This window comes from Bradyrhizobium sp. RDI18, from assembly GCF_043203335.1.
GTDB classification, from domain to species: Bacteria; Pseudomonadota; Alphaproteobacteria; order Rhizobiales; family Xanthobacteraceae; genus Bradyrhizobium; species Bradyrhizobium retamae.
On record NZ_JBICRN010000008.1, the window covers coordinates 6,773,301 to 6,828,813 of the forward strand.

Here is a 55,513-nt window from a genome sequence, read left to right on the forward strand (position 1 = left end):
GCAATTCGAGCTTTACGTTCAAAAACAAAGCCGTCGATGTGAAGGAGGTCGGACGCAGGCTTGGCGTGCGCTATGTCCTTGAGGGGTCGGTGCGCAAGGCATCGGGGAAAGTCCGCATCACCGGGCAATTGATTGATGCGATTACTGGGGCACACATTTGGGCGGACAGGTTCGAGCGTGACCTCACGGATATTTTCGTTCTCCAGGACGAAGTCACCGTTGCCGTGGTCTCGGCCATTCAGCCAAGATTGCTTCAAACAGAAATCGATTTGGCGGCGCGGCGGCGACCGGAGGACCTCACCGCTTATGATTGTTTTCTCCGGGCTTTGCCGCAGTATTACCTATCGACCCGCGAAGGGCTGGCAGAGGCGCTCAGGCTGGCGCATCGCGCTCTGGAGCTGGACCCTCGGTTCGGCTTTGCCGCGGCTCTGGCCGCGAACTGTTATACGCTTAAGGTCCTTTTGGGCTATGACGACCCTCAATTCAACCGCAAGGAAGCAGTTCGACTGCTTCGCCTGGCATTGAGCATCGACGATAGTGATCCGGAAACGTTAGCGTACGCTGCCATAATCTCCGCGTTCATGGTCGACGATATTGAAAGTGGAATCGAAATGGCTGATCGCGCGGTCGCGCTAAACCCAAATTCATATACGGCATGGCGCGGCAGAGGCTGGGTCTATCGAAATGCGGGGCTGCCGGAGGAAGCGGTCCGGAGCTTCGAACGCGCCGTGCGCATGAGCCCGGTAGACCCGACGCTACACCGGTCGTTTACCGGGATGGGGATGGCCTTTATTGAGCTTCGTCGCTTTGACGAGGCCATCGCCGCAGGGAAGAAAGCCCTTCGTCAGAACCCCTCCCATCCGACAGCTTACCGCTGTCTCGCGTCCGCTTTCGCCCACCTCGGACGCGACGCCGAGGCGCGTGAGGCGGCGGCGCGTGTGCTTGAGACCGATCCCGCCTCTACGATATCTGCGTTCATCGCCCGGGGCGGACAATCAAACGCGAGGCTGTTGATTGAGGGGCTTCGGAAAGCGGGGTTGCCCGAGTAAGCCGCGTTCGCTGTGCAGACGAGCGCGAGACGCAATGTCTGCAATTGGCCCATCGCGGCATATTGCACCGCCGCACGACCTAGGTCGCTTTGTGAGTAAAGCGGACATAGGCTTCAGCGCTTCACGCCAAGTTTGTGAGTACACGGCCTAGTTTACGGAAGCGGCGGGGCCGGGCCGAAGAAGCCGACGATCTTGACCAGACGGCCGTCGGGACCGACCTCGCCGAAATCGATCGACGTGTCGCCGCAGGTTCCATCAGGGCGTACGAGGCGCCAGAGGAAGCGGACCACATGGTGATGCACATCGATGCCGCTCATGAACTCCGGCCGAGCGCCGGGCCGGCTGGCCAGCACTTCACCGATCTTCTCCGCCAGCGCGTCGCGTCCGGCTAGCGAGACGTTCGGATCGAGATAGACGCCGTTGTCGCTCCAGCATTGCGCGAGCAGGGCGCGTCTGGCCGCATCGTCCGGCTCGTTCCATGCCGCCATGTACTGCGTTACGGTTTTCGCGATTGCGCTCCTGTCCATCCGTGGTGTCCTTGAACTTCGGTCTCTACAGGGTTCACTCTGCAAGGAATTCCGAAGTTCGTCACTTACATCCGAGGTAATTGCCGTCCTGACGCGATGGTCTAGATTGTCGGCATGGCTGTTTCAGACACGAACTCGCACGAAATCCCGGCTGGACATTTCAGCCGCCTGCTGAAGCACTGGCGCAGCGTTCGCCGGCTGACCCAGATCGAACTGGCGGCGGACGCAAACGTGTCGGCCCGGCATCTATGCTTTCTGGAGACCGGCCGGTCGCAGCCGAGCCGCGAGATGGTGCAGCTACTCGGCAGCGCGCTCGACCTGCCGCTCGAGGAGCGGAATGCCCTGCATGTCGCCGCGGGCTTCGTGCCGCCCTATGGCGACAAGGGGCTGGCGGCCGACAATTTGCAGCCGGTGCGGCAGGCGCTGGACTTCATTCTCCGGCAGCAAGAGCCCTATCCGGGGATCGTGATCGACGGGCATTGGGACGTTCGCATCCGCAATCAGGCGTCGGCGCGGCTGCTAAAGCCTTTCCGCGATGCGTACGAAATGGAAAACGGCCTTGCGGACAACGCCATGCACGTCGTCTTTCATCCAAAAGGGCTTGCGGCAGTTCATGCTGAACTGGGACGAGTTCGCGCGGCAGTTGATCCTGATCCTGCACCGCGACGTGGCGCAGGGCAGCCGGGCCGCGGTGCAATTGCTCGATGAAATCATGGCCTATCCGGGGTTGTCGGCCGATTGGCGGCTGCCGCGGCATCCGCAGGCGTCTTCGCCGGTCATGACGATGCACCTGGCCAAGGGCGACTATCGTCTCGCCTTCTTCTCCACCTTCACGACGCTGGCGATGCCGATGGACGCGGCGCTGCAGCAAATCAAGATCGAGTGCTTCTTTCCGGCTGATGATGCGACCGCCAGGAAGGCGCACCAACTGGCCCTTTCACAAAGTTCGGGAGACAAGAATGCAGCATGCCCTGCGGAATGATCCATCGGCCGGGACGATGGACGAACTGCGTGCCCTGAACGCCCGCTTCATCCATAATTTCGTAACGCGCGACGTGGCCTCGCACGAAGCATTACTGCACCCTGATTTCATCAATATCTGGCCGACCGGCCAGCGGTGGGATCGCGCGACCTATCTGAAATATTGGGCGACCGCCTTCGATCCTAACGTTATCGTCTACTGGGACGTCCGTGACGAGCTCGTCACCATCATCGGAGACGTTGCGCTGGTGCGCTCCACCAACAAGCACATCCGCCGCCGCGACGGTAACGAAGTGACCGGCATGACCATGTACACCGATACGTATCTGTTCGAGAACGGCGCATGGAAGTGCATCCAGGCTCAGCTCACGGCGGTGGCTCCCGAGCACTATCCCCCCGACGATACGATCGTCAGCGTCTATATCGAGGGAACGCTTCAGCCGCGGGCGAATTGAACTGCGAAGGCCGCTCCACCCACTTGGGCGTGGACGGCGGATGAGCATGCCGTTAACGTCCGGCTTTCCCGTGAGGACAGCCATGTTCAAGCTCTACTACGCCCCCGGTACCTGCGCACTCGCATCGCATATCGCTCTGGAAGAGGCCGGCGCCGCCTACACGGCAGAGCGGCTCGACTTCAAGAACAGCCAGCAGACCACCCCGCAATATCTTGCCATCAACCCGAAGGGCCGCGTGCCCGCGCTGGTGACGGACCGCGGCACGCTGACCGAAACGCCGGCGATCCTCGCCTTCATTGCGAGCAGTTTTCCAAAGGCGCAGCTTGCGCCCGAAGATCCCTTCGCCTTCGCGCAGGCGCAGTCCTTCAACAGCTATCTCTGTTCCACCGTGCATGTGTCCCACGCCCACAAGATGCGCGGCTATCGCTGGGCGGCCGAGGAGTCCTCGCTTGCCGATATGAAGCGCAAGGTGCCGGAGACCATGGCCGCCGGCTTTGCGCTGATCGAGCGCGAGATGCTGAAGGGGCCGTGGGTGATGGGCGAGCAGTACACGATCTGCGATCCCTATCTGTACACCATCGCGGGCTGGCTGGAGGGCGATGGCGTCGATCTATCCAAGCTTCCGAAGGTCGTCGCACATCGCAAGCGGATGGAAGGGCGGCCAGCGGTGCAGAAGGTGCTGGCGGAGGAGAAGGCATGATTTCGTAAGGGTGGGCAAAGGCGCTCTTGCGCCGTGCCCACCATGTATCCTCAAATTCCACGTGGATGGTGGCACGTCGCCGTGCTCCTTTGTCCACGCTACGCAGCGCGCTTGGACGCGCGCTCCATCTCGCGGCCGATGCCGAGCATGATGTTGCGCAGCCAGATCGAGCCGGGGTCCATCTGGGCGCGGGTCGGATAGAACATGAACTGCTCGTCGATTCCGGGATCGAGCGGCGGCGCGACGATCGAAAGCGACAATTGCTTCGACAGCGCACCGATCAGCCGGCGCGGCACGAAGGCGACGAGATCGGTGCGCGCGGCGACGTGCAGCGCCTCGAGATAGCCCGGCACGACCAGCGCGATCCGCCGCTCGATGCCCTTGGGGCGCAACCACATGTCGATCAGGTCCTCGTTCTGGCCGCGGATCACGACCGCGACATGGCGCGCGTCGAGAAAGGTCTCGATCCGCTTCAGCCGCGCGCCGGCGGGATGACCGCGCCGGACGGCGAGCGCGTCGCTGTCGGTGTAGAGCCGTTGCCGATGAAATCCGGTGAAGGCGTTGCCGATCGAGATCACGAGATCGATGGTGCGGGCGAATTCCGCGGTGAAGATCGCCGGCCCGCGCCATGGTACCACGTCGATCCGGACGTTCGGCGCAGCCTTGGTGATCTTCTCCATCAGCGGCGGCATCAGAAGCTCGACCGCCAGATCCGGCATCATCAGGCGAAACTGGCGCTCGCTCCGCGCAGCGTCGAACTCATCGGCGATGAACAGCGAGCGTACCTGGTCGAGCGCCTGCGCCAGCGGCGCGCGCAAGGCTTGCGCCCGCGGCGTCAACTCCATGCGCGCGCCGGTTCGAACCAGCAGTGGATCTCCGATCAGGTCGCGCAGCCGCTGCAGCGCGTGGCTCGCCGCCGGCTGCGACAGCCCGATCCGCATCGCGGCGCGGCTGACGCTGGTTTCCCTCAAGAGCGCGTCGAGAGCCACCAGCAGATTGAGGTCAAGCGAATTCAAATTCATCAAGTGAATATATATCATACTCTCTATTGATTGGAAGAATGCCGCGCGGCGCGTGATGATGTCGACATCGGATCAAAGGAGAAGCCGCCATGAGCGCAGCAGCGAACAAAAAGCTAGTGCAGCAAATCTATGCAGATTCAGCGAACCGCAGCGGAACGACCTTTCTCGACAATATCGCCGAGGACGTCACCTGGGTCGTCACCGGCCAGTATTCCTGGTCGGGCGAATTCAAGGGCCGTGAGGCTATCAATAGCGGCCTGATGGGTCATCTGCGGTCACTGCTCGCCGCCGGGCGGCCGCGCACGCTGGCGTTCAACTTCATAGCGGAAGGCGATTACGTCGTGGTCGAAGCCCGCGGCGACAACGTCACCAAGGCCGGAGAGCGATACGACAATCAGTATTGCATGGTGTGGCGCATCGAGAACGGCAAGATCAAGGAGATCAAGGAATATTGCGATTCCGCGCTGGTCGAGCGCGTGCTCGGGCCGTTCCCGGCGGAGCGAAAGCTTGCCGTTGCGGTTTAGAGCGCGCATGGAACGGCCGAGCTGAAAATCAAAAACGGCGCCCGCAAGAGCGCCGTTTTTACCTGAATGCGTTCGTTCGGTCAGGCGGCCTTCACCGACATATGCCTGAACATGTTGCTGCGGGCCTCGTCGTCCATCTCGATCTTGAACTTGAAGTTATCCTTCAGCGCGATCGCCTTGGCCGCCGCGGGACGCGCGGAGATCTCGTCGACCAGCCGCTTGACGTTGGGATATTTCGCCGCCGCATCATCGCCCATCACGAACGCGGCCATCCGCGCCCAGCCCCACAGCGCCATGTCGACGATGGTATATGTGTCGCCCACCATATATTTGCGGCCGGCGAGATGATCATTGAGGACGGCGTAGTGGCGCTGCGCCTCGAACTGGTAGCGGTTGTGGGCGTAGTCGTGGTTCTGGTCCTTCGGCGCGAAATGCTTGAAGTGCACCGCCTGTCCCGAGTACGGGCCGACGCCGGTCGCCACGAACATCAGCCAGGACAGCATCTGTGCGCGATTTTGCGGCGTGTTGGCGGGCAAAAACTTGCCGGTCTTTTCGGCCAGATAAAGCAGGATCGCGTTGCTGTCGAACACCGTGACGCCGTCGTCGTCGATGGCGGGCACCTTGGCGTTCGGATTGATGGCGAGGTATTCCGGCTTGAACTGGTCGCCCTTGCGGGTGTCGACCGCAACCGGCTGATACGCGATGCCGGCTTCCTCCAGGAAGAGGGCGACCTTGGTCGGGTTCGGCGACCCGTTGAAATAGAATTTGAGCATTTGGAATTCCCCGATTGCTTCTTGCAGCAAGGCTTGTTGCGGACTTTGACCACGGCGGCATTACCGCCGGCGCCACGTCCATGCTCAAACTTTTAAAAGGAGCGCAAGCGACGAGTTCGTGACCAAGTCGGCGAGCTTACGATAGCGCAAGGCCGCCTATGCCGACGACGGCCAGACCCGCACCGGCAGCGATCATGACGGACGCAAAGCGCACTTCCGAACGCAGCGCCGTTCGTTGGCCTGCGCGTTCCGATCCTCGCGCATAGCCGTGGACGATGATCTGCTCGCTGAACGTGCCGCTGGCATCGAGAATGTCGGTCAGACCTGCGCAGGCGACCAGAATGCCGAGGATGATCAGCCCAGCCGGACCCAGCAAGCTCAACAGCAGCATCGGAAACAGGCCGATCAGGAAGATCGGCAGCAGCGGCAGCACAATGAAGGACTCGGAGCCTCGCGTGCGCATGGGAGCAATCTCGTAATGGGAAAATGAATGTAGCTCATTTACCTTTAAATAGGGGCGAAAAGGCGCAACGCCACCTGCAAGCGTGGCACGGCTGCCATGCCGGCCAATCACGCCGGCTGCGCATGGTCTGGGCAAGCCGCATTTTGAGCCATGTCGGCCCGCAAACCGTACGCATGTTACGGTGCTTTGGCGCGGCCCTGCCATCGGGCCGCCACCCGGACGCGATGTGGTGAACCAGGCCCTAACCCACCGCCATCCCGGAGCGGATTTCGGCGCGCAGTTCGTCGATCAGCTTGAGGCCGTTCTTGGTTTCGACGTGCCAGAAGGTCCAGCCGTTGCAGGCGCCGGAGCCCTGGGCGACCGCACCGATGCGGTGGATCGAGCCGACCTTGTCACCGAGCATGATGGCGCCGTCGGCGCGGACCAGCGCGCCGTGGCGCTTCTTGGAGTCGACCAGTTTGGTGCCGGGCGGAATCATGCCGCGCTCGATCAGTTCGGAGAATGCCACGCGCGGGGCGTCGCGCGCCGTCATGAACGGCGCCAGCGTCGCCTCGGGCAGCGGTTCGACCGCTGCGATGCGTTCTTCGGCCGCAGCCGCATAGGTCTTTTCGCGCTCGAAGCCGATGTAGCGACGGCCGAGACGCTTTGCCACGGCGCCTGTCGTGCCGGTGCCGTTGAAGGGATCGATCACGAGATCGCCGGGCTTTGACGACGACAACAGCACGCGCGCCAGCAACCCTTCCGGTTTCTGGGTCGGGTGCACCTTCTTGCCGTCGGCGCCCTTGAGGCGTTCCTCGCCGGTGCAAAGCGGGATCAGCCAGTCGGAACGCGCCTGCACGTCCTCGTTGGCGGCCTTCAGGGCCTCATAGTTGAACGTATAGCCCTTGGCCTTCTCGTCGCGCGCCGCCCAGATCATGGTTTCATGGGCATTGGTGAAGCGGCGGCCGCGGAAATTCGGCATCGGATTGGTCTTGCGCCAGACGATATCGTTAAGAACCCAAAAGCCGAGGTCCTGCATGATCGCGCCGACGCGGAAAATATTGTGATACGAGCCGATCACCCACAGCGTGGCCGACGGTTTCATGACGCGGCGGCAGGCGAGCAGCCAGGCGCGGGTGAAATCATCATAAGCGGCGAACGACGAAAACTTGTCCCAGTCGTCGTTTACGGCATCGACATGGGATTCATCGGGGCGCTTCAGATCGCCCTTGAGCTGCAGGTTGTACGGCGGATCTGCGAACACCAGATCGACCGAACCGGCCGGAAGCTTCGACATCTCGGCGACGCAATCGCCGACGACGATACGCACGCTTGAGTCAGACTCAAATTTGGTGCGGGGCGCCCTTGCAGACGCCCCGCGACGCGACACAACCATGACTCAATTACTCTGACTCAGGCGACGCTGTCGGCGACGCGGGACTAAACAACCGACTGGCGATACATTGACCGGGCAAAGTAAAAATCGACTTAACCAAGAAAGTTATCGACGCAGAATGCGAAGAGAGATCATCGGCAAGATTACCAGCAAAGATTGCGGCGGCTTGCGCACTAGGCAATTTTTGCCGGGCGGGTTATTGATTAATGAAATGGAAATTTTACGTGACTGCCGCGTTGAAGGTTCGGGCCGACAGCCGGGGATGAGGAAATAGCGCCATGCGTTACGATGATTTCCGCCGCAGCGACGAGATCGAAGACCGTCGCGACCAGGGCGGCGGCGGAATGGGTGGCGGCGGCGGCTTCGGCCTGCCGATGGGCGGCGGCGGGCTCGGCATCGGCACCATCATCGTGCTCGGCCTCGTCGGATATGCCTTCGGCATCGATCCACGCATCCTGATCGGCGGCGCCGAAATCCTGACCGGCGGCGGTCAGGCGCCGACCTACCAGACCGATCGCCGGTCCGGACCGGCCAAGACCGGCGCGCCGAAGGATGAAGTCGGCAGCATGATCGCCGGTATTCTCGGTGAGATCGACGACCGCTGGAGCGAGATCTTCCAGTCCAGCGGGCAGAATTATACCGGCCCGCGCATCGTGCTGTTTCGCAACGCCACCAATGGCGGCCGCTGCGGCATGGCGCAGTCGGCGATGGGGCCGTTCTACTGCCCGCCGGACAAGCAGATCTTCCTCGATACCAGTTTCTTCCGCGAAGTCGAAACGCGCTTCCGCGGCTGTTCAGGCAGTGCCTGCAAGTTCACCGCCGCCTACATCATCGCGCATGAAGCGGGACATCACATCCAGAACCTGCTCGGCATCCTGCCGCGCGTGCAGCGATTGCAGCAGCAGGCCGGCAGCAAGGCGGAAGCCAATGCGCTGCAGGTCAAGGTCGAGCTGCAGGCGGATTGTCTTTCCGGCGTCTGGGTCAATCGCGAAGAGAAGAAGCGTCCGGGCTTCATCGAGCCCGGCGATATCGATGCGGCACTGAGGACGGCAACCGCGATCGGCGACGACACGCTGCAGCGGCAGTCGACGGGCAGGGTGGTGCCCGACAGCTTCACCCACGGCTCGGCAGCGCAGCGCAAGCAGTGGTTCATGACCGGTTACCAGCAGGGCACGGTGCAGGCCTGCAACACGTTTGCGGCGGGAGCACTGTGACGGTCTCGTGCCCCGGATGCTGCGCAGCGCCAAGAGCGCGTTCACGCGCGTCTTCGACGCGCTATGGTGATGCGCTGCTGATCCGGGGCCCATGCTACTCGGACACAAATAGGTCCCGGCTCTGCGGCGCATCGCTACGCGCTGCACCGCGTCCGGGACACGGGGAAAGCGCAAATGTCCTCCACCGATGAAACCAAACAATTCGTGCCGCTCAACATCGCGGTGTTGACGATCTCGGATACCCGCTCGCTGGCGGACGATAAATCCGGCGCCACGCTGGCCGACCGGCTGACGGCGGCAGGCCATCATCTTGCCGCGCGCGAGATCATTGTCGACGACGTCGATGCGATCCGCGTCATCATCAAGCGCTGGATCGCCGATCCTGGCGTCGATGCGATCATCACCACTGGCGGCACCGGTTTCACCGGCCGCGACGTGACGCCGGAGGCGGTTGAGCCCCTATTCGAAAAGCGGATGGATGGTTTTTCCATCGCCTTCCACATGCTGAGCCATGCCAAGATCGGCACGTCGACGGTGCAGAGCCGCGCCACCGCCGGCGTGGCGGGGGCGACCTTCATCTTCTGCCTGCCGGGATCGCCGGGCGCTTGCCGCGATGCATGGGACGGCATCCTCGCCGCCCAGCTCGACTACCGCACGCGCCCGTGCAATTTCGTCGAGATCATGCCGCGGCTGGATGAGCACCTGCGGCGGCCTAAAGCCCAAGGCGCGTCGGCCTGACCAGCCACGCCCATAACGCACGCCACATGTTGTGCCAGGCCTCGACGCGCAATTGACGTGCGCGCCTGGTATGGAACGCGATCAATTCCGGCGTGACGCGCCGCGAGGTATCGCGGCGCGCGGGCTTCACAGATCCAGCTCCCAGGTTTCGCCGATCAGGTCTTGACCGAAGCTGCGGTGCGGCTCGGTGGCGACCAGCTTGAAGCCGGCTTCCTGGTAGATTTTGCGGGCGGCGACCAGGATGCTCTGGGTCCACAGCGTGATCCGGCGATAGCCGCAGGCCCTCGCGAACGCGACGCATTCGCCGACCAGCCGATGACCCAGACCCTGTCCGCGTCCGGCCGGTTCAACCAGCAGCAATCGCAGCTTCGCTACGTCATCGGTGTGCCGCACCAGAAATATCGAGCCGACCTGCGCACCTTCGATATCGGCGATCCAGCAACGTTCCCGCGACGCGTCGAATGAGGCGAGGAATTTCGCCGCGATCTCGGCGACGAGCCCCTCGAACGAGGAATCGAAGCCGTATTCGCGGGCGTAGAACGCGCCGTGGCTCTGCACCACCCATCCCATGTCGCCGGGACGCGGCCCGCGCAGCACCGCGGGTGAGGGCAGCCCGCCGGATTCACCGAGCAGCCGTTCGATCTCGGCCATCGCCCCGATCAAGCGCGCTTTGCCGTCGCGCGGCAACTTTGCCAGCATCGCTGCAACTTCGTCCTGCATGCTGCGCTCGAGTTTTGCGAATGTCTGACGCCCCTTGGCCGTCAGTGCGAGCCGGTATTGCCGGCGGTCGGACGGCAGCGGTTCGCGGGTGATCAATCCGGCTTCATCGAAATTCTGCACGATCCGGCTGAGATAGCCGGCATCGAGACCCAATTCGGCTCCGATCTCCTTCGCCGAGAGATTTTCACGGTGGGCGAGTTCGTACAGCACCCGCGCCTCGCTCAGCGAGAAGGGGCTCTTCAGTAGATGCTGGTCCAGCACGCCGAGCTTGCGGGTGTAGAAGCGGTTGAAGGCGCGAACCGCCTGGACCTGATCGACGGATTGAGACATCGCACACCTCTATAATTGCCATTGTCAAATAATTATTTGACTATGGCAAGTATATTTGTGCTGCGAAACACGGTTGCGAGCGGGGTGAGGGGCCGTGACGGCATGCCCCCGACGCTAGCCGCGCGCGTCGAGATCGATTCTACTTTGCATGGGGTTGTTTTCGCGATTTTGGGTGTGGGCGCTGCGATGTACCGCCGTACTGCGAAGCTAGGCGCCGACCATGATCCGGCTGCGCAACTGGGTGCGCGCCGAGCGGCCGAGCTGCCGCAGCAGCCGCGTCTCGGAGCGGCGGGCATCCGGCCGGTAGCCGCCGAGCCGGTCGTAGTGATCGCGGGCGATCAGGAGCCCCTGTTCCGCCGATGGCCCGGCGATCATGCGGGCGACGAATTTGAAGCCGTCGCGCAGCCGCGTCTCGGCATAGGGCGAGCGGGCATAGCGAAATACTGCGGCACGCGGCCGTCCGCTGTTCGATACGTTCTGGATGAACTGCGTGGTCTCTTCGATCCAGCCGCTGTCGAGCACCGCGCCGGCGTGCAGGAACATCAGCCATGGCGAGCGCGACGCCCGCGCCCCGGCGGCCAGCGCCGCGGCGTGTGTTCCATCGAACTTAAGAAAGCGGCAACCGGCCACGTCGGCCACCCGTTCGATCACGCCGTTGCCGGCCCGGTCGACCAGCAGCACCTCGCGGATGACGCCGGCTGCGGCTCCCGGCACCAACGCTGCCAGCGTGGCGACGGCGGGCTGTTCTATTCCTTCGGTCGGAATGATCACGCTCAACATGAGTGAGGTTTTCGACGGCTCAAACGGTGAAAAACGCTGCACAGTTATCATCTTGTCACAATCAAAACAGCCGCTTGCGTGCAGATTTTTGCGGCATCGGGCGCTGGCTCCGTTTCCGTTGTCTGCGCTTCCGGTGATTTGTTGCTGACGATGTTCTTGATTTGTTCTTGATGCGTGCTATGTTCGCTCCATGAGCCGAGCATCCTCTCATGCCCTCAAGCACCCGCCTGTCACGGCGCCCTCCGAGCCGGCGGGTGCGACACCTTTTCCCGAGCTCGCGGTCGCCATCGAACGCCAGCGGCGGCGCGGCCGCGGCGCGCAGTCCAACGACAGCGGCCGGTTCGAAGCCGAGGCGCGGGTCGCCTTCGACGATGGCTGGCAGAGTCTGGACGACCTGCCGCCGTTCAAGACCACGGTATCGCTCGATACCTCGCGCAAGGTCATCACCCGCAACGACTCGCCCGACATCGGTTTCGACCGCTCGATCAATCCCTACCGCGGCTGCGAGCATGGCTGCGTCTACTGCTTCGCGCGGCCGACCCACGCCTTTCTCGGCCTGTCGCCCGGACTCGATTTCGAGATCCAAATTGCTCGCCAAGCCGGACGCGCCGGAATTGCTCGAGAAGGAATTGGCGGCGCCCGGTTACGAGCCGCGAATGATCGCGATCGGCACCAACACCGATCCTTATCAGCCGATCGAGCGCGAGCACAAAATCATGCGCGGCATTCTCGAAGTGCTCGATCGGGCCGGTCATCCCGTCGGCATCGTCACCAAATCGGCGCTGGTGACGCGCGACATCGATATTCTGCAGCGAATGGCGAAGCGCAATTTGGCAAAGGTCGCGATTTCCGTGACCACGCTCGACCCCAAGCTCGCCCGCACGATGGAGCCGCGCGCCTCGACGCCGCCGAAGCGGCTGGAGGCGCTGCGGCAATTGTCGCAGGCCGGCATCCCCGCCACCGTGATGGTCGCACCCGTTATTCCCGCGCTGAACGATTCCGAGATCGAACGCATTCTCGATGCCGCGGCTCATGCCGGCGTCAAGGAGGCGAGCTACGTGCTGCTGCGGCTGCCGCTCGAAGTGCGCGACCTCTTTCGCGAATGGCTGATGGCGAATTATCCCGACCGTTACCGTCACGTCTTCACCCTGATCCGCGACATGCGCGGCGGGCGCGACTACGACTCGCAATGGGGTACGCGGATGAAGGGCACCGGCCCGATGGCATGGATGATCGGACGGCGGTTCGAAATCGCCTGCGAGAAGCTCGGCCTCAACAAGCGGCGTTCGAAACTGACGACCGATCATTTCGTCAAGCCGAAGCGAAGCGGGCAGCAACTAAGTCTGTTCTAAGTGGTTGTCGTCATTGCGAGCCAACGGGTCGCGCGAATGCGCGCCCTATGACAGGCTCCGCGACGCAATCCATCGCGCCAAGCAAGGAAGAATGGATTGCTTCCGCCTTAGCTCGCCGAGCTACGGCGGAAACGTCGCTTCCGCTTCTCGCAATGACGGATGGAGATTTGCATGAGTACTGGCAGGCCAATCCCCCGGTTCACGGTCATCACGCTCGGCGTCAACGATATCCGCGCCAGCATCGCCTTTTATGAGGCGCTCGGTTTTGCAAGAAAAATGCGCGCAACCGGTGAGGCCGTCGCTTTCTTCGACACCGGCGGCACGGTGATTGCGCTCTACCCGTGGGATCAACTCGCCGGCGACGCCAAGCTGCCGGATCAGCCGCGGCCGAAGACGTTTCGCGGCACGACGCTCGCCTGGAATTGCAGCTCTACCAAGGAGGTGGACGCTGCGCTCGATTTCGCCATCTCCTGCGGCGCGTCGCTGTTGAAGCCCGCGCACAAGACCGACTACGGCGGCTATTCCGGCTATTTCGCCGATCCCGACAACCACACTTGGGAAGTCGTGGTGGCGCCCGGCATCGAGGTCGGCGAGGACCGGCGGGTGCACCTGCCGGACTAATCGCGCGACGTCGCGGCAGCGCCACTTCTCCCGGCCGGTGAATTGCCGTATTGCGGTTTGATGAACCAGCAGCCCGCGCCAGCGCGTCGGAAGAGCAGCCGCTCGTCATTCTGACAACGCCGCGTCTGATTCTGCGCGCTGCGGCTGAAAGCGACATATCGGTCCTGCAGGATCTGATTCTTGGCGATAGCGATGTGATGCGCTTGGCATTTGCCGGCGCGCCGCTGGCAAGGGACGCTGCCGAGGATTTCATTCGGCGATTCTTCACCTTCGGTGGCAGCCCCACGGGGATGGCGGTTCTGGCCGAAAAGCCTGCGGGTGAAATCATCGGCTTTGCCGGCTTGTCCCCATGCGATGCGTTGGGAACTAACGATTTTGAGATCGGGTTTGTCCTTGCGCGCCGGGTATGGGGCCGCGGGATCGCGACCGAAATTGGGAAGGCGCAGCTCGCTTTCGGGTTCGACCAACTCAAATGCAGCAGATTACTTGGACTGGTCGATCCGAGAAATGCGCCATCCATTCATGCCCTCGAGAAGCTCGGAATGCGTTACCGGCAGACGATTGCCGAGCCCAAGCGCGGCAGCCGGAGCGTTTATGTGATTGAGGCCGGGGAGTGGCGACGAGGTCGCGCTGAATAACGGGAATTGTGCCAGGTTCCCGGTTGCGCGCGGCCGCGCGCTGGCGCACGAATCCCGGCCATGATTCGGGACAAATCCACCAAGAAAACTGACGGGAAGTCGGCCAAGAAAGCCGGCAAGGAAGAGGCCGAGCCGCCCAAGGGCGTGATCACGCTTGCCCCGCCGAGCTTTCGCCGCGAGCGGGCGCTGATCAAGCGCGGCGTCTGGCCGGTTGCCGGCTGCGACGAGGCCGGGCGCGGTCCCTTGGCCGGGCCGGTGGTGGCGGCCGCTGTCATCCTCGATCCCAAGCGAATCCCCAAAGGCATCGACGATTCCAAGCGGCTGACGCCCGAACGCCGCGAGGAATTGTTCGAGGAGATCTGCGCCACCTCGTCCTTTGCGGTCGCCTTTGCCTCGCCTTCGCGGATCGACCGCGACAATATCTTGCGCGCTTCGCTCTGGGCGCTGGCGCGTTCCGTGCGCGCGCTGCCCGAAATGCCGAAGCATGTGTTCGTCGACGGCCGCGACAAGATCGATGCGCCCTGCGACTGCGACGCCGTGATCGGCGGCGACGGCATCGTCATGTCGATCGCCGCAGCCTCGATCATCGCCAAGGTGACGCGCGACCGCCTGATGAGCGCATTGGCGCTGGATTGCCCGGGCTACGGCTTCGAAAATCACAAGGGCTACGCCGTGCCGGAACATCGCGAGGCGCTGGACCGATTAGGCCCGAGCATCCACCACCGCAGATTTTTCGCGCCGGTGATTGCCGCGCGGCTGAAACATGACCCGGAGAGCACCGAGCGCGATCTATTCACGGTGGATATCACAGCAGAGACGGAGATCGAGTCTGAGATTTCGGCGGCTATTTGACTCGGCTGCGATTTTTTCCTGACACAAACCGCTAACCCGTTCGCCTGAAACGCTGCAGTTGCCTCGGCGGCTCGTGCGCTCTATCAAAAGTGCTGGGGACAGGGCTGCCCGGCCCGGCATTCGGACGTTTCATGCGCTTCACCTCGCTCGTTGTCGAACTGATCCGCGCGCGGCCGCGGCTGGTGGTCTGGCTCGTGGTGTTGGTCCAGGCCGCAATTTGGCTGATCCTGCCGATGCTGCTGTACCGCAGCCCGCCCGGCGATCTTGCGACCGTGCTGGCCTTCGGCCGGGAATACCAGGTCGGAACATGGCTCGGTCCGCCGTTGGCGTTCTGGCTCGCCGATATCGCGTTTCGCGCCGCCGGCAACCATATGTTCGGCGTCTATCTGCTGGCGCAGGTCTGCGCCGTCGTTACCTTCTGGATCTACTATCAACTGGGCCGCGCGATTGTCGGCGGACAGCAGGCGGTGCTCGCGGTGCTGCTGTCGATGACGGTGGTGGCCTTCTCTTCGCCCGGCGTCGAGTTCGGCCCGCTGGTGCTGGCGCGCCCGCTATGGGCGCTGCTTTTGCTGCATTCCTGGCAATTGATCGGCCAGAACCGGCGCAACGCCTGGTTCGCCTGGTCGATCGAGGCCGGGCTTTTGCTGCTGACGACGCCGGCCGCGCTCGGATTGCTGCTGCTGCTCGCCGGATTTGCCGTTGCCACCGCGCGGGGGCGGCGCATGCTGATGTCGCTCGATCCGCTCTATGCGCTGCTCGTGATCGCCGTCCTGGTCTTGCCTTATCTGATCTGGTTGCTCCGCGCCGATGCGCTCGCGATGCCGCCATGGCCCGCGATCTACGATCTCGGCGGGCGCATCCTGCAATGGGGCTGGCTGCTCGTTGGCCTCGTGCTCGCAATGTCCGCCATCGTGCTGCTGGCGATCCTCAACTCCGGCCGGTTCGTCCGCCATGCCGGGGAGGCGCCGATTATCTATCGCCCGCCGGTCGATCCGTTTGCGCGCGACTTCGTCTATTTCTTTGCGCTTGCGCCGGCGCTGCTCGGAAGCCTGATCGCGGGCACCTTCAACCTCGATCACGTCGTCGGCGGGGAGGGCGTCGCCTTGCTGATGTCGGGGCTCGCCGTAATCATGGCGAGCGGCGATCTGATCCATCTGCGGCGCCAGCGCCTGTTGCGGACGCTGTGGGCGGCGGCGGTCGTCGCGCCTGCCTTGGTGACGATCGCGGCCACGCTGTTTTTGCCGTGGACCGCGAACGAAGTGCCGACCTCGCTGCCGGCAAAGGCGATCGCGCATTTCTTCGGCGACAGCTTTGAGCGCCGGACCAACCAGCGCCTGCGGGCGGTGGCCGGCGATCCGCAATTGGCAAGCTTCATCGCCATGAACAGCGGACGTCCGCATCTGTTGCTCGATGCCACGCCGGAGCGAACCCCATGGCTGTCGGTCGCGAAATTCAACGAGACCGGCGGTGTCGTGGTCTGGCGCGCCTCCGACACCTCGGGCGCGCCACCGCCCGACATCGCGCAACGCTTTCCCGGCCTGGTGCCGGAAGTGCCGCGCGCCTTCGAATGGATGGTGAACGGCCGCCAGCCATTGCTGCGGATCGGCTGGGCAATCGTGCGGCCGAAGGCGCCGTGAGGTCTTGCACCGGCGTGGGTCCCGGCTCTGCGGTGCACCGCCAAGACGCGCTGCACCGCGTCCGGGACACGAGCTAATTTGCTTGCTCCAGCGCCTTCGCGATCGCGCGTAGGTCCTGCCAGGACATCCGCTTGTAGGATGGCGAGCGCAACAAATAGGCCGGGTGGAACGTCGCCATGGCGCGGATCGTGCGGGTGCCGGTGTCGTAGTCGAACCACCTGCCGCGGGTCTTCATGATGCCATCGCGGGTCGACAGCAGCGTTTGCGTCGAGGGGTTGCCGAGCGTCACCAGCATGTCGGGGTTCACGAGTTCGATGTGCCGCTGGATGAACGGCAGGCAGATTTGCGTCTCCTGCGGCGTCGGCGTTCGGTTGCCGGGCGGCCGCCACGGGATCACGTTGGCGATGTAGGCCTTGCTGCGGTCCAGTCCGATTGCCGCGATCATCCGGTCCAGCAACTTGCCGGAACGTCCGACGAAGGGCAGGCCCTCGATGTCCTCGTCGCGTCCGGGTGCTTCGCCGACGAACATGATGCGCGCCTGCGGGTTGCCGTCGGCAAATACCAGCCGCGTCGCGGTGTTTCGGAGCGCGCAGCCCTCGAAAGTTTCCAGGAGCGCACGCAGCGCTTCCAGCGTCGGCGCCGTTCGCGCCGCCTCGCGCGCGAGAGCGATGGCGGCTTCAGGCGCGGGCGCTATTTCGCTGCGCGGAACCGCCGGCACCGCGGCGGGCAATTCCCGACGGGGCGGGATGGCGCAGTCTCGCGGACAGCGATGGGGGGAGCAGGGGTGTCCGGCTCGGTCAGCCGATCGACTGGTTCCTCCATCAACGCGCAATCGACCCCGGCCTCCAGATAAAAAGCCAGCAATTGCCTGACATTAGGCGCGGGTTCGGAGATCAAATCCATGTTGCCAATCTAATATGGATCGAGCCGGCGTGAAACGCCTCGCGTTGCATTTCCATGGTTGTCCTCCCCGCAAAAATCGGAAACAACGAGCCTTTAGAGCCGTTCTCAATTGGGCTGAGATCAGATCATGAGTGCAGAAGAACTTCCTCCCCGCGAATCCATGGAATTCGACGTCGTGATCGTCGGCGCCGGGCCGTCAGGGCTGGCTGCCGCGATCCGGCTGAAGCAGCTCAATGCCGATCTCAGCATCGTCGTGGTGGAGAAGGGTTCCGAGGTCGGCGCGCACATCCTGTCGGGTGCGGTGATCGACCCGGTGTCGCTCGACAAGCTGATCCCGGATTGGCGTGAGGACGCCGATTGCCCGCTGAAGACGGAGGTCAAGGACGACCGCTTCTACTGGACCACCGCGACCAGCGCGATCCGGCTGCCGAACTTCGCAATGCCGCCGCTGATGAACAATCATCACTGCTATATCGGCTCGCTCGGCAATGTCTGCCGCTGGCTGGCGCCAAAGGCCGAGGCGCTCGGCGTCGAAATCTATCCCGGCTTTGCCGCGACCGAAGTGCTGTACGACGATAACGGCGTGGTGCGGGGTATCGCGACCGGCGACATGGGCATCGCCAGGGACGGCAGCCACAAGGATTCCTACACCCGCGGCATGGAGCTGCTGGGCAAATACACGCTGTTCGCCGAAGGTGCGCGCGGCAGCCTGAGCAAGGAACTGATCGCGAAATACTCGCTCGACGCGAAAAGCGAGCCGCCGAAATTCGGCATCGGGCTGAAGGAAGTCTGGGAGATCGATCCCGCCAAGCACCAGAAGGGCCTTATCCAGCATTCGTTCGGCTGGCCGCTGAACAACAAGACCGGCGGCGGCTCGTTCCTCTACCATTACGACGACAACAAGGTGGCCGTCGGTTTCGTCGTGCATCTCAATTACGACGATCCGTATCTCTCGCCGTTCGACGAATTCCAGCGCTTCAAGACGCATCCCGCCATTCGAACCGTGTTCGAAGGTGGCAAGCGTATCTCCTACGGCGCGCGCGCTATCACCGAGGGCGGCTATCAGTCGGTACCGCGCTTAAGTTTCCCGGGCGGCGCGCTGATCGGCTGCGCGGCGGGCTTCGTCAACGTGCCGCGCATCAAGGGCGTGCACAACGCAATGGGCAGCGGCATGCTCGCGGCCGAACACGTTGCGGCAGCGCTCGGCGCCGGCCGCGCCAATGACGAGCTGGTGGAATACGAAAACGCCTGGCGCGATTCCGCCGTAGGTCGAGACCTGCACCGGGTCCGCAACGTCAAGCCGCTATGGTCGAAATTTGGCACCATCATCGGCGTGGCGCTGGGCGGCTTCGACATGTGGTGCAACACGCTGGGCTTCTCGCTGTTCGGAACCCAGTCGCACGCCAAGTCCGACCGCAAGACGCTGGATCCGGCCAAGGCGCATGCGCCGATCGCCTATCCCAAGCCGGATGGCAAGCTCACCTTCGACAAGTTGTCCTCGGTGTTCCTCTCCAACACCAACCATGAGGAGGACCAGCCGGTTCATCTCAAGGTCGCCGACATGAACCTGCAAAAGGCGTCCGAGTACGATGTCTATGCCGGTCCGTCGAACCGCTATTGCCCGGCCGGCGTCTACGAATGGGTCGAGGAGGCCTCGGGTCCGCGCTTCCAGATCAACGCCCAGAACTGCGTCCACTGCAAAACCTGCGATGTGAAAGACCCGAACGGCAATATCACCTGGGTTCCGCCGGAAGGCGGCGGTGGGCCGAATTACCAGGGCATGTAAGAGGCCGTATAGACCACGATTGCGTGAGTTGGAGGAGGGTGATACCGCCTCCGGCCACGATACCGCCACAGTAAAAGCGTTTCCGGGTTGGGCTGGCTAAATCGGAGCCCTAAGGCCTATCTGCCAATCGATTCGCCAACCCGTATCCTTGCGGTTGAAGGCCAAAAGCGGCATTGTCGCTGCCTGAGATGCCGCCGCTTGGGTTTGCATTCGAGACCGATCGTAACGATCCCGCCATACATCCTGGAGCTAGGCGAACTGTGATGCTTTCCACTCGTATGAATCGTTGGACCATCGCCGCAATTACTGTTGCCAGCCTGGCCGCGCCCGGCGTGGCGTGGGCCCAGACGCCCGAACATACGGCCGACAACGCCGCGCAATTCCCCACTAAATCCGATCTGAAGTCGCTGACGACGGCCGGCAGCTATCTCGCCGCGCGCCATGCCAGTGTCGAGCGCGATGCGGCCTCGGCTGCGGCATTCTATCGCTCCGCGCTGCGCACCGATCCAAAGAACAACGAACTCCTGGATCGCGCCTTCATCTCTTCGCTTGCCGATGGCGACATCGATGAAGCGGTCAAGCTCGCCGATCGCATCCTGACGATGGACAAGGCGAACCGCGTCGCGCGGCTGGTGGTCGGCGTCCGCGACCTCAAGCAGAAGAAATATGCGGCCGCGCAGCTCAACATCAATCAGTCGATCCGCGGACCGATCACCGACCTGGTGGCGACGCTGTTGTCGGGATGGGCGAGCTACGGCGCCGGCGATGCCAAGACCGCGGTGGCCAATATCGACAAGCTGACCGGCCCCGAATGGTATCCGATCTTCAAGGATCTCCACACCGGCATGATCCTGGAGATCTCGGGCAAGGACAAGGACGCCGGCACGCGGTTCGAGCGCGCCTACAAACTCGACGATTCGATGCTGCGCGTATCCGACGCCTATGCGCGCTGGCTGTCGCGCAACAAGGATGGCGCGGCGGCGGCTGGCATTTACGAAGCGTTCGACAAGAAGTTGCCGCGGCATCCGCTGGTGCAGGAAGGCCTGCGCGAGACCCGGGCCGGCAAGAAGATGTCGGCGCTGGTCGATTCGGCGCAGGCCGGCGCGGCCGAGGCGCTGTACGGCATCGGCGCCACGCTGACCCGCCGCGGCGGCGAGGATCTGGCGCTGGTCTATCTGCAGCTCGCGCTCTATCTGCAGCCCAATCATCCGCTGGCGCTGTTGTCGCTCGCCGATCTCTACGAGTCCGTGAAGAAGCCGCAGATGGCGATCAAGGTCTACGAGCGCATGCCAGCCAGTTCGCCGCTCAAGCGCAATGCGCAGATCCAGCTCGCCACCAATCTCGACGCCGCCGACCGCAGCGAAGAGGCGATCAAGATCCTCAAGGGCGTCACCACGGAGGCGCCGAAGGACATCGAAGCCATCATGGCGCTCGGTAACATCGAGCGCGGCCGCAAGAAATTCAACGATTGCGCCAATACCTATACGCTCGCGATCGACGCGATGCCCGGGGTGACGGACAAGAACACCTGGGTCACTTATTACTATCGCGGCATTTGCGAGGAACGTTCCAAGCAGTGGAGCAAGGCCGAGGCCGACATGCGCAAGGCGCTGGAACTGCAGCCCGAGCAACCGCATGTCCTCAACTATCTCGGCTATTCCTGGATCGACCAGGGCATCAACCTCGACGAAGGCATGAAGATGATCCGGCGCGCCGTCGACCAGCGCCCCGATGACGGCTACATCGTGGATTCGCTGGGCTGGGCGTTTTACCGGATCGGCAATTTTGAAGACGCGGTAAAGCATCTCGAGCGTGCGATCGACCTCAAGCCGGAGGATCCGACCATCAATGACCATCTCGGCGATGCCTATTGGCGCGTCGGGCGGACGCTGGAAGCCAAATTCCAGTGGGCCCATGCCCGCGACCTCAAGCCCGAGGCGGAGGAATTGCCGAAGATCGAAGCCAAGATTGCCAACGGCCTGCCCGAAGACACTTCCTCCGCGGCTTCCGCCGACAAGAAGAAAGAAGATGGCAGGGGTGGCTGAGGCAGGACTTTTGGGGGCTGTTCGGCAATGCCGCTGTTGACTGACAAGGCGCGCGCCAAGGTCAACCTGACCTTGCGGGTGAATGGCCGCCGTGCCGATGGCTACCATGATCTCGAAAGCGTGGTGGCGTTCGCCGACTGCGCCGACCGGCTGACGCTGACGCCGGGTGCGGATCTGGATTTGAAGATGTCGGGACCGCTGGCGCAGGCCTGCGGCGAGACCTCGGACAACCTGGTGCTCAAGGCCGCGCGCCTCTTGGCCGAGCGCGTACCGGATATGAAGGCCGGCAGCTTTACGCTCGACAAGGTCTTGCCGGTCGCGGCCGGAATCGGCGGCGGTTCGGCCGATGCCGCGGCGGCGCTGCGGTTGCTTGCACAGTCGAACGGGCTCGCGCTCGACGATCCCCGCATCGTCGAGGTCGCACAATTGACCGGCGCCGACGTGCCGGTCTGCGTCAACTCACGTAGCTGCGTCATGACCGGCGTCGGCGAAACGCTGCAGCCGCTCAGTCTGCCGAAGATGCCGTGCGTGATGGTCAACCCCGGCGTTGCCGTCGCGACCCGCGACGTTTTCAATGCGCTGGGCCTCCGCAGCGGCGAATTGCTGGTCGGCGTCACCGACGTGCTGCTGCGGGACCGCTGGCCGGACGAGAAGGCATCGCTGGAAGATTGGGTCGAAGCGCTCGCCGCCAGCTCTAACGATCTGGAAGCGCCCGCCATGCGTGTCCAGCCCGTGATCGGCGAGGTCATCGCAGCGCTCAACGCGACCAACGGCGCCTGGCTGGCGCGGATGTCCGGATCGGGCGCGACCTGCTTTGCGATCTACGAGAACACCGTCGAAGCCGGACGCGCGGCGGAGCAGATCCGGCGCGATCACCCCGGATGGTGGGTGCATGCGGGAACGCTGAACTAACTTGCGGGCCGCCGCGCCAGCGCCAGCGAAATACCGAGGCCGGCGATGAACAGCCCCGAGCCCTGCCGCAATCGTTGAAGCAAGTTCGGCCTGCGCGTAAGACCACTGCGCGCCGTCGCCGCCATCATCACCACGATGATATCGACAAGCGTGTTCAGCGCGACCGAGACCAGGCCCAGCGCCATGAACTGGAGCGCCGGATAGCTGCCGGCCGGGTCGAGGAATTGCGGAATGAAGGCCAGGAAGAACGCCGCGGTCTTCGGGTTCAAGGCTTCGACCAGCACGCCTTCCCGAAACGCCTGCTCTGTACCGACCGCGACGGCTTGTTGCGGCAGCAGCTCGCGCGCCTCGCGAAACGTCTTGATGCCGAGCCACACGAGATAGATTGCGCCGGCGAATTTGAGCGCGGTGAACAGCTCAGCGCTGGCCAGGATGAGCGCCGAGACGCCAAGCCCGCCCGCAATCACGTGCACAAGCCCACCGAGCGCAGTCCCGAACGTCGACGCGATACCGGCGCTCTTGCCGCCCGACAGCGTCCGTGCGGCGACGTAGAAGATTCCTGGACCGGGGACGGCGGCGATGACGAGCGCGGCCAAGAGGAACAATGTGAGATTGGTGCTGTTCAATGCGATCTCGCCAGGCAAAATGCCACGACCTGTTCGAGCGCGGTTTTCATCGGCGAGGCCGGGAATAGCGCCAGCGCGTCGACGGCCATTGCGCCGTAGTGCTGGGCGCGGCTGATCGTGTCTTCCAGCGCGCGGTGCTTGGTCATCAGGCCGATGGCATGATCGAGGTCGCTGTTGCCGATCTCGCCACGCTCCAATGCCTTGATCCAGAATTTCCGCTCGCTGTCATTGCCGCGACGGAACGCCAGCACCACCGGCAGCGTGATCTTGCCTTCGCGGAAATCGTCGCCGATGTTCTTGCCGAGTTTCGCGGCCTTGCCGCCATAGTCCAGCACGTCGTCGACGAGCTGGAATGCGATGCCGAGATTCATGCCGACCGAGCGGCATGCGGTCTGCTCGGCCTTCGGCCGGTTGGCGATCACGGGTCCGACTTCGCAGGCGGCGGCGAACAGTTCGGCGGTCTTGCCCCTGATCACGGCGAGGTATTCGTCCTCGGTGGTCGCGGTGTTCTTGGCTGCCGCAAGCTGCATCACTTCGCCTTCGGCGATGGTGGCCGCGGCCGAGGAGAGAATATCGAGCGCACGCAGCGAGCCAACCTCGACCATCATGCGAAAGGCCTGGCCGAGCAGGAAGTCGCCGACCAGCACACTGGCCTCATTGCCCCACAGCATCCGCGCCGACAGCTTGCCGCGGCGCAGCTCGCTCTCGTCGACCACGTCGTCATGCAAGAGCGTCGCGGTGTGCATGAATTCGACGGACGCCGCGAGCTTGATGTGACCATCGCCGGAATAGCCGGCGAGGCCCGCCATCGCCAGCGTCAGCATCGGGCGCAGACGTTTGCCGCCGGATGAGATCAGGTGGTTGGCGACTTCCGGAATCATGGTGACTTCCGATCCCGTGCGCGACAGGATCGTGGCGTTGACCCGCTCCATGTCGGCGGCGACCAGCCCGACCAGCGCATCTATCGAAGCGTTCGACGGGCTTTCGAAGGGTACAATAACCGCCACACGGGTCTCCAATTTTGGCCAATTCGCACTATCCTTGTTCTACAATAGAAAGTGCCGGCAATCGCGGCAAGGGCACGTAGCGGTTGACAGACCCCGTGCCGTCGTCGCATCGGGGCGAAAAAGGAGAACACCACTTGCGGGAATTGGTCAGGACCAACGATATCGTGCTGGTTTCTGCGATCGGCGCGCTGCTCGACGGCGCCAATATCCATCATCTGGTGCTGGACCAGAACATGAGCGTCATCGAGGGATCGCTCGGCATCCTGCCACGCCGCATCCTGGTTCATGAGGACGACAATCGCGCAGCCCGCCAGTTGCTGGCCGAGGCGGGTCTGGCTCACGAATTGCGCCCAGATGAATGACCTCGAACTCACCGAGGATGCGTTTCTCGGCGGGCAATTGCGTTTGAAGCAACTGAAATCAGGACATCGCGCCGGTCACGATGCAGTGCTGCTGGCGGCAGCGACGGCAGCCCGTCCGGGTGACCGCGTGGCCGATCTCGGCGCCGGCGTCGGCGTCGCGGGGCTTTCGGTTGCCAGGCGCGTGGCCGGCGTAGACCTGGTTCTGGTCGAGATCGATGCTGTGCTGGCGGGCCTTGCGCGCGCCAATGCGGAGGCGAATGCGATTCAAGCCGCCGTGATCGTGCTTGACGTGGAGGCCGATGCCACGGCCTTTGCCGCTGCCGGACTCCTTCCTGACAGCTTCGATGCGGTACTGATGAATCCGCCCTTCAACGACCCGGCGCGGCATCGCGTCTCGCCGGACACGGCACGCGGGACCGCGCATATGGCGACCGCAACGACGCTCTCGAAATGGATTCACGCGGCGCGGCGCATTCTCAAATCAAAGGGAGCGCTGACGTTGATCTGGCGTGCCGACGGAATCGGCGAGGTGCTCTCGGCGCTCGATCACGGTTTCGGGAGCCTGCAGGTGCTGCCGGTTCACGGTGACGCACGGGGGCCTGCCAATCGCATCCTGGTTCGCGCCACCAAGGGTGGGCGGGCGCCGACGCAAATCCATCCCGCCCTGATGCTCAATGACGAGCAAGGTCAGCCCCATAAAGGGGTGCAGGATATTCTGGCCGGGAAGGGAACCTTGCCGTTGGCGAACCTGTAAAGTCGGCCCGCAACTCCCAATTACTCGCTATTGCGGAAGCGTCTCGGACTGTTGTTTGGGCGCCGACGTAAAGTGAATCGCGGTCAGAAGGCTGCCGATGAGCATTATCAGCAGGTAGATTTTCATGTCAGTCTCCGCTGCGCCATTGCAGTCTCTCGTCTGCAATGCAAAAGGCGTCCTGCCAAAAGGCGTTCCGGCCTTTCCAATGACATTGGCGTGATAAAAAATGGTTAATTCGAGGTAACGGCATGAGTGAACAATTAAGTGATCGCACGGGATTGCCGGGCCTCATTGACGGGATGAAACGATTCATTCCGGCAAAATTCCGGCCCGACGCTGCGGTCGTTCCGGTGGTTCGCCTGTCGGGCGTCATCGGTGCGGTGACGCCATTGCGGCCGGGCCTGACGTTGGCCGGCATCGCCAAAACGCTCGAACGCGCGTTCGCCACCCGACACGCCAAGGCGGTGGCGCTGGTGATCAATTCGCCCGGCGGCTCGCCGGTGCAATCGCGGCAGATCTATTTGCGGATCAGGCAGCTTGCTGCGGAAAAGAAACTGCCGGTGCTGGTGTTCGTCGAGGACGTCGCGGCATCCGGCGGCTACATGATCGCTTGCGCGGGCGACGAGATATTCTGTGATCCGTCCTCGATCCTCGGTTCGATCGGCGTGGTCGGCGGCAGTTTCGGCTTTCAGGACTTGATCAAGAGGATTGGCGTCGAGCGGCGGCTTTACACGGCAGGCGAGCACAAGGCGATGCTGGACCCCTTCCTGCCCGAAGACCCGGATGACGTCGCCCGCCTGAAGACGCTTCAGCGCGAGATCCACGCCATCTTCATCGCGCTGGTCAAAGGCAGCCGCGGTGCGCGCCTCAAGGGGTCCGACGACGTCCTGTTCACCGGCGAATACTGGGCGGGCGAGAGGTCGGTGTCGCTCGGCCTTGCGGACAAGATCGGCGATCTCCGCTCGACGCTGCGCGAGCGCTATGGTGACAAAGTGCTGACGCCCCTCATCGCGCCGGCAAGCGGGATGCTGGCCGGGCTCTTGGGCCGGAGATCGCCGGGCGCGGGCTCACTGGCCGACGGTATCGGGGGATTGCCGGATGAATTGATTTCGGCGCTCGAAACCCGGGCAATTTGGGCCAAATTCGGGTTCTAGCGATCAACTGGAGGTCAGCGAGCCGCGCCATTTAGTCCCAAAAGCGGAATTGCGGCGCGGACCGGGTTGGGCGACAATGTGGACATTGGGGGCTGACACGTGAACGACAAGGATCGACCGATGCCGCCGCTGATCGCATTCGCGGGTGCCCTGGGTGGGCTTGCCGTGGTCCGCTGGGCCTACAAGACCGCCGTCCGCATCAACAGGGAACTGGAGGAGGCGCGCCTGGCGCGCGTCACCGAGGCGGCCCAGACGGCCGATATTCCGACGCTGCGCCGCGACCCCGTCACGGGAGCTTATCGGCCGGGTTAGATAATCCAGACAAACCGACATCGGCGATGCCGGACCTCCGGCATCGCCTTGATTCCCCGCCTCCGCGTCGATACGGTCCCGCGCACTTCTAAACCCCCCTTCGCGAGACCGATTCTGCTGATGGACGCTTTGCCTGCCCATATGCGCCCGGAACGTTCGTTCCAGGGCTTCATCCTTGCTCTCCAGCGATTCTGGGCGGAGCAGGGCTGCGTGATCCTGCAGCCCTACGACATGGAAATGGGCGCAGGCACCTTCCATCCGGCGACGACGCTGCGCGCGCTCGGGCCGAAGCGCTGGAATGCGGCCTATGTGCAGCCCTCGCGCCGGCCGAAGGACGGCCGCTATGGCGAGAACCCCAACCGGCTGCAGCACTATTATCAGTTTCAGGTGATCATGAAGCCGTCGCCGCCGAACCTTCAGGATCTGTACCTGAAGTCGCTCGCTGCGATCGGCATCGATTCCAGCGTACACGACATCCGCTTCGTCGAGGACGATTGGGAAAGCCCGACGCTTGGCGCCTGGGGGCTGGGCTGGGAGTGCTGGTGCGACGGCATGGAAGTCAGCCAGTTCACTTACTTCCAGCAGGTCGCGGGCGTCGAATGCGCACCCGTTTCCGGCGAGCTCACCTACGGGCTCGAGCGTCTTGCGATGTATGTGCAGGGCGTCGACCGCGTCTACGATCTCAACTTCAACGGCCGCGACGGCGCCGACAAGGTCACCTATGGCGACGTCTTCCTGCAGGCCGAGCAGGAATATTCCCGGCACAATTTCGAGCACGCGGATACGGCGATGTTGTTCGAGCAGTTCAAGATGGCCGAAGACGCCTGCAAGAAATATCTCACGGCCGGGTGGAAGGAGGGCGGTAATCAGAAAGAACATCTGATGGCGCTGCCGGCCTATGACCAGTGCATCAAGGCCAGCCATGTCTTCAATCTGCTCGATGCGCGCGGCGTGATCTCGGTCACCGAACGGCAGAGCTACATCATGCGCGTGCGTGAGCTGGCAAAGGCGTGCGGCGAAGCCTGGGTTCACACCGAAGCGGGCAGGGCGGTCTGATGCCTGATCTTCTGCTGGAACTGTTTTCCGAAGAAATCCCCGCGCGCATGCAGGCGAAGGCGGCGGACGATCTGCGCCGCATGGTGACCGACAAGCTCGTCGCCGAAGGCCTGGTCTATGAAGGCGCGAAAGCGTTCGCGACGCCGCGGCGGCTGGCGCTGACCGTGCACGGCGTTCCGACGCGGCAATCCGACCTCAAGGAAGAGCGCCGCGGCCCGCGCGTCGGCGGCCCCGATGCCGCGATCCAGGGATTCTTGAAGGCGACCGGTCTGGCCAAGATCGAAGACGCCAAGATCCAGACCGACCCGAAGAAGGGCGACTTCTACATCGCCCTGATCGAAAAGCCGGGCCGCGCCACCATCGATGTGCTCGCCGAGATTCTGCCGGTCATCATCCGAACCTTCCCGTGGCCGAAGTCGATGCGCTGGGGCGCACGTTCGACCAAATCGGGTTCGCTTTCCTGGGTGCGGCCGCTGCATTCGATCATCGCGACCTTCGGTCCGGAGACCGAAGACCCCGACGTGGTGAAGTTTTCCGTCGACGGCATCGAGGCCGGGCAGACCACGTTCGGCCACCGCTTCATGGCGCGGTCGGCGATCTCGGTGCGCCGCTTCGAGGATTACGAAGCCAAGCTGAAGGCCGCGAAGGTCGTGCTCGATCCGCAGGCGCGCAAGGACATCATCCTGGCCGACGCGAAGGAGCTGGCATTCGCGCAGGGCTTTGACTTGGTCGAGGACCAGGCGCTGCTGGACGAAGTCGCGGGCCTTGTCGAATGGCCGGTCGCGCTGATGGGATCGTTCGACGAGGAATTTTTGTCGATCCCGGACGAAGTGATCCGCGCCACCATCCGCAACAACCAGAAATGCTTTGTGGTGCGCGACCCCAAGACCGGGAAGCTCGCCAACAAGTTCATCCTGACCGCCAATATCGAGGCCAGCGACGGCGGCAAGGTAATCGTCGCCGGCAACGAGCGCGTGATCCGCGCGCGGTTGAGCGATGCAAAATTCTTCTACGAGACCGACCTGAAGACGAAGCTGGAAGACCGCCTGAAGAAGTTCGACCAGATCGTGTTTCACGAGAAGCTTGGCACGCAGGCGGAGCGGATCAAGCGTATCGAACGGCTGACGGCCGAGATCGCGCCGCTGGTCGGCGCCGACGTTGCGAAGGCCAAGCGCGCCGCGCATCTGGCAAAAGCCGATCTGTTGACCGAAGTCGTCGGCGAATTCCCCGAGCTGCAGGGCCTGATGGGGAAGTATTATGCGCAGGCGCAAGGCGAAGACGCCTCCGTCGCCGCCGCGAGCGAGGACCACTACAAGCCGCAAGGCCCTACTGATCGCGTGCCGAGCGATCCGGTAAGCGCGGCCGTCGCACTGGCCGACAAGCTCGATACTCTGGCGGGTTTCTGGGCAATCGACGAGAAGCCGACCGGCAGCAAGGACCCCTATGCATTGCGGCGCGCTGCGCTGGGTGCCATCAGGCTGATCGTTGATAATACGCTCCGGCTGCCGATCTTGAACGTGGCGAAGTCGGCATTGGCTGGCTTGCCGGAAACGAGCGACGTCGAGAAGCTTCCGGGTGACCTGCTTTCCTTCTTCGCCGACCGCCTGAAAGTCCAGCTCCGCGACCAGGGCGCGCGGCACGATCTCGTCGACGCCGTGTTTTCGCTCGGCGGACAGGACGATCTCCTGTTGGTAGTCCGCCGCGTCGAGGCGCTCGGCAAGTTCCTCGACACCGACGACGGCAAGAACCTGCTTGCAGGCACCAAGCGCGCGAGTAACATCCTCTCCATCGAGGAGAAGCGGGACAAACGCACGTTCGATGGTGCGCCGGATGCTGGACTCTACAGGCTCGACGAAGAAAAGGCGCTCGCCAAGGCGATCGAGCAGGTTAGGAGCGAGGCCTCCGCCGCGGTGCAGAAGGAAGATTTCGCCACCGCGATGAGCGCGATGGCAAAACTGCGCCCCGCCGTCGATGCGTTCTTCGACAAGGTCAAGGTCAACGATGATGAACCTGCCGTGCGCGAGAATCGACTAAAACTCCTGAACGAAATCCGCGCGGCGACCCGCGCGGTGGCGGATTTTTCCAAGATCGAAGGCTAGACCATGGATCCTCAGACGCTCGCCGCTTATGACCAGGATGCGGCGGCGTTCGCGAAGGACTGGCTCGGTCAGCCGGCGCCCGTCGACCTGCAGGAGGTCGTCGAACGATTTTTCGTGCGTGGCGGCAATTCGGCCGATATCGGCTGCGGCTGCGGCCGCGAGGTCGCCTGGCTTCACGCCCACGGCTTTTCGGCCGTGGGCTTCGATGCTTCGGACGGCCTGCTCAACGAAGCGCGCCGGCGCTATCCATCGTGCAAGTTCGCGCATGCCGAATTGCCCGATCTGCGCGGTATCGGCACGTTCGATAACGTGCTGTGCGAAACCGTGATCATGCATCTCGACCGCAAGGAGATTGCGGCATCGGTCCGCCGTCTGCTCGATATCGTCAAGCCCAGCGGCATTCTCTATCTGAGCTGGCGCGTCACCGAGGGCGCCGATCAGCGCGACGCGCAGGGACGGCTCTACGCCGCGTTCGATCCGGCGGTCGTGCAGGCCGAGCTGAAGGCCGCGACCGTGTTGCTCGACGAAGAGATCGTCAGCGCCTCATCGGGAAAGAAGATTCACCGGCTGGTGGTGAAGAAGCCGGGATTGGAAATCAGGGAATAGCTCGTATCCCGTAGGGTGGGCAAAGGCGCCCTTGGTGTGAATGGTGGGCACGCTTCGCTTTGCCCACCCTCCAGAACCGCGCCGCGTCCGGGACAACAGTCACACAAAAGACCCCGCCCGGAGGGGACGCCGGGCGGGGCTTCTTGTCCGGTCGTATCTCGCGCACATCCGCTTGCGCGGCGCCCGGACCAATCGTTCAGGCTACTGAAGGTCAATCGACCACCTGAACGATCCGACGCGAACGCGGTTCGACCAATATCGTCTGGCCGTTCACCACGGTGTAGCGATAGGGCGTCACCCCGAACGATTGCGGCACGTCGTAGTAGGTCACGCCGGCTTCCGGCAGCACGGCGCCAACCGTCACACGCTCGGAAATAGTATAATTCGGCACGCGTTCGCGCACGATATATTCGCGGAAGGCCGGACGCACGTCGGGCGCGATGCCTTCCACGTGTTCACCGATGACGACCGCGCTGCCGCCGCCTGTGCCGATCGTGGATTGCGCCTGAGCCGCGATCGGGACGGCCGTCGCGCCCGCGATCGCCGCAATGGCAAATAGTCTGTTCCGCATGGTCAACTCCTTCGCGAGAAGAGGTGCCGGCTTTCGCCAGCCACACAATGCGGGCCAATTCATCGCGTGCAGCATTGTTCCGGGAAAAGCGCGGCCTCATCCGCGACATTTCTGGGGAATTGTTGCGAAGGCTGGAACCCATTGAAGCGGTTAAGCGTCTTGCTATTCCCGAACCGCGCCAGCGGTTAAGTTGCCGCCCTCGATTCGATTTCCCACCCCCGCGATCATCTGGAGATTTCAATGACCATCACCGCTACGCATGTTCCCGCGATCGTTGCTCTGCTCGCCGGGATATTCATCCTGATCATGCCGCGGCTGCTCAACTACATCGTCGCGATCTACCTGATCTTCGTCGGCCTGGTGGGTCTCGGCGTGCTCAAGATGTTCAAGTTCTAGCACCGGAAAGCGGGGTTTCGCGGCTTGCGCGGAACCCCTCAAAATGGTGTAAGGCGCGCAATCTTCTTCCCTTTTTCGGATAGTTGGAATCCATGGCCAAAGCCGTCGCGAAGTCAAGAAGGCTGCAGTGAAATCTGCAGCGAAATCAAAGCCATCCGCCCGGCCGAAGGCCGCGCCGCAGGCCTCGGCCCGCAAAGCGCTAAAGAAGGCCCCGGCCAAGCCGGTAGCCAAGGTCGCGGCCAAGAAGGCTGCGGTCCGCAAGCCTGCCGCCGAGGCGGTAAAATCGGGCAAGTGGGTCTATACCTTCGGGGACGGCAAGGCAGAGGGCAAAGCGGGCCTGCGCGACCTGCTCGGCGGCAAGGGCGCCAACCTTGCCGAGATGGCCAATTTGGGCCTGCCGGTGCCTCCGGGCTTCACGATTCCGACCTCGGTCTGCACCTATTTCTACGCGCATGACAAAACCTATCCGCCGGCGCTGAAGGCGCAGGTCGAGAAGGCGCTTGAGTATGTCGGCAAGCTGACCGGCAAGGCATTCGGCGACTCGAAAAATCCGCTGCTGGTGTCGGTCCGCTCCGGCGGCCGCGCCTCGATGCCGGGCATGATGGACACCGTGCTCAATCTCGGCCTCAACGACAAAACAGTCGAAGCGCTCGCCGAGCTCTCCGGCGATCGCCGCTTTGCCTATGACAGCTATCGCCGCTTCATCACGATGTATTCGGACGTGGTGCTCGGCTTCGAGCATCATCACTTCGAGGACATTCTCGACACCTTCAAGGACAGCCAGGGCTACACGCTCGACACTGATCTGACCGGCGACGACTGGGTCGAGCTGGTCGGCAAGTACAAGGAAGCGGTGGCGCGCGAGACCGGCAGGGATTTCCCGCAGGATCCGCACGAGCAATTGTGGGGCGCGATCGGCGCGGTGTTTTCATCCTGGATGAATGCGCGCGCGGTGACCTATCGCCGCCTGCACGACATTCCGGAATCCTGGGGCACCGCGGTCAACGTGCAGGCCATGGTGTTCGGCAATATGGGCGAGACGTCCGCGACCGGCGTTGCGTTCACGCGCAATCCGTCGACCGGCGAGAGCAAGCTGTACGGCGAATTCCTGATCAACGCGCAGGGCGAGGACGTGGTGGCGGGCATCCGCACGCCGCAGGACATCACCGAGGAAGCGCGCCAGGAATCCGGTTCCGACAAGCCGTCGATGGAAAGCGCGATGCCGGACGCCTTCAAGGAACTGACGCGGTTCTACACGCTGCTCGAAAAGCACTACCGCGACATGCAGGACATGGAATTCACGGTCGAGCAGGGCAAGTTGTGGATGCTGCAGACCCGCGGTGGCAAGCGCACCGCGAAGGCTGCGCTGCGCATCGCGGTCGAGCTCGCCAATGAAGGCCTGATCTCGAAGAAGGACGCGGTGATGCGGATCGATCCGGCTTCGCTGGATCAATTGCTGCATCCGACCATCGATCCCCAGGCCAAGCGCGACGTGATCGCGACCGGCCTGCCGGCCTCGCCCGGCGCCGCATCCGGCGAGATCGTGTTCTCGTCCGATGAGGCCGCGAAACTTCAGGCCGATGGCCGCAGCGTCATTCTGGTGCGCGTCGAGACCAGTCCGGAAGACATTCACGGCATGCACGCCGCCGAAGGCATTTTGACCACCCGCGGCGGCATGACTTCGCATGCTGCAGTGGTCGCGCGCGGCATGGGCAAGCCCTGCGTTTCCGGCTGCGGCGCCATTCGCGTCGACTATGGCCGCGGCACCATGAGCGTCGGCTCGCGCACCTTCAAGACCGGCGACGTCATCACCATCGACGGCTCGCTCGGCCAGGTGCTGGCCGGCAAGATGCCGATGATCGAGCCGAAACTGTCGGGCGAGTTCGGCACGCTGATGGGCTGGGCCGATCAGGTTAGCAAGCTCGGAGTTCGCGTCAACGCCGACACGCCGGAAGATGCGCGCACTGCGATAAAATTCGGCGGCGAGGGCATCGGGCTGTGCCGCACCGAGCACATGTTCTTCGAGGAAACCCGCATCCGCACCGTGCGCGAGATGATCCTTTCCGAGGACGAACAGTCGCGCCGCGCGGCGCTGTCAAAATTGTTGCCGATGCAGCGCGCCGATTTCGTCGAGCTGTTCGAGATCATGAAGGGCCTGCCCGTCACGATTCGCCTGCTCGATCCGCCGCTGCATGAATTCCTGCCGCACACCCAGGCCGAGATCGAGGAAGTCGCGCGCGCGATGAACACCGATCCGCGCAAGCTCGCCGATCGCGCCCGCGATCTCGCCGAGTTCAACCCGATGCTGGGCTTCCGCGGCTGCCGTCTTGCGATCGCCTATCCTGAGATCGCCGAAATGCAGGCGCGCGCGATCTTCGAAGCGGCGGTAGAAGCCGAGAAGCGCACCGGCGAGGCCGTCGGCCTCGAGGTAATGGTGCCGCTGATCGCGACCAAGGCCGAGTTCGACCTGGTCAAGGCGCGGATCGACGCCACCGCGCAGGCGGTGATGAAGGAGACCGGCAAGAAGCTCGCTTATCAAGTTGGTACGATGATCGAGCTGCCGCGTGCGTGCCTGCTGGCCGGCGATGTCGCCCAGACCGCGGAGTTCTTCTCGTTCGGCACCAACGACCTGACCCAGACTACTTACGGCATCAGCCGTGACGACGCCGCGAGTTTCCTCGGCACCTATGTCAGCAAGGGAATTCTCGAGATCGATCCGTTCATCTCGGTCGATCGCGATGGCGTGGGCGAGCTGGTGAAGATCGGCGTCACCCGTGGTCGCAAGACACGGCCCAACTTGAAGGTCGGCATTTGCGGCGAGCATGGCGGCGATCCCGCCTCGGTGGCGTTCTGCCACGAGATCGGGCTCGACTACGTTTCGTGCTCGCCCTACCGCGTGCCGATCGCGCGCCTCGCCGCCGCGCAGGCCGCGCTCGGCAAGAAGATTGAGAGCCAGGCGTAAGCCTGCTTCAAGGTTCCATCCAACGACGTCATGCCCGGGCTTGTCCCGGGCATTTGCTTTTAGCGAGCTGTGCCAGCGCCGTCATTGCGAGGAGCGCAAGCGACGAAGCAATCCACCCATCCGTTATGCCGCGCTATGGATTGCTTCGCTTCGCTCGCAATGACGTGGAGGGAGCTCGCTCAAGGCCCTCAACATCGAGGAGTTCCCGCATTCACACGGCGAAGAATATCTTCATCATCTTCGTTGACGGGATGTTTACCACTTTCATCGAGCGGCCATTTACCAACACTTCTCATGCGATCCGGAAAAATTGCGCAACGTCTTGCGTGTAGCACGCACGCCACGCCGATTAACTCCCCGGCAACCTAAATTCGATACCAACAAAAAAGGTCGAATTGCACGGATGTACTGACATTCGATCGTGTAAGCGTTGCGTGAGCGTACAATGTTTGTGTTGCGTAACCAGCCGAAGGGCGCGCGGTTCGCGTCCTTCGGTCTCGGTCTCTGCATCTTCGCATTGATGCCGACCGAGATCGGATATCAGGACATCGCCTCGCTGCTGGCGCGCCAGCCGGGCGTCGCCGAGCGCTGGCAGAAGCGCGTGTTCTCCTCCGCCGGCACCATCCAGGTCGCGACGTTCTCCTTCGGCCGCCCGATCGGAACCTCGTCGCCGCAGACCGCGACTTACCGTCTCGCAAGCCTCGACACTCAGGGCATCGACGTCACGGGTTCGGTGACGCGCAATTCTCTGGTCGCTCCACCGCCACGCTATCACGCCGCCGATTTCCCCAAGGTCGACCGCACATTGAAGGGCGACCGCCTTATCATCGCGCCGCCGTCGCCGGCGGTGGAGACCACAGGCCCTGCCGATCGAGCGCCCGCGATTGAGGATCCCGCGACATCCAATGCATCGGTCAAGGGCGCCAAGACCGCTGAGACGCCGCCGCCCGTCGAGCGTGCACCGCTCGATCCCGAGCTGCAGGCCGCGCTGAACGCGCCGCCACTGGATATGTCGCTGTCGCTCGAGAGTAAACCGCAGGACGATCTCAAGGTCGCGCCGCAAGCGGCTACGCCACCGCGCGATGGTTTCTCCATTAAGACCTCGAGCCTGTTCTTTGGCTCCTCGCTCGGCTCGCCCGAAAGCATCGAACGCTGGCAGCCCGGCGAAGAGCCCGTCATCGTCATGCCACCAGCGCATCCGGATCCCGACATGAAGGTGATGGCCTCGCTGCCGGTCGATGCCGATGGTCCGGTGCGGGCCGGCGAGATGGGCGAGAGCGTCGCGCCGAAGGGCGAGGTCAACGCCGACAACCAGCGCGCCAAGACGCCGGCCGAACGTCTCGGCCTGTTCGACGAGAAATCGCGCGCCAAGTCGGAAAAGTGCCTGGCTGAAGCGATCTACTTCGAGGCCCGCGGCGAAGCGGTGCGAGGCCAGATCGCGGTGGCGCAGGTGGTTTTGAACCGCGCCTTCTCCGGCAAATATCCCGAAACCGTGTGCGGCGTGGTCTACCAGAACAAGCATCGCCATCTGGCGTGCCAGTTCACCTTCGCCTGCGATAACAACAAAGACGTCATTCGCGAGCCCGACATGTGGGAGCGGGCGAAGAAGATCGCGAAGGCGATGCTCGATGGCCAGCTCTGGCTGCCGGAAGTTGACAAGTCGACGCACTACCACGCCTATTGGGTGCGGCCGTCCTGGGTCAATGAAATGAAGAAGATGCACAAGTTCGGCGTGCATACCTTCTACCGGCCACGCGCCTGGGGCAACGGCAGCGACGCGCCGAGCTGGGGCACGCCCGCCGAGACCGCGGCGATCTCCGCCAAGCTCGCGGAAGCCGCGCAAAGCTCCGCCGAGCAGGCGAGCGCGAAGCGGTAACAGCCGTCGTCCCTGCGAACGCGCGGGGCCATCACCACCGGCGATCATTATTGATTGAGGCCGGACGACGGGCGCTTCCTCAAATCGCTCGGCCGCGGCGCGAAGCGCCGGAGCCCCGCAATTGCACTCATTGCCCTCGCCAATTTTGCAGAGCTGCCCTGCAGCGGAAAATTTTTCTCTTCCGCCCTCTTGGGATTTTCATGCAACTGCATTAACTCACCGTAACGTTTCGCCCGGCCGTTCCGGGCGCCGATTGGTCCAGGGGAAGCAAATGGCTGTAACGACCGACCTTCGTCCGTCCTCCGGACTCGGCACCTGGCGGACGCCGGTCGTCATCATCGTCTGCGGCTGCGCGATCGCGCTGTTGAGTTTTGGACCGCGCTCCAGCCTCGGTTTCTTCGTGCAGCCGATGAGCCGCGAGTTCGCCTGGGGCCGCGATGTTTTCGGCCTCGCGCTGGCGCTGCAGAATCTGCTGTGGGGACTGGGGCAGCCGATTGCGGGCGCCATCGCCGATCGCTTCGGCATCCTGCGTGTGATGATTGTCGGCGCCTTGCTCTATGCCGCCGGCCTGCTTCTGATGCGTTATTCCACGGCGCCGCTGTCGCTCGATCTCGGCGCCGGCGTCCTGATCGGCTTCGGTCTTTCAGGCTGTTCGTTCAATCTCGTGCTGTCGGCGTTCAGCAAGCTGCTGCCGGTCGAGAAGCGCGGCATTGCGCTCGGCGCCGGCACCGCGGCCGGGTCCTTCGGCCAGTTCCTGTTCGCGCCGTTCGGCGTGGCGATGATCGACAATTTCGGCTGGCAAGCGGCGCTGACGGTATTCGCGCTCCTGATGCTGCTGATCGTGCCGCTGTCGCTCGCGATCGCGACGCCACCCTCGACGTCGTCGAATGAGCCTGTCGGGGATCAGCAATCGTTCAAGACCGCGCTGGCGGAAGCGTTCGGTCATCGCTCCTACGTTCTCCTGGTGCTGGGCTTCTTCACCTGCGGCTTCCAGCTCGCCTTCATCACGGTGCATCTGCCGGCCTATCTCGCCGATCGCGGAGTCTCGTCGCAGACCGGCGGCTGGGTGGTCGCGGCGATCGGCCTGTTCAACATCATCGGCTCGCTCAGCGTCGGCTGGCTGCAGAACAAGTACCCGAAGCGTTACATCCTCTCGCTGATCTACTTTACCCGCGCCCTGGCGATTGTCGCGTTCATCTCGTTTCCAATCACGACGTTCTCGGCGATCATGTTCGGTGCGGTCAGCGGCCTGACTTGGCTCTCGACGGTGCCGCCGACATCGGCACTGGTGGCGCTGATGTTCGGCACAAAGTGGTTCGCAACGCTGTACGGCTTTGCCTTCGTCAGCCATCAGGTCGGCGGTTTCCTCGGCGTCTGGCTCGGCGGCATCGTGTTCGAGCAGTTCGGCTCCTACACCCCGATCTGGTGGCTCTCGATCCTGTTCGGCGTGCTGTCGGCGCTGATCAACCTGCCGATCGTCGAGCAGCCGGTCGCGCGCCCGGTTGCACAACCCGCCTGATGCGGTAAACACTCTCGAGACAGATAAAGTCCGGGGAGTTTGCCATGGGAACGTTCAAGGCCATCAGGATCGATAAGGCCGATAAAGGCACCACCGCCGCGCTGACGCAGTTCGACGAATCCGAGCTGATGGAAGGCGATGTCACCGTCGCCGTCGAGTGGTCGACGTTGAACTACAAGGATGGTCTAGCCGTCACCGGCAAGGCGCCGGTCGTGCGGCGTTTCCCGATGATCGCCGGGATCGACTTCGCAGGCACCGTCGAACAATCTTCGCATCCGGCATGGAAGACCGGTGACAAGGTCGTCTGCAACGGCTGGGGCATGGGCGAGACTCATCTTGGCGCCTATGCCGAAAGAGCGCGCGTCAAGGGCGACTGGCTGGTGCGGCTGCCCGATGGCATCTCCACGCGCGACGCGATGGCGATCGGCACTGCCGGCTACACCGCGATGCTGTCGGTGCTGGCGCTGGAGAAGCATGGACTGACGCCGAAGAGCGGTCCCGTCGTGGTGACCGGCGCAGCCGGCGGCGTCGGCTCGGTCGCGTCAGCCGTGCTCTCAAAACTCGGCTATCACGTCATCGCGTCCACGGGGCGGATGTCGGAGGCCGACTACCTCAAGGGCCTCGGCGCCGCCGAAGTCATCGATCGCGCCGAGCTCGCAGGGCCCGCCAAGCCGCTGGCCAAGGAGCGCTGGGCGGGTGGCGTCGACAGCGTCGGATCGACCACGCTCGCCAACCTGCTGTCGATGACCAAATATGGCGGAGCCATTGCCGCCTGCGGCCTTGCCGCCGGTATGGATTTGCCGTCCTCGGTCGCGCCGTTTATTTTGCGTGGAGTGTGCCTTCTCGGCATCGACTCGGTGATGTGCCCGATCGAGCAGCGCAAGCTTGCCTGGAAGCGCCTTGCCAGCGATTTGGATAAGGGAAAACTATCTGATATTACTCATGAAATAGGTTTGGATCAGGTAATCGGCGCGGGCGCCGAAATCCTCGCAGGGAAGGTCCGCGGTCAAATCGTGGTAAAAATTCTCTAACGGTGTTCAGACTTTCCCAACCAACCTGCTCCAATGTTGCCATGGTGGTTGGTATGGTAAGCAGCGGGTAAAGGCGGGCGCCCGCGCTCTTGTTAAGTTGGAGTAGCTGCATGCTTGCGCGTTTGGTTCTGGGGGCCGTCACGGCCAGTGCGATGATCGTTCCTGCGCTGGCCGGGATGATGAATGCCGACGAGGCGCGCAGGTTCGTGAGCGGCAAGGTTTTCGCCTTTACCTGCTTTGATGGCACCCGCGGCGCCGGGCGCATCCTCGACGATCTCGGCGCAGCCGGTTCCGTCCAATTCAGCGGCTCGGGCCCGATCCGTCATGTGCGCCTGCCCGGCAACACGCTGCAGATTCGCGGCCAGGCCGTCTGCGCTTCGATCAAGGGACTGCCCTTCGAGCCGTGCTTCAATCTCGACAAGCGTGATGATCGCTCGTTCCGTGGCTCGGTCTCGGGCATGGGCTTCGCCTATTGCGATTTCCGCCATCAGGGCGCCTCGCAGATGCTGATTGCGCGCTCCGTGGCGCGCCCACGCTCGCTGCATCGTCGGGAGGAGCCGTCGCGTGGGCCGGCCGATGCACGGGCCGAAGTAACGACGCGGGCCGAGACGCCTGCGGTCGAGAGCGCCAAGCTCGAGCCGGTGAAATCCGAGCCGAAGGCGGAGCAGGCAAAGCCCGAACCGGCCAAGGCCGAGAGCGCCCCGGAGCTGCGCCGCTCGACCGATTGATCGCGGCAACGGCACCTTGCGGCGGGCGGCAAACAAGCCGCCTCGGAGGCCATCGCGCAGCCTGTGAATCACCTGCCATTCCAAGTCTTGGCGAACGGGAACCCGTAGTCATACGGGCTGGCGCATTCATGTCCTGGTAGCGAATCTCGCTCCAAGTGGTGACCGGCAGAGAAGGCCGGGAGGCGGCCCAACACGTGAGAACAATCATGCCGCTGTATTTTTTTCGGATCAGCCACGGTCGCTACGCAGGCGCGTCCGATCAGGGATCCGAATTCGAAAGCCGCGAAGCCGCCTGGGCCGAGATGACCAAGGTCTGCGGCAACCTACTGGGCAGCCTTTCGCGCAGCCTGAAACAGAACGCCGAATGGCAGATGGAGCTTTTGGACGAAGCCAAAAAGCCCGTGTTCAGGATTCGCCTCGTCGCCGAATCCGTCGGTTAGAGCACCATCCCCTAGCTAGAGCATGATGATTAGATCGGTTCGGCCGCAGACGCGCTTCACCTCTCCCGCTTGCGGGGGAGGTCGGCGCGAAGCGCCGGGTGGGGGGCTCTCTCCACTCGGGCAGTATCGCCTGCGGAGACACCCCCACCCCATAGCCGATGCTCCGCATCGGCGGTCTACTAAAGAACGGCGGCCATGGCCGCCTATGCCTCCCCGCAAGCGGGAGAGGGAGCAGCACCTTCTTCGCGGTCGCAATTAAACCCAATTTCATCATGCTTTAGCTTCCCGTGGGCGCGGCCGGGGCTGCCGCTTGCCTGCGGAACAGGATCCGCTGGTACAGCCACCCGATCGCCACCAGCACGAGGCCGAGGCACATGAAGGACAGCGCGCGATAGACGCCGGTCAGTGCCGACATGTCGATCAGGAATGCTTTCAGGATCGTCAGTCCGATGACCACCGCGGACGCCAGCCGCGCGCGCTGCGAGTTGAAAAGAATACCGATGCCGAGCAAGACGACGCCGAAGGCGAGATATGCGATCGAGTAGGTATATTGCTCGGCGCCGCTGGTCGGGCCGGCCGCAATCGCCGGGCCGTGATAGATTCGCCTGATCTCGAACGTCACATAGGCAAGCGCGAGAACGAGCGCTGCCGCCGCGATCGTGTTGGCATAGGCGACCGGCCGCCGACCGGCGACGGCATAGGACAATAACAGCGCGAGCACCGCGGGCAGGGCGTAGCCGAGCAGCAAAAGGTTGATGACAACGCCGCCGACATCGATCCATTGCAGCATCGGGTTCTCCAGCAGCAACAGCCCGAACACCGTCGCGAGGCCGGCAAACGCCGTGAGCAGGATAGCGCCGGCATTGTGAATGACGCTGCCGGTGCGGATGCGCAGTCGCTCCAGGCCGATCGCCATAGCCAGCGTAACGCAGACCTGCAGCGCGACTTCGGTGAGGTCGGCGCTCGCGTGGTAGACGTCGCCATTGTTGACGGCGTGGCGGATTTCCATGAACGCCAGCAGCACCGTGAACAGGATCGCCGCCGATTCCACCGTGCGCAGTGGCGCGTCATCGCCGCCGCGGCGCAGGAAGATGCTGCCGGCCCAGAACGATGCCGCCGGAATGCCATAGCCCCACAACAGCCAGTTGAAGATCGGCGTGGTACCGACGGCCTGGCCGACAATGCGCGGCTCGTAGCCGATGCGCAGCACGACGATGCCGGCGAGGATGGCCGCGAGGGCGCGCAGGAACGGAATCGGCCGCTGCGTGGATATCCAGGCGGTGCCTGCCGACATCAGCGCCAGGGCGATCGTCAGCCAGCCTTTTTCCAGCGCAAAGGTCAGCGCCAACGCCAGCGCTGCGAGGGTGCCGGTCGCAAACAGCGCGATCGAGGCTTGTAGTCCCGGACGATCCTCGCGCCTGCTGAGTATCTCGGTCGCGGCGGCATAGGCCGCGGCAAGCATTACCGCGAGAATCGCAAACGGAATCGAGCGGTCGAGATGCGCGATGCGAGCGTAGAGTGCGACCAAAAGCGCCAGCGGCGTGAACACTGCCGCGGCCGACCAGATCACCGGTATCACCGGCCCCGCGAAGCGGCCCTGCGCGAAAAATCCCGCCACGCCAAAGCCCGCCGCGAAGATCGCGGCCGAGATCAGATGCAGCGACACTGATCCGTCCATGCCGGTCGGCCCGATGCCTTGCAGCGGCCCGCCGGGCAGCACCAGCATGTCGGGATTGGCGCGAACGGCCCATTCGGCGAACACGACGAAGACCAACGCAGCAGCGGCGCCGACGGCACCCGCGGCGGCATCGCTGCGCCAGGCAACCGCGATGCTGCCGGCCACCAGCAGCCCGAATACGATCATCGCGGCGTCGGCATGAAAGCTGTTCAGCACGATCAAGGTCGCGCCAAGCAGATAGGCAGCAAGCGAGCCGGACGAGATCGGCTCAACCTGGCCTTCGTCCGCGGGCGGGCCGAACATGAAGCCGCACACCACGAGTAGCGCGGCGAGAATGAAGCCGGCGAGCACGTGGAACGCATGCGGGCCGACCATCGACGGACCGCATTGCAGGCAGGGGAATGTCCATAACAGGGCAAACGCGATCGTGGTGACCGCGAGCCAGCGCCACAGCCTGACGCGCGCCAGGCCGAAGGCTGCCGCAGTGACGATTGCGAGATAGATGTAGAGCGCCCAGAAGTCCGGTTTGTCGGACGAAACCAGGACCGGCGTCACAAAGGCGCCGACCACGCCGAGGCCGGCAAGCGCCGGGCCATGCAGGAGCGCCGCGGCCAGCGTGCCCAGCGCTACCAGCCCGAGCAGGATGAACGCGGTCGCCGGCACCAGGAAGCCGTACAGCGCATAGGCTGCATAAACCGTGGCAAATGCGACCGCCGTTCCGGCGGCGGTCAGGATGGCCGGGATATTGGCGATCGGTAGCGCGTCGATCGTGGAAATGCTTTCCTTGCGCCGCGTCCATTCGCCCGCAAGCAGCAAGGCCAGAGCGAACAGGCCGCCGAGGATGGTGCGCACGCCGGGGCCGAGCAACCCGGCTTCGATCGAATAACGCACCATGAAGAATCCGCCGAGCGCCAGCGTCAGACCGCCGATCCACACCACCCAGCGCGTGCCGACAGTTTCCTCGAAACCGCGATCGGCCGGCGGCAATGGAGGCGACGGCGGTGCCCCGCCGGCGGCTTGCCCAGCCGCCTCAGGGCTGGCGGCGGACGCGATGGATTCCGCCTCGGGAACGATCGGCGGAGGCGTCGGTGTGGCCCCGCTCGGAGCTGGCGGCAGGCTTTGCTCGAAGGCTTCGAATGGCGTGAGGGGCGGAGGCACGGCTGCAGCGGCGGCCGCAGGCGTGGCCTGCATCGCCTCCAGGCGCTGGCGTAACTCCGCCACCTGATTCATGGCCTTCCGCGCCAAGATCAGGGCGACGATCGCGATCGCAAGCGAAAAGAAAACGAAGGGGTCGTCGAACATCGGGCCTCCAGGCGGGCGCGTCAGAGCGTTAACCGGCCACGTCCGCAGCCTGGTTGCAATCCTGTGTGTACCTTTGTCCGCTAAAAGTTCACGCCGATCCGAGCGTCATTTGGCGCATCCGGGGACGCCACGTCATTCCAGATCTAGTCGGAACGGCCGGCCTTCGACCATCATGCTGCCCGGACCCATTTCGTCCAGCGCGCGCAGCATTCGCCCCTCACGGCCCAACGCCTTGTCGGCGAGGCTGACGATCAACCGATTCGGCGATGCGATCGGGGAGCGGGCGCGAATCTGCCGCGCGATCTCGATCTCGGCGCGATGCGGATTGAGCGCGCAGGCGGCGGCAAACGCGCTCGCCGTCGAGCGGCTGATGCCGGCATAGCAATGCACCACCATCGGCGCGCTGCGGTCCCAGCTTCGAACGAAATTCAGCACTCTTTCGATATGATGATCCGCCGGCGCGACAAAGCCGTCGATCTCCTCGATGATGTCGTCCATCGAGATTTTCAGATGGTTGGCCTCGAGCACCGAGGCCGGGCGCTGCACCTGATCGACATTGGCCATCACGGTGAGAATATGGCTGGCGCCAGTCGTCCTGACGGTGTCGGGAAGTGCGGCAAGCGAACAGACGTGAAGCATGGCGTTCCCCGGTATCCCTTGGTTGCCGCAATTATAGCTGTTGCCTGTCGGGCGGGCAAAGCCACCGGGGCGCGCGAATGCGCGCCCGATGACAGGCTCCGCGTGCCCACCATTTTTGTCGGATGGTGGGCACGGCGCAAGCGCGCCTTTTGCCCACTCTACGTTGACGATAGCAGCTCGAATCGCGCCAAAAACTGCTTTTCGGCCCGGGCTGCGGTCCACGGCGTCAGGTAATCGCGCACGGTGGCCTCGGGGAGGCCGGGATCCCTGCCGAACAGGCGCTTCGCTTCACTTACCGAAAATCCCGCCAGATGGGTGGCTTCGAGATAGGCCGCACCGCGGTCGGCAGCTTTGATGGCCCTCGTGATTTCATCGGCGAGACTTGGCGGCAGGCCGAAGCGAACATGAATCGCCGCCAGCAGGCGCTTTTCCACCACCTTGTAGTCGCCGCCGAGCACTGCCTTGAACGGCGAGATCATGTCGCCGATGACATATTCCGGTGCGTCGTGCAGCATCGCCGCGAGGCGGAAGCGGGCGTCGACGCGCGGCATCTGCTCACGCATCACGGCTTCGACCAACAGCGTGTGCTGCGCCACCGAGAAGATGTGCGCGCCGCTGGTTTGCCCGTTCCAGCGCGCCACGCGCGCCAGACCATGGGCTATGTCAGCGATTTCGATATCGAGCGGGGAGGGATCGAGCAGATCGAGCCGTCGCCCCGACAGCATCCGCTGCCAGGCGCGCGTGGCGACGCCGGACGATCTTCGCGCCGTCATTTGGCCTTGAGCCGGGGCTTGCGCAGTTTGCCGCTGCAGGCCTCGTGGCAGAAGCACGTGACGAGATGGTCGTTGACCATGCCGGTGGCCTGCATGAAGGCGTAAACGATGGTCGGGCCGACGAATTTGAAGCCGCGCGCGCCGAGTTCCTTTGAGATCTTGACCGAGACCGGCGTCGAGGCCGGTACGCTGGCCGTGGTCTTGAACTGGTTGACGATGGGCTTGCCGTCGACGAAGTCCCACAGGAATTTGGAAAAGCCTGGTCCTTCTTCCATGATCTTCAAATAGGCCTTGGCGCTGTTGACGGCGCCTTCGATCTTGGCGCGGTTTCGCACGATGCCGGCGTCGTTCATCAGTGCGTGGATCTTCTTGGCATTGTAGCGCGCGATCTTTTCCGGCTGGAAATCGTCGAACGCTTTGCGGAAGTTTTCGCGCTTGCGCAAAATCGTGATCCACGACAGCCCGGCCTGAAAACCGTCGAGGATCAGCTTTTCGTACAGCGCCCGGTCGTCATACTCAGGCACACCCCATTCCGTGTCGTGATAGGCCATGTAGAACGGGTCTTCGCCGGGCCACGGGCACCGCGTCTTGCCGTCAGCGTGCAGGCGCACAGATTTGCTCATGCGACGGTCTGCTTCGGTGGGACACGAACGTCGTTCGGATCGGTCAGCCGGATCGCCAGGCCGCCGGCGGTCAACGAAAGTCCCGCATCGAGTGCATCCGCAACGCGGTCGATCCGGACCAGCGCGAGGCCGCGGCCGCCGGCGGTCGATCCCATGGTGCCGACCTGCTTGTCGCCGCCGAGAACGGCGACGCCGGTTTCCGGCGAAAAGTCTTCGAGCGTGACCCGCACGATCCGCGTGCGCGCGGTGCCGCGATGCTGCATGCGCGACACCACTTCCTGGCCGACATAGCAGCCCTTGTCGAAATCGACGCCGTGCAGGCGGTCCATATTGGTCTCGTGCGGGAATGCGTCGCTGTACATGAAGTCGAGCCCGCCGCGCGGCACGCCCAAGGCGATGCGATGCACCTCGTAGGCCTCGCTGTCGACGAGGTCGGCGCCGATCAGCTCGGCCACCTTTTGCTTGAGATCTTCAGGGACAAGAATGCGCCAGCCGAGAGCTTCATGCCGCGGATCGGCAAAGGCCAGATCGGGCTTCACCGCCGGCTCGCCGTCCCACGCCGCGAGCACGCCCATGCTGTCGGAGATGTTCTCCACCGCGACCTTGGCGCGCAGCTTGTAGAAGCCGAGCTTGTCGGCGAGGTTTTGCGCCAGCACGCGGGGCGCATCGATCAGGAAGCCGCCGCCGTGACCTGCAGGGGCTTCGGTAATGAGGAAGTCCGCCGTGATTTTTCCCTGCGGCGTCAGCAGCGCGCCGAACCGGCCAAGACCGGGCTGTAGCGGCGTGACGTCTGTGGTGACGAGGCCGTTGAGGAAGTTGCGGGCATCCTCGCCGCTGACCTTGATCACGCCCCGGTCCGGAAGAAACGCTGCTTTCATTAGGTAAAACGGCCTCTTTTGCAGTGCGGTTTGCAGTGAGCTTTCAAGTTCCTGGGAAAACGCAGGAGCCGGATATCACATGAGAACGTAAGGCGCTAAGGTGCTGTCAACAAGGCCTTAACGCGAGCGCCAGAGGACCATGAAGCAGCGATGAATCAGCGATTTGATACCATTCTAAAATCCGGCACCGTGGTCAATCAGGACGGTGAGGGCATCTGCGACATCGGCATCTCCAATGGCCGGATCGCCGCGATCGGGGGGCTCGGACAGGCCTCCGCCGGCGAGACCATTGATTGCAAAGGCCTGCACATCCTGCCCGGCGTGATGGACACGCAGGTGCATTTCCGCGAGCCGGGGCTGACGCACAAGGAAGATCTCGAGACCGGTTCGCGCAGCGCCGTGATGGGCGGCGTCACCGCGGTGTTCGAGATGCCGAACACCAATCCGCTCACGGTCACCGAGGAGACGTTCGCCGCCAAGATCAACGCCGGCCATCATCGCATGCATTGCGATTTTGCCTTCTTCATCGGCGGCACCCGCGAGAACGTGAACCATCTGCCGGAGCTGGAACGCGCGCCGGGTTGCGCCGGCGTAAAGGTGTTCATCGGCTCTTCCACCGGCGCGTTGTTGGTCGAGGACGACGAAAGCCTGCGGCGCATCTTCCAGGTAATCCGCCGCCGCGCCGCCTTTCACGCCGAGGACGAATATCGCCTCAATGACCGCAAGTCGCTCCGCATCGAGGGCGACCCGCGCTCGCATCCGGTATGGCGCGACGAGACTGCAGCGCTGATGGCAACCCAGCGGCTGGTCAATCTTGCGCGCGAGACCGGCAAGCGCATCCACGTGCTGCACATCTCGACCAAGCAGGAGATCGAATATCTGCGGGACCACAAGGATGTCGCGTCCTGCGAGGCGACGCCGCATCATCTCACCATGGCCGCACCGGAATGCTACGAACGGCTCGGCACGCTTGCGCAGATGAACCCACCGGTGCGCTCGGCCGATCACCGTGAGGGAATCTGGTATGGCATCGAGCAGGGTATCATCGACGTGCTCGGCTCCGACCACGCGCCGCATACGCTGGAGGAAAAGGCGAAGACCTATCCGGCTTCACCCTCCGGCATGACCGGCGTGCAGACGCTGGTGCCCTTGATGCTCGATCACGTCAATGCGGGCCGGCTGTCGCTACAGCGTTTCGTCGATCTCACCAGCGCAGGTCCCGCGCGGCTGTACAACATCGCCTGCAAGGGCCGCATTGCGGCGGGCTACGACGCCGACTTCACCGTCGTCGATCTCAAGCGCTCTGGAGACCATCACCAATAAGTGGGTGGCCTCGCGCGCCGGGTGGACGCCCTATGACGGCGTCCGCGTCACCGGCTGGCCGGTCGGCACCTTCGTGCGCGGCAGGCGCGTGATGTGGCAGGGCGAGGTAACGACGCCGTCCACCGGCGAGCCGGTGCGGTTCCTGGAGACGTTGAAGGCTTAAGGCAGAATCTCTCCCCGTCATTGCGAGCGCAGCGAAGCAATCCATCGCGCGGCATAACGGATGGATGGATTGCTTCGTCGCTGCGCTCCTCGCAATGACGATGCAGCTGCTATTGCTTCGCCAGCGACAGCGAAAACTCGCCATTGCGCACGCGGGCCGAAAGACCTTCCGCGAATTTCGCCACCGCGTCCTCGCCATAGGTCGAGACCAGTTCGGCGAGTGCCGTGAACAGGCTCGCCTGCGCCAGGCAGTCGCCGTCGACGCCATCATGCCGGGCTTCGGCCCAGGCCTCGCTCAGATAGCTAAGGGCAGCCTGCTTCTGTTCGAGATCCGGAAGCGGGTCGTGGGCGGTCGAGAAGGAGACTGGGCGGCTCATGAAGCTCAACGAAATCTGCGCGCGAACCAGGGCGGATCGCATCCTAACGCGACAAGCTGTAGCACGCGGTGCGGGCCCGCCTAGGCTACATCTTTAGGAAAGGTTAACAGCGCTGCTCGAATTTCAGGCGGCGGTTCCATGAGGTTCCCACCGTCAAGAAATGCAGCCGAGGATCGCTCCGGGCGTGGCGCAGACATGGTGGGCGCCGGCCTCGATCAGCTCGGCCCGGCTGCCGTAGCCGTACAACACGCCGATGCCCTTCATGCCGTTGTTTTTTGCGCCGACCATGTCGTGGCTGCGGTCGCCGATCATCAGGGTTTTGGATGGATCGACGGCGACTTCCTTCAGCGCGTATTCCAGCAGATGCGACTTGTCGGCGCGGGTGCCGTCGAGCTCGGCGCCGAACACGCGCTCGAAGTGCTTGCGCAAGCCGAAATGGTCGATGATGCGCTCGGCGAATACGTGCGCCTTGCTGGTAGCGACGAACAGCCGGTGGCCGGACGCGCGCAGTGCCGTCAGCACTTCGTCGATGCCGTCGTACACGCCGTTTTCATAGAGGCCGATGTCGGAAAATCGCTCCCGGTAGAGCGTGACCGCGCGGTCCGCGGCGTGATCGCCGAGCAACTTCACAAAGCTTGAGCGCAGCGGCGGGCCGATGCACCAGGTCAGTTCGTCCGCGGTCGGGATGGTGGGATGATCGAGCCTTTGCAGCGCATATTGGATCGAGCGGGTGATGCCGGGCTTGGGGTCCGTCAGCGTTCCGTCGAGATCGAAATAGATCGCGTCCATCATAGCGTCTTCGAGCGAAGTGGGGACCGGTTCGCGGTGAGAAAATGCGTCAACAACAACCCTCAGTTCGCATAGCGCGCCGTGAGGTCGCGCGAGATTTTGGAGCCTTCCTCGATATACCTGCGGATCGCGACCGAGGCTGCCGGCGTGCAGGTCCGGTAGGTCTGCTGAAAGCCATTATAGCCGCGGTTGAAGCCCGCGATCATGCGGGCGCGGCGGTCGCCGGAGGGGTTTCGGCGTCGATCAGTGCCTGCATTTCGTTCCGCCATTTCGCCCCTTCATTGGCGCCGCAAATGCCCCGGAGGTAATGCAGGGTGCCGAGAATCTCGGCCAGCCGCTGCAGGTCGCCGTCGAACGGCGCAGCCGCGTCCTGGGCGCGTGCGGGGGCTACGTGGCATGCCGAAACGAGGATGAGGGCGGCGAGGGCGTGCTTGAACATTTGAGGGCCGATATGCCCCCTCAATACGCCCGAGGCAAGGCGTGAGGCGCCGGTAGGGACGGCCTAGACCAGCTTCCGGGCGGCCTCGATGACCTCCTGGAGGCCGCCGGTCATCTTGAGATCGCCGAGCCCATCCGGCGCCAGCCATTTGAAATCGTCGTGCTCGTCGTTCAGGACCGGCTCCCTGGCCGTCCAGCGCGCCGCGAATGACATGATCACATAGTGCCCGCCGCCGCTCGCCCCAGGCAACACCTCGCGCCAGCCGGCCAGGCCCAGAATCTCGATTCGCAAGCCGGTTTCCTCGTCCACCTCGCGGTGGAGCGCGGTGTGCAGGGATTCGCCGAATTCGACCCGGCCGCCGGGGAGCGAGTAAAGCCCTTGCCCGGCGAGCGGGCACGGCGGACCAAGAGGACCTTGCCGTCGCGGAAGATCGCGCCGCTGACGGCAAGCTGGGGGCGCTCCGGCTGAATGGGGGAGGTCAAAGCGGTGATCCGGTAAGCAGGGAACTCGCTGCGCAAACGATCATGCCCGATCGGGCCGCGCAGGTCTAATGTGGTGGGCCGGGGACGGGGCGGCTAGTTCGACATCGCCGCTTCGAAGTCGGCCTCGGCATTGCCGTTGATGACGCCGCCGGCCAACGCCACCAGCGGCTTGACCCAGGCGGTGGCCTGCTCGGCCAGCGTGGCGCGGGTTTTGTCCTGCTGGGCCTCGCGCATCGCCTTGCCCACCGCGGTCAGGATCGAGGTCATGGTCGCCGTGAGCTTGTCGAAATCGGCACGGACCTTGGGGTCGGCGCATTCATAGGCCTCGATCGCGAGATCGCGGGCCTTGAAGTTGGAGGCCCAGAAATGCTCGGCGTAGGACAGCGGCGTCCAGGTAAGAAAATCCTCCGCGCATTCCGGCATGTCCGGAACCATTTCGAGCAGCATGATGGCTTCGTTGAAATGATTCAGATAGTCGGTGGCGAGCCCGGTGCGGGGATTGATGTTGGCGGCGCGCAATTGCTCCGCGCGGGCTTCGTCTATCCGGCCCGTCGGTGGCGGCATCGGCGGATCGGATCGCACTTCTGTGGCGGCCATGGAGGTCATCCATCGCACTGTTAACATCTGGGGTTAACACCCATTAAACGGAAGCTTATGTTGGTCAGATAATGTGCGGACGCTTCGTCATCACCTCGCCGCCGGAGGCGCTCCGGCAAATCTTCGGCTATATCGAGCAGCCCAATTTCCCGCCGCGGTACAATATCGCGCCGACTCAACCGGTTCCGGTGGTGATTCTGGAAAATGGCGGGCGCCATTTCCGGCTGATGCGCTGGGGCCTGGTGCCGGCTTGGGTGAAAGATCCCCGTAAATTTACGCTCCTGATCAACGCGCGCTCGGAGACGGTGCTCGACAAGCCCGCGTTCAAGAACGCCATCAAGCGGCGCCGCTGTCTGATTCCGGCGGACGGCTACTACGAATGGCAGGACGCTGGCGGCCGCAAGCGGCCGTTCTTCGTCCATCGTCGCGACGGCCGTCCCGTTGGCTTTGCTGCGCTCGCGGAGACCTGGATGGGGCCGAATGGCGAGGAGACTGATGGCGTCGCCATCGTCACCGCGCCCGCGAGCCGCGATCTCGCCACGCTGCATCACCGCGTGCCCGTGACGATCGCGCCCGACGAGTTCGAGCGCTGGCTCGACGGCCGCATCCACGACGCCGAGGATGTCATGCCGCTGCTGCGCGGGCCTGTTGAGGGCGAGTTCGCCTGGCACGAGATTTCCACGCGCGTCAATCGCGTGGTCAATGACGACGCGCAATTGCTGCTGCCGATCACGGACGAGCAGCGCGCAGCGGAGGAGCCGAAGCCTGCGAAGCGCGCCGCGCCGCTGAAGGTCGCAGCCGAGCCGGAGGATGACGGGCAGGGCTCGTTGTTTTGAAGCCAATCGTTGTCGTCGCTGCGAACGCAGGGACCTATAACCACTGATCTTGATGTTGAACAACACTGGGAGCCACGTTCGCATATCCACAACTAACATTTGGGGTTATGGGTCCCTGCGTTCGCAGGGACGACGAATCGATAGAGTCATTCACCGAAAAATATTCAGCGCGGCGTATTGCAACAGCATGATGGTCTTGGCGTCGACGATGCGGCCGTCCGATATCATTGCGAGTGCCTGGTCGATCGGCAATTCCAGCACCTCGATGTCCTCGCCTTCGTCGGCCAATCCGCCGCCGTCGCCGACCCGCATCGCAGCTTCGTATTCGGCGACGAAGAAGTGCAGTTTCTCGGTAACCGAGCCCGGGCTCATGAAGGCCTCGAAGACCTTGCGCACATCGTGCAGTCGATAGCCGATTTCCTCTTCCGCCTCCGCACGAATCCGATTTTCGGGGTCTCGTCGTCGAGCATGCCGGCGGCGGCCTCGATCATGAGATCGTCGTGACCGGCACGATAGGGCGGCAGGCGGAACTGCCGCGTCAGCACGACGGCGCGGCTTGCGACATTGTACGCCAACAGCGTGGCGGCGTGGCCGCGGTCGAAAACTTCCCGCTTCATCGTCTGCCATTCGCCGTTGCTGCGTCGATAGTCGAACTCGACTTCCTCCAAGCGATAGTGCCGGTCGGAGAGCACGTTGACGTTCTTGACGCGGACACGATCTGCGAGGCTCATGGCAATCCTTTAGCTCACCGCGGCGGCTCGCGGCCGTCGAGCCATTTGGCGAAGAACAGGATCTGTTGTTCGCCGAAACCGATCGACTGGTAGAACGCGGCGACATCAGAATTTTCCGGCCGCACCAGCAATTGCAGTTTCGGAATGCCGGCTGCGCGCAGCCAGTCCTCGGCCGCGTTCATGATGGCGCGACCATAGCCTTGCGCGCGGCGATCGGGATCGGTGGCGACGTAATAGACCCAGCCGCGATGGCCGTCATGGCCGACCATCGCGGTCGCCACGATCGCGTCACCGTCGCGGCCGATCAGCACCGTGGAGTGCGGTCCACGGCGAGCGAGCGCAATATCGCTGGCGGGATCGTTCCAGGGCCGCGTCAGGCCGCAGGCCTGCCACAGCGCGATCACGGCCGCGACGTCGGCATCGGCGATATCGGTGATGGCGAGCGCAGGCACGGGCTTCGTCGCTGATACGGTCACAGCACCTTGCCCGGATTCATGATGCCGAGCGGGTCGAGCATCGCCTTGATGCCGCGCATCAGTTCGATGGCGACCTTGTCCTTGACGTCGGGCAGTTCGTCGCGCTTGAGCACGCCGATGCCATGCTCGGCGGAAATCGATCCGCCCATCCGAAGCACGATTTCGAACACCACCTCGTTGACCTCGTGCCAGCGCGACATGAAATCGGCGGTGTCGCCGCCGGTCGGCTGGCTGACATTGTAGTGGATGTTACCGTCGCCGAGATGGCCGAACGGCACCGGCCGCGAGCCCGGAATGAGCTTCACCACCGCCGCATTGGCCTCCTCGATGAAGGCGGGCACGGCCGCGACCGGCACCGAGATGTCGTGCTTGATCGAGCCGCCTTCCGGCTTCTGCGCGGCCGACATTTCGTCGCGCAGCTTCCAGAAACCGGCACGCTGGGAGAGATTGGCCGCGATCACGGCATCGTCGACGATGCCTTCCTCCATGCCCTTGGCGAGGATCGCTTCCAGCGCGTCACGCGCGTCGTCGCGCGAGGAAGACAATTCCATCAGCACGTACCAGGGGTGCTTGGTCGAGAGCGGATCGCGGATGTCGATGCCGTGACGCAGGCTGAAATCGACGGCGATGTCGGCCAGCAATTCGAAGCTGGTCAGGCTGCCGGCGGCCTCATTCTGCGCGATCGACAACAGCTTCAATGCCTGCGCCGGCGATTGGAGGCCGACATAGGCGGTCTCCACCGCGTGCGGCTTCGGAAACAGTTTTAACGTCGCCGCGGTGATGATGCCGAGCGTGCCCTCGGCGCCGATGAAGAGGTTGCGCAAATCGTAGCCGGTGTTGTCCTTTTTCAGCTTGGACAATCCGTTCAGGATCCGGCCGTCGGCGAGGACGACTTCCAGCCCGAGCGCCATCTCGCGCGCCACGCCATACGCCAGCGCCGCCGTGCCGCCGGCATTGGTGGAGAGATTTCCGCCGATGGTGCAGCTTCCTTCCGCACCGAGCGAGAGCGGGAACAGGCGATCGACTTCGGCCGCGCGAGCTTGCGCGATCTGCAGCACCACGCCGGCCTCGCACGTCATGGTGTTGGAGGCGGGATCGATCTCGCGAATCTTGTCCAGCCGCCGCAGCGAGACGACGACCTCGCCATGATGCGGGGTCTGCCCGCCGACCAGCCCGGTATTGCCGCCCTGCGGCACCAGCGCGATTTTGTGTTCGCTGGCGAGCTTGCAGATCGCGGACACTTCTGCCGTCGAGCCCGGCCGCAGCACCAGCGGCGAGCGGCCGTGGAACAGGTCGCGTTCCTCGGTGACGTAGGGCGCAATATCGGCGGCATCGGTCACCGCATATTTGTCGCCGACGATGCCGCGAAATTTTGCGATCAGCTCGGCGGGAAGCGGCGGCACGGAACCCTGAACGATATTCATTTTCTTCTCTTTCATTCCCGCCCCACCGCTGCGCGGCGCAGCCGGTCGTTGATGGCTTCGCCCAATCCTTCGTCGGGGATTGGCATCACCGCGATGGTGCGCGCGCCTTTGCTGTCGAGCGCGCGAAGATGGCCGAATAAATTGGCGGCGGCCTCGTCGAGATCGCCACGCTCCGACAGATTCATCACGCTCGAGGCGGCGTCAATTCCCGAAATTGCTCCGAGGCCGAACGCGAGCAATGCTTCGCCCGGCTCGAGCGCGACCGCATTGAGCCGCACGCGCGCGCGGGGAGCGTAGTGCGAGGCCAGCATGCCCGGCGCCAGCGGCTGGCCACTTTCGCTCTCAGTGTCCGCCAGCGGCTGCACCAGCGCGCGGCCCAGCACGCGCTCGATCTCGGCGCGGGGCAGGCCGCCGGGGCGCAGCAGCATCGGCGCGTCAAGGCAGCCGACGATGGTCGATTCGACGCCGACCTCGACCGCGCCGCCATCGACGATCAGGTCGATCCGGCCCGCGAGGTCGCTCTGCACATGAAGGGCCGTGGTAGGCGAGACGTGGCCCGAGATGTTCGCGGATGGCGCCACAACCGGGCCGCCGAACTCGCGCAGGATGTCGCGCGCGATCCTGTGTGCCGGAATGCGGACCGCGATGGTATCGAGGCCGGCCGTGGCGAGATCGGCGACTGCGCAACCTTCCGTCTTCGGCAGCACCAGCGTCAGCGGGCCGGGCCAGAACGCTTCGGCCAGCGCCGTCGCAGCCGCATCAAACCGGGCGATCTGCCGCGCGGCCGCGACATCGCCGACATGGGCGATCAGCGGATTGAAGGCGGGCCGGCCCTTGGCCTGGTAGAGGCGGGCGATCGCGGCCGGATTGGTGGCATCGGCGCCGAGGCCGTAGACCGTCTCGGTCGGGAACGCCACCAGCCCGCCTTCCGAAAGGGCACGCGCGGCAGCCGCCACGGCGGCCTCGCCGGCGGGCAAAATCTGGGTTTTCAGGCCAACATTCACTGTGATTAATTTCCTTAATTCGGCTGCTTGCGGTCGCCGAAACCCAAGGCTATAAGCCGCGTTCCAAGTCGGAGTGTGGCTCAGCCCGGTAGAGCACTGCGTTCGGGACGCAGGGGTCGCAGGTTCGAATCCTGCCACTCCGACCATGATTTTCTTACGCTTTTCGTCTTCTTTCACGATAGGCGGCCAAGTCAACCCCGCGATCAACCCCAGATACGACGTTCTTGCTTGGTTTCGTCGTGATGGCGGCGGCCGCCTCGCGCAAGAACTCCGGGTGATGGTGGCCATAGGTATCAAGCAACACCTCGACCGACATCCCCAGAAAACCCGCCGCTTTCCACGGATCTGCGCCACGCTGCATCAGCCAGGTCGCGGCCGTGTGCCTCAAGGTATGCGGAGTGACCTTGCCAGCCTCCGTGGATAGCTTGGCGAGTCCAACGGCGCTTCGGAATCCCGATTTCACGGATTTGACCGCCGCGCCGTTGAACTCGACAAAGTGCGAGTCGATGGCGCCCGTCCTGACCCACCGGCGCATATGGGCGAGCAATCGGTCGGGAATTGGTGCTGGCGGTTGCCGCTTTTTGGTCGGACGCCGTCCCTGGGCGAGTCGATAAAAGATGCCGTTTTCAAGATCGACATACGATCGGCCCGTGTCACGGTAGGGCGACGCTGACGCGATGGCGCCGGCCCGGGTGCCGGTATAGAGGCCGATCAGAATAAAGCGCGCGATATGGCGAAGCGGGCGCTTGCCGGTTTCAATCTTTTGATTCTTGAGAGGTCCGCGATGCCGTGTCTGGACTTCGCGGTACCGCCAGCACGCCCATAACAATGCTGCGGCTTCGCTGCGACTCAGCCATCGATCACGACCTGATCCTTTTGCAGGAAGCGCGACGCGAACCAGCCCGCGGTGCAGACCTTCCCGCGCATGGTGATTGATTGCTGCACGCAGATCTTCCAGATCGCGACGGGCCCCTCCGGGCCGACCGCGGGCTTTCACATACTGCCCGCAAGTCTGCGCATTCACCTCAGCCAGCATCTTGCCGCCGAAGAAATCGTTCAGACGACCGATCCGGTCGCCGAACTC

General features: G+C 63.7%; 52 protein-coding genes, 1 tRNA gene and 6 pseudogenes (2 of these 59 only partly in view). 33 read left to right on the forward strand and 26 right to left on the reverse strand.

Annotated elements, in window-relative coordinates:
* Positions 1–1,049 carry the 3' portion of an adenylate/guanylate cyclase domain-containing protein gene (locus tag ACFXS9_RS41650; protein WP_392699295.1) on the forward strand. The gene continues 694 nt to the left of window position 1, outside the view, so only the last 1,049 of its 1,743 coding nucleotides appear in the window; its start codon lies off the left edge, out of view; its stop codon occupies positions 1,047–1,049.
* 152 nt (positions 1,050–1,201) lie between these two features.
* On the opposite strand, the gene ACFXS9_RS41655 is transcribed toward ACFXS9_RS41650, so the two are convergent.
* The gene (locus tag ACFXS9_RS41655) at positions 1,202–1,576 is read right to left on the reverse strand and encodes a nuclear transport factor 2 family protein (RefSeq protein ID WP_392699297.1); all 375 of its coding nucleotides are present in this window, start codon (positions 1,574–1,576) and stop codon (positions 1,202–1,204) included.
* 114 nt (positions 1,577–1,690) lie between these two features.
* Between ACFXS9_RS41655 and ACFXS9_RS41660 the strand changes: the two genes are divergently transcribed.
* The 4 genes from ACFXS9_RS41660 (at position 1,691) to ACFXS9_RS41675 (ending at position 3,712) form a co-directional block, all read left to right on the forward strand.
* Positions 1,691–2,284, forward strand: a complete 594-nt coding sequence (locus ACFXS9_RS41660) for a helix-turn-helix domain-containing protein (protein ID WP_392699299.1) — start codon at positions 1,691–1,693, stop codon at positions 2,282–2,284.
* A complete protein-coding gene (locus tag ACFXS9_RS41665; RefSeq protein ID WP_392699300.1) occupies positions 2,190–2,558 on the forward strand; it encodes a hypothetical protein in 369 nt (122 codons plus the stop codon). Before ACFXS9_RS41660 ends, ACFXS9_RS41665 begins: the two co-directional genes overlap by 95 nt.
* Entirely contained in the window at positions 2,536–3,012 is a 477-nt protein-coding gene (locus tag ACFXS9_RS41670; protein ID WP_392699302.1) for a nuclear transport factor 2 family protein, read from the forward strand. Before ACFXS9_RS41665 ends, ACFXS9_RS41670 begins: the two co-directional genes overlap by 23 nt.
* A gap of 82 nt (positions 3,013–3,094) precedes the next feature.
* Entirely contained in the window at positions 3,095–3,712 is a 618-nt protein-coding gene (locus ACFXS9_RS41675; protein ID WP_392699303.1) for a glutathione S-transferase family protein, read from the forward strand.
* Between the two features lie 98 nt (positions 3,713–3,810).
* Here the strand turns inward: ACFXS9_RS41675 and ACFXS9_RS41680 are convergent, their stop codons facing one another.
* Entirely contained in the window at positions 3,811–4,734 is a 924-nt protein-coding gene (locus ACFXS9_RS41680) for a LysR family transcriptional regulator (protein ID WP_392700298.1), read from the reverse strand.
* An 89-nt stretch (positions 4,735–4,823) separates the two neighbouring features.
* Here ACFXS9_RS41680 and ACFXS9_RS41685 point away from each other — a divergent pair, with 89 nt between their 5' ends.
* Positions 4,824–5,258, forward strand: coding sequence for a nuclear transport factor 2 family protein (locus tag ACFXS9_RS41685; protein ID WP_392699305.1), 435 nt, complete (start codon positions 4,824–4,826; stop codon positions 5,256–5,258).
* Between the two features lie 80 nt (positions 5,259–5,338).
* Here the strand turns inward: ACFXS9_RS41685 and ACFXS9_RS41690 are convergent, their stop codons facing one another.
* The 3 genes from ACFXS9_RS41690 to ACFXS9_RS41700 all read right to left on the reverse strand — a co-directional run bounded on the left by ACFXS9_RS41690 (position 5,339) and on the right by ACFXS9_RS41700 (position 7,869).
* Positions 5,339–6,031: a glutathione S-transferase family protein gene (locus ACFXS9_RS41690; protein WP_392699307.1), complete on the reverse strand. Its 693-nt coding sequence runs from the start codon at positions 6,029–6,031 to the stop codon at positions 5,339–5,341.
* A gap of 136 nt (positions 6,032–6,167) precedes the next feature.
* Complete coding sequence (locus ACFXS9_RS41695) at positions 6,168–6,494, reverse strand: hypothetical protein (protein WP_392699308.1); 327 nt, start codon at positions 6,492–6,494, stop codon at positions 6,168–6,170.
* Between the two features lie 241 nt (positions 6,495–6,735).
* Complete coding sequence (locus ACFXS9_RS41700; protein ID WP_392699309.1) at positions 6,736–7,869, reverse strand: site-specific DNA-methyltransferase; 1,134 nt, start codon at positions 7,867–7,869, stop codon at positions 6,736–6,738.
* 278 nt (positions 7,870–8,147) lie between these two features.
* Between ACFXS9_RS41700 and ACFXS9_RS41705 the strand changes: the two genes are divergently transcribed.
* Both ACFXS9_RS41705 and moaB read left to right on the forward strand, forming a co-directional pair.
* On the forward strand, positions 8,148–9,083 hold the full coding sequence (locus ACFXS9_RS41705; protein WP_057841719.1) for a neutral zinc metallopeptidase: 936 nt from the start codon (positions 8,148–8,150) through the stop codon (positions 9,081–9,083).
* A gap of 174 nt (positions 9,084–9,257) precedes the next feature.
* Positions 9,258–9,821, forward strand: coding sequence for a molybdenum cofactor biosynthesis protein B (gene moaB, locus ACFXS9_RS41710; RefSeq protein ID WP_392699311.1), 564 nt, complete (start codon positions 9,258–9,260; stop codon positions 9,819–9,821).
* 126 nt (positions 9,822–9,947) lie between these two features.
* Here the strand turns inward: moaB and ACFXS9_RS41715 are convergent, their stop codons facing one another.
* Together ACFXS9_RS41715 and ACFXS9_RS41720 are read right to left on the reverse strand one after the other, a co-directional pair.
* Positions 9,948–10,871, reverse strand: a complete 924-nt coding sequence (locus tag ACFXS9_RS41715) for a GNAT family N-acetyltransferase (protein WP_392699313.1) — start codon at positions 10,869–10,871, stop codon at positions 9,948–9,950.
* 207 nt (positions 10,872–11,078) lie between these two features.
* The gene (locus tag ACFXS9_RS41720) at positions 11,079–11,651 is read right to left on the reverse strand and encodes a glycosyl transferase (protein WP_392699315.1); all 573 of its coding nucleotides are present in this window, start codon (positions 11,649–11,651) and stop codon (positions 11,079–11,081) included.
* A gap of 190 nt (positions 11,652–11,841) precedes the next feature.
* Here ACFXS9_RS41720 and ACFXS9_RS41725 point away from each other — a divergent pair.
* The 5 genes and pseudogenes from ACFXS9_RS41725 to ACFXS9_RS41745 all read left to right on the forward strand — a co-directional run bounded on the left by ACFXS9_RS41725 (position 11,842) and on the right by ACFXS9_RS41745 (position 16,751).
* Positions 11,842–13,003 (forward strand): annotated as a pseudogene (locus ACFXS9_RS41725) (PA0069 family radical SAM protein).
* 171 nt (positions 13,004–13,174) lie between these two features.
* Complete coding sequence (locus ACFXS9_RS41730; RefSeq protein ID WP_392699317.1) at positions 13,175–13,624, forward strand: VOC family protein; 450 nt, start codon at positions 13,175–13,177, stop codon at positions 13,622–13,624.
* Between the two features lie 50 nt (positions 13,625–13,674).
* Positions 13,675–14,262 (forward strand): GNAT family N-acetyltransferase, encoded by a 588-nt coding sequence (locus tag ACFXS9_RS41735; protein WP_392699318.1) that lies wholly within the window; start codon positions 13,675–13,677, stop codon positions 14,260–14,262.
* Positions 14,263–14,322: 60 nt separating this feature from the next.
* Entirely contained in the window at positions 14,323–15,114 is a 792-nt protein-coding gene (locus ACFXS9_RS41740; protein ID WP_392699319.1) for a ribonuclease HII, read from the forward strand.
* A gap of 131 nt (positions 15,115–15,245) precedes the next feature.
* A complete protein-coding gene (locus ACFXS9_RS41745) occupies positions 15,246–16,751 on the forward strand; it encodes a glycosyltransferase family 39 protein (RefSeq protein WP_392699320.1) in 1,506 nt (501 codons plus the stop codon).
* 73 nt (positions 16,752–16,824) lie between these two features.
* On the opposite strand, the pseudogene ACFXS9_RS41750 reads toward ACFXS9_RS41745, so the two are convergent.
* Positions 16,825–17,616, reverse strand: a pseudogene (locus ACFXS9_RS41750) (uracil-DNA glycosylase family protein); the annotation flags it as partial.
* Between the two features lie 165 nt (positions 17,617–17,781).
* Here ACFXS9_RS41750 and ACFXS9_RS41755 point away from each other — a divergent pair.
* The 3 genes from ACFXS9_RS41755 (at position 17,782) to ACFXS9_RS41765 (ending at position 22,397) form a co-directional block, all read left to right on the forward strand.
* The gene (locus ACFXS9_RS41755) at positions 17,782–19,440 is read left to right on the forward strand and encodes an electron transfer flavoprotein-ubiquinone oxidoreductase (protein ID WP_392699322.1); all 1,659 of its coding nucleotides are present in this window, start codon (positions 17,782–17,784) and stop codon (positions 19,438–19,440) included.
* A gap of 263 nt (positions 19,441–19,703) precedes the next feature.
* Positions 19,704–21,485, forward strand: coding sequence for a tetratricopeptide repeat protein (locus ACFXS9_RS41760; RefSeq protein ID WP_392699324.1), 1,782 nt, complete (start codon positions 19,704–19,706; stop codon positions 21,483–21,485).
* 27 nt (positions 21,486–21,512) lie between these two features.
* Positions 21,513–22,397 carry a 4-(cytidine 5'-diphospho)-2-C-methyl-D-erythritol kinase gene (locus ACFXS9_RS41765; protein WP_392699326.1) on the forward strand — a complete coding sequence of 295 codons (885 nt, stop codon included), beginning with the start codon at positions 21,513–21,515 and terminating at the stop codon, positions 22,395–22,397.
* Here ACFXS9_RS41765 and ACFXS9_RS41770 read toward each other — a convergent pair.
* Entirely contained in the window at positions 22,394–23,023 is a 630-nt protein-coding gene (locus tag ACFXS9_RS41770) for a LysE family translocator (RefSeq protein ID WP_392699328.1), read from the reverse strand. The genes ACFXS9_RS41765 and ACFXS9_RS41770 overlap by 4 nt on opposite strands.
* A complete protein-coding gene (locus ACFXS9_RS41775) occupies positions 23,020–24,030 on the reverse strand; it encodes a polyprenyl synthetase family protein (protein ID WP_392699330.1) in 1,011 nt (336 codons plus the stop codon). The genes ACFXS9_RS41770 and ACFXS9_RS41775 overlap by 4 nt, the downstream gene beginning before the upstream one ends.
* Before the next feature lie 134 nt (positions 24,031–24,164).
* Between ACFXS9_RS41775 and ACFXS9_RS41780 the strand changes: the two genes are divergently transcribed.
* The 7 genes from ACFXS9_RS41780 to ACFXS9_RS41810 all read left to right on the forward strand — a co-directional run bounded on the left by ACFXS9_RS41780 (position 24,165) and on the right by ACFXS9_RS41810 (position 30,373).
* The gene (locus ACFXS9_RS41780; protein WP_392699332.1) at positions 24,165–24,392 is read left to right on the forward strand and encodes a DUF2007 domain-containing protein; all 228 of its coding nucleotides are present in this window, start codon (positions 24,165–24,167) and stop codon (positions 24,390–24,392) included.
* Positions 24,385–25,146 carry a tRNA1(Val) (adenine(37)-N6)-methyltransferase gene (locus tag ACFXS9_RS41785; protein ID WP_392699334.1) on the forward strand — a complete coding sequence of 254 codons (762 nt, stop codon included), beginning with the start codon at positions 24,385–24,387 and terminating at the stop codon, positions 25,144–25,146. The genes ACFXS9_RS41780 and ACFXS9_RS41785 overlap by 8 nt, the downstream gene beginning before the upstream one ends.
* A gap of 248 nt (positions 25,147–25,394) precedes the next feature.
* On the forward strand, positions 25,395–26,300 hold the full coding sequence (locus ACFXS9_RS41790; RefSeq protein WP_392699336.1) for a S49 family peptidase: 906 nt from the start codon (positions 25,395–25,397) through the stop codon (positions 26,298–26,300).
* A 120-nt stretch (positions 26,301–26,420) separates the two neighbouring features.
* The gene (locus ACFXS9_RS41795) at positions 26,421–26,612 is read left to right on the forward strand and encodes a hypothetical protein (RefSeq protein WP_057849531.1); all 192 of its coding nucleotides are present in this window, start codon (positions 26,421–26,423) and stop codon (positions 26,610–26,612) included.
* A gap of 120 nt (positions 26,613–26,732) precedes the next feature.
* Positions 26,733–27,668 (forward strand): glycine--tRNA ligase subunit alpha, encoded by a 936-nt coding sequence (locus tag ACFXS9_RS41800; RefSeq protein WP_213290276.1) that lies wholly within the window; start codon positions 26,733–26,735, stop codon positions 27,666–27,668.
* Positions 27,668–29,767 (forward strand): glycine--tRNA ligase subunit beta, encoded by a 2,100-nt coding sequence (gene glyS / locus ACFXS9_RS41805; protein ID WP_392699338.1) that lies wholly within the window; start codon positions 27,668–27,670, stop codon positions 29,765–29,767. Before ACFXS9_RS41800 ends, glyS begins: the two co-directional genes overlap by 1 nt.
* 3 nt (positions 29,768–29,770) lie before the next feature.
* Positions 29,771–30,373 (forward strand): class I SAM-dependent methyltransferase, encoded by a 603-nt coding sequence (locus tag ACFXS9_RS41810; RefSeq protein WP_392699340.1) that lies wholly within the window; start codon positions 29,771–29,773, stop codon positions 30,371–30,373.
* 211 nt (positions 30,374–30,584) lie between these two features.
* Here ACFXS9_RS41810 and ACFXS9_RS41815 read toward each other — a convergent pair whose 3' ends face one another.
* The gene (locus ACFXS9_RS41815; protein WP_392699342.1) at positions 30,585–30,944 is read right to left on the reverse strand and encodes a DUF1236 domain-containing protein; all 360 of its coding nucleotides are present in this window, start codon (positions 30,942–30,944) and stop codon (positions 30,585–30,587) included.
* A 240-nt stretch (positions 30,945–31,184) separates the two neighbouring features.
* Here ACFXS9_RS41815 and ACFXS9_RS41820 point away from each other — a divergent pair, with 240 nt between their 5' ends.
* From ACFXS9_RS41820 to ACFXS9_RS41850, 7 genes are all read left to right on the forward strand, one after another.
* Entirely contained in the window at positions 31,185–31,340 is a 156-nt protein-coding gene (locus tag ACFXS9_RS41820; protein WP_082637306.1) for a DUF3096 domain-containing protein, read from the forward strand.
* Positions 31,341–31,467: 127 nt separating this feature from the next.
* Entirely contained in the window at positions 31,468–34,302 is a 2,835-nt protein-coding gene (ppdK, locus tag ACFXS9_RS41825; protein WP_392699344.1) for a pyruvate, phosphate dikinase, read from the forward strand.
* Between the two features lie 445 nt (positions 34,303–34,747).
* The gene (locus ACFXS9_RS41830) at positions 34,748–36,178 is read left to right on the forward strand and encodes a cell wall hydrolase (RefSeq protein ID WP_392699346.1); all 1,431 of its coding nucleotides are present in this window, start codon (positions 34,748–34,750) and stop codon (positions 36,176–36,178) included.
* A gap of 271 nt (positions 36,179–36,449) precedes the next feature.
* The gene (locus tag ACFXS9_RS41835; protein ID WP_392699348.1) at positions 36,450–37,697 is read left to right on the forward strand and encodes an MFS transporter; all 1,248 of its coding nucleotides are present in this window, start codon (positions 36,450–36,452) and stop codon (positions 37,695–37,697) included.
* A 44-nt stretch (positions 37,698–37,741) separates the two neighbouring features.
* A complete protein-coding gene (locus tag ACFXS9_RS41840; protein ID WP_392699350.1) occupies positions 37,742–38,728 on the forward strand; it encodes an MDR family oxidoreductase in 987 nt (328 codons plus the stop codon).
* Positions 38,729–38,838: 110 nt separating this feature from the next.
* On the forward strand, positions 38,839–39,456 hold the full coding sequence (locus ACFXS9_RS41845; protein WP_392699352.1) for a hypothetical protein: 618 nt from the start codon (positions 38,839–38,841) through the stop codon (positions 39,454–39,456).
* A 206-nt stretch (positions 39,457–39,662) separates the two neighbouring features.
* Positions 39,663–39,896, forward strand: a complete 234-nt coding sequence (locus tag ACFXS9_RS41850) for a DUF6894 family protein (RefSeq protein WP_028346922.1) — start codon at positions 39,663–39,665, stop codon at positions 39,894–39,896.
* A 277-nt stretch (positions 39,897–40,173) separates the two neighbouring features.
* On the opposite strand, the gene ACFXS9_RS41855 is transcribed toward ACFXS9_RS41850, so the two are convergent.
* The 5 genes from ACFXS9_RS41855 to ACFXS9_RS41875 all read right to left on the reverse strand — a co-directional run bounded on the left by ACFXS9_RS41855 (position 40,174) and on the right by ACFXS9_RS41875 (position 45,789).
* Positions 40,174–42,876: a DUF2339 domain-containing protein gene (locus tag ACFXS9_RS41855; RefSeq protein ID WP_392699354.1), complete on the reverse strand. Its 2,703-nt coding sequence runs from the start codon at positions 42,874–42,876 to the stop codon at positions 40,174–40,176.
* A gap of 132 nt (positions 42,877–43,008) precedes the next feature.
* Complete coding sequence (locus tag ACFXS9_RS41860) at positions 43,009–43,515, reverse strand: tyrosine phosphatase family protein (protein ID WP_392699356.1); 507 nt, start codon at positions 43,513–43,515, stop codon at positions 43,009–43,011.
* 158 nt (positions 43,516–43,673) lie between these two features.
* Positions 43,674–44,288: a YfbR-like 5'-deoxynucleotidase gene (locus ACFXS9_RS41865; protein ID WP_392699358.1), complete on the reverse strand. Its 615-nt coding sequence runs from the start codon at positions 44,286–44,288 to the stop codon at positions 43,674–43,676.
* Positions 44,285–44,911: a DNA-3-methyladenine glycosylase I gene (locus tag ACFXS9_RS41870; RefSeq protein ID WP_392699360.1), complete on the reverse strand. Its 627-nt coding sequence runs from the start codon at positions 44,909–44,911 to the stop codon at positions 44,285–44,287. Before ACFXS9_RS41870 ends, ACFXS9_RS41865 begins: the two co-directional genes overlap by 4 nt.
* Positions 44,908–45,789, reverse strand: a complete 882-nt coding sequence (locus ACFXS9_RS41875) for a YgfZ/GcvT domain-containing protein (protein ID WP_392699362.1) — start codon at positions 45,787–45,789, stop codon at positions 44,908–44,910. The genes ACFXS9_RS41870 and ACFXS9_RS41875 overlap by 4 nt, the downstream gene beginning before the upstream one ends.
* A 150-nt stretch (positions 45,790–45,939) precedes the next feature.
* On the opposite strand from ACFXS9_RS41875, the pseudogene ACFXS9_RS41880 reads away from it, so the two are divergent.
* Positions 45,940–47,275 (forward strand): annotated as a pseudogene (locus ACFXS9_RS41880) (dihydroorotase).
* A 109-nt stretch (positions 47,276–47,384) separates the two neighbouring features.
* Here the strand turns inward: ACFXS9_RS41880 and ACFXS9_RS41885 are convergent.
* The 5 genes and pseudogenes from ACFXS9_RS41885 to ACFXS9_RS41905 all read right to left on the reverse strand — a co-directional run bounded on the left by ACFXS9_RS41885 (position 47,385) and on the right by ACFXS9_RS41905 (position 49,967).
* Positions 47,385–47,651 (reverse strand): hypothetical protein, encoded by a 267-nt coding sequence (locus ACFXS9_RS41885; protein ID WP_392699364.1) that lies wholly within the window; start codon positions 47,649–47,651, stop codon positions 47,385–47,387.
* A 153-nt stretch (positions 47,652–47,804) separates the two neighbouring features.
* Entirely contained in the window at positions 47,805–48,440 is a 636-nt protein-coding gene (locus ACFXS9_RS41890; RefSeq protein ID WP_392700300.1) for an HAD family hydrolase, read from the reverse strand.
* A gap of 62 nt (positions 48,441–48,502) precedes the next feature.
* A pseudogene (locus ACFXS9_RS41895) lies at positions 48,503–48,879 on the reverse strand (TIGR02301 family protein).
* A 63-nt stretch (positions 48,880–48,942) separates the two neighbouring features.
* Positions 48,943–49,361, reverse strand: a pseudogene (locus ACFXS9_RS41900) (NUDIX hydrolase).
* A gap of 93 nt (positions 49,362–49,454) precedes the next feature.
* Positions 49,455–49,967, reverse strand: a complete 513-nt coding sequence (locus ACFXS9_RS41905; RefSeq protein WP_392699366.1) for a hypothetical protein — start codon at positions 49,965–49,967, stop codon at positions 49,455–49,457.
* Between the two features lie 62 nt (positions 49,968–50,029).
* Here ACFXS9_RS41905 and ACFXS9_RS41910 point away from each other — a divergent pair, with 62 nt between their 5' ends.
* The gene (locus ACFXS9_RS41910; RefSeq protein WP_392699368.1) at positions 50,030–50,794 is read left to right on the forward strand and encodes an SOS response-associated peptidase; all 765 of its coding nucleotides are present in this window, start codon (positions 50,030–50,032) and stop codon (positions 50,792–50,794) included.
* Positions 50,795–50,944: 150 nt separating this feature from the next.
* Here ACFXS9_RS41910 and ACFXS9_RS41915 read toward each other — a convergent pair.
* The 4 genes and pseudogenes from ACFXS9_RS41915 to ACFXS9_RS41930 all read right to left on the reverse strand — a co-directional run bounded on the left by ACFXS9_RS41915 (position 50,945) and on the right by ACFXS9_RS41930 (position 54,429).
* Positions 50,945–51,525: pseudogene (locus ACFXS9_RS41915) on the reverse strand (GDP-mannose pyrophosphatase).
* A 14-nt stretch (positions 51,526–51,539) separates the two neighbouring features.
* A complete protein-coding gene (locus ACFXS9_RS41920; RefSeq protein WP_392700302.1) occupies positions 51,540–51,977 on the reverse strand; it encodes a GNAT family acetyltransferase in 438 nt (145 codons plus the stop codon).
* Positions 51,978–51,997: 20 nt separating this feature from the next.
* Positions 51,998–53,425: an FAD-binding oxidoreductase gene (locus ACFXS9_RS41925; protein ID WP_392699370.1), complete on the reverse strand. Its 1,428-nt coding sequence runs from the start codon at positions 53,423–53,425 to the stop codon at positions 51,998–52,000.
* Positions 53,426–53,436: 11 nt separating this feature from the next.
* Positions 53,437–54,429: an L-threonylcarbamoyladenylate synthase gene (locus tag ACFXS9_RS41930; protein ID WP_392699372.1), complete on the reverse strand. Its 993-nt coding sequence runs from the start codon at positions 54,427–54,429 to the stop codon at positions 53,437–53,439.
* Positions 54,430–54,498: 69 nt separating this feature from the next.
* Here ACFXS9_RS41930 and ACFXS9_RS41935 point away from each other — a divergent pair.
* Positions 54,499–54,575, forward strand: a tRNA-Pro gene (locus ACFXS9_RS41935).
* An 8-nt stretch (positions 54,576–54,583) separates the two neighbouring features.
* Here the strand turns inward: ACFXS9_RS41935 and ACFXS9_RS41940 are convergent.
* On the reverse strand, positions 54,584–55,513 hold the 3' portion of the coding sequence (locus ACFXS9_RS41940; RefSeq protein ID WP_392699374.1) for a site-specific integrase. The gene runs 318 nt beyond the window's last position; 930 of the gene's 1,248 nt are visible here — the last part of the coding sequence; its start codon lies beyond the right edge, outside the window — the gene reads right to left on this strand; its stop codon occupies positions 54,584–54,586.

Bases quoted from the DNA above. Each gene is read 5' to 3' on its own strand.
- ACFXS9_RS41840 (WP_392699350.1), top strand. From the start codon at position 37,742: ATGGGAACGTTCAAGGCCATCAGGATCGATAAGGCCGATAAAGGCACC.
- ACFXS9_RS41865 (WP_392699358.1), bottom strand. From the start codon at position 44,288: ATGACGGCGCGAAGATCGTCCGGCGTCGCCACGCGCGCCTGGCAGCGG.
- ACFXS9_RS41745 (WP_392699320.1), top strand. From the start codon at position 15,246: ATGCGCTTCACCTCGCTCGTTGTCGAACTGATCCGCGCGCGGCCGCGG.
- moaB (WP_392699311.1), top strand. From the start codon at position 9,258: ATGTCCTCCACCGATGAAACCAAACAATTCGTGCCGCTCAACATCGCG.
- ACFXS9_RS41810 (WP_392699340.1), top strand. From the start codon at position 29,771: ATGGATCCTCAGACGCTCGCCGCTTATGACCAGGATGCGGCGGCGTTC.
- ACFXS9_RS41680 (WP_392700298.1), bottom strand. From the start codon at position 4,734: ATGAATTTGAATTCGCTTGACCTCAATCTGCTGGTGGCTCTCGACGCG.
- ACFXS9_RS41690 (WP_392699307.1), bottom strand. From the start codon at position 6,031: ATGCTCAAATTCTATTTCAACGGGTCGCCGAACCCGACCAAGGTCGCC.
- ACFXS9_RS41885 (WP_392699364.1), bottom strand. From the start codon at position 47,651: ATGAGCCGCCCAGTCTCCTTCTCGACCGCCCACGACCCGCTTCCGGAT.
- ACFXS9_RS41660 (WP_392699299.1), top strand. From the start codon at position 1,691: ATGGCTGTTTCAGACACGAACTCGCACGAAATCCCGGCTGGACATTTC.
- ACFXS9_RS41685 (WP_392699305.1), top strand. From the start codon at position 4,824: ATGAGCGCAGCAGCGAACAAAAAGCTAGTGCAGCAAATCTATGCAGAT.
- ACFXS9_RS41765 (WP_392699326.1), top strand. From the start codon at position 21,513: ATGCCGCTGTTGACTGACAAGGCGCGCGCCAAGGTCAACCTGACCTTG.
- ACFXS9_RS41695 (WP_392699308.1), bottom strand. From the start codon at position 6,494: ATGCGCACGCGAGGCTCCGAGTCCTTCATTGTGCTGCCGCTGCTGCCG.
- ACFXS9_RS41700 (WP_392699309.1), bottom strand. From the start codon at position 7,869: ATGGTTGTGTCGCGTCGCGGGGCGTCTGCAAGGGCGCCCCGCACCAAA.
- ACFXS9_RS41720 (WP_392699315.1), bottom strand. From the start codon at position 11,651: ATGTTGAGCGTGATCATTCCGACCGAAGGAATAGAACAGCCCGCCGTC.
- ACFXS9_RS41845 (WP_392699352.1), top strand. From the start codon at position 38,839: ATGCTTGCGCGTTTGGTTCTGGGGGCCGTCACGGCCAGTGCGATGATC.
- ACFXS9_RS41815 (WP_392699342.1), bottom strand. From the start codon at position 30,944: ATGCGGAACAGACTATTTGCCATTGCGGCGATCGCGGGCGCGACGGCC.
- ACFXS9_RS41730 (WP_392699317.1), top strand. From the start codon at position 13,175: ATGAGTACTGGCAGGCCAATCCCCCGGTTCACGGTCATCACGCTCGGC.
- glyS (WP_392699338.1), top strand. From the start codon at position 27,668: ATGCCTGATCTTCTGCTGGAACTGTTTTCCGAAGAAATCCCCGCGCGC.
- ACFXS9_RS41670 (WP_392699302.1), top strand. From the start codon at position 2,536: ATGCAGCATGCCCTGCGGAATGATCCATCGGCCGGGACGATGGACGAA.
- ACFXS9_RS41715 (WP_392699313.1), bottom strand. From the start codon at position 10,871: ATGTCTCAATCCGTCGATCAGGTCCAGGCGGTTCGCGCCTTCAACCGC.
- ACFXS9_RS41705 (WP_057841719.1), top strand. From the start codon at position 8,148: ATGCGTTACGATGATTTCCGCCGCAGCGACGAGATCGAAGACCGTCGC.
- ACFXS9_RS41830 (WP_392699346.1), top strand. From the start codon at position 34,748: ATGTTTGTGTTGCGTAACCAGCCGAAGGGCGCGCGGTTCGCGTCCTTC.
- ACFXS9_RS41755 (WP_392699322.1), top strand. From the start codon at position 17,782: ATGAGTGCAGAAGAACTTCCTCCCCGCGAATCCATGGAATTCGACGTC.
- ACFXS9_RS41925 (WP_392699370.1), bottom strand. From the start codon at position 53,425: ATGAATATCGTTCAGGGTTCCGTGCCGCCGCTTCCCGCCGAGCTGATC.
- ACFXS9_RS41835 (WP_392699348.1), top strand. From the start codon at position 36,450: ATGGCTGTAACGACCGACCTTCGTCCGTCCTCCGGACTCGGCACCTGG.
- ACFXS9_RS41875 (WP_392699362.1), bottom strand. From the start codon at position 45,789: ATGAAAGCAGCGTTTCTTCCGGACCGGGGCGTGATCAAGGTCAGCGGC.
- ACFXS9_RS41655 (WP_392699297.1), bottom strand. From the start codon at position 1,576: ATGGACAGGAGCGCAATCGCGAAAACCGTAACGCAGTACATGGCGGCA.
- ACFXS9_RS41860 (WP_392699356.1), bottom strand. From the start codon at position 43,515: ATGCTTCACGTCTGTTCGCTTGCCGCACTTCCCGACACCGTCAGGACG.
- ACFXS9_RS41855 (WP_392699354.1), bottom strand. From the start codon at position 42,876: ATGTTCGACGACCCCTTCGTTTTCTTTTCGCTTGCGATCGCGATCGTC.
- ACFXS9_RS41665 (WP_392699300.1), top strand. From the start codon at position 2,190: ATGCTGAACTGGGACGAGTTCGCGCGGCAGTTGATCCTGATCCTGCAC.
- ACFXS9_RS41905 (WP_392699366.1), bottom strand. From the start codon at position 49,967: ATGACCTCCATGGCCGCCACAGAAGTGCGATCCGATCCGCCGATGCCG.
- ACFXS9_RS41790 (WP_392699336.1), top strand. From the start codon at position 25,395: ATGAGTGAACAATTAAGTGATCGCACGGGATTGCCGGGCCTCATTGAC.
- ACFXS9_RS41910 (WP_392699368.1), top strand. From the start codon at position 50,030: ATGTGCGGACGCTTCGTCATCACCTCGCCGCCGGAGGCGCTCCGGCAA.
- ACFXS9_RS41785 (WP_392699334.1), top strand. From the start codon at position 24,385: ATGAATGACCTCGAACTCACCGAGGATGCGTTTCTCGGCGGGCAATTG.
- ACFXS9_RS41675 (WP_392699303.1), top strand. From the start codon at position 3,095: ATGTTCAAGCTCTACTACGCCCCCGGTACCTGCGCACTCGCATCGCAT.
- ACFXS9_RS41850 (WP_028346922.1), top strand. From the start codon at position 39,663: ATGCCGCTGTATTTTTTTCGGATCAGCCACGGTCGCTACGCAGGCGCG.
- ACFXS9_RS41800 (WP_213290276.1), top strand. From the start codon at position 26,733: ATGGACGCTTTGCCTGCCCATATGCGCCCGGAACGTTCGTTCCAGGGC.
- ACFXS9_RS41795 (WP_057849531.1), top strand. From the start codon at position 26,421: ATGCCGCCGCTGATCGCATTCGCGGGTGCCCTGGGTGGGCTTGCCGTG.
- ACFXS9_RS41890 (WP_392700300.1), bottom strand. From the start codon at position 48,440: ATGGACGCGATCTATTTCGATCTCGACGGAACGCTGACGGACCCCAAG.
- ACFXS9_RS41870 (WP_392699360.1), bottom strand. From the start codon at position 44,911: ATGAGCAAATCTGTGCGCCTGCACGCTGACGGCAAGACGCGGTGCCCG.
- ACFXS9_RS41820 (WP_082637306.1), top strand. From the start codon at position 31,185: ATGACCATCACCGCTACGCATGTTCCCGCGATCGTTGCTCTGCTCGCC.
- ACFXS9_RS41740 (WP_392699319.1), top strand. From the start codon at position 14,323: ATGATTCGGGACAAATCCACCAAGAAAACTGACGGGAAGTCGGCCAAG.
- ACFXS9_RS41760 (WP_392699324.1), top strand. From the start codon at position 19,704: ATGCTTTCCACTCGTATGAATCGTTGGACCATCGCCGCAATTACTGTT.